This is a genomic window from Flavobacterium cheongpyeongense (assembly GCF_003202435.1).
Lineage (GTDB): Bacteria > Bacteroidota > Bacteroidia > Flavobacteriales > Flavobacteriaceae > Flavobacterium > Flavobacterium cheongpyeongense.
Genome location: NZ_QJHK01000002.1, coordinates 57,672 through 115,342, shown reverse-complemented (window position 1 = coordinate 115,342; position 57,671 = coordinate 57,672). Strand labels below are relative to the sequence as shown.

The following is a 57,671-nucleotide window of genomic DNA, read 5'->3' as shown; positions in this document are numbered from 1 at the left end:
AAACGGAAATGCATAAATATTTACCCAAAACGTTTAAATATGAACAGAAGAAATGCCTTAAAACTTGGTGCGACAGCACTTGCCGGAATTTATTTGTCACCCTTATTTGGTAAATCATATATCCTTGATGCCACCATAGCCAAAAATCCTTTTGAACCCAATTGGGATTCTCTTGCTAAATATGTAGTTCCGGACTGGTTTCGGGATGCTAAATTTGGAATGTGGGCTCATTGGGGGCCACAATGTGAGCCGGAAGCAGGAGACTGGTACGGTAGAGGTATGTATGAAGAGGGTTCCCGACAATATAAATTTCATGTCGATAAATACGGTCATCCTTCCAAATTTGGCTTTAAAGATGTAATAAATGTATGGAAAGCTGACAATTGGAATCCGGAAGAATTAGTCAATTTATATAAAGATGCCGGAGCCAGGTATTTTATGGCAATGGCGAATCATCATGATAATCTGGACTTGTATGACAGCAAATACCAGCCTGAGTGGAATTCAACTAAAATAGGGCCCAAAAAAGATATTATTGGCGGTTGGGAAAAAGCAGCCCGGAAAGCAGGATTGCCATTTGCGGTAAGTGTTCATGCAGCTCATGCCTGGAATTGGTTTGATACTTCGCAGGGTGCAGACAAAAGTGGTCCTTTAGCAAACATACCTTATGATGGAAAACTAACGAAGGCTGATGGTACAGGCACCTGGTGGGAAGGTTTAGACCCTCAGGAATTGTATGCTCAAAATCATGAGTTAAGTGCGAAACCTTCTGATAAATCATCTGTACACAGTCAATGGGATTGGGCTGATGGAGCCTCTTTACCATCGCTGGCTTATTGTGAAAAATTTCATGACAGAACGATTGATTTAATTGATAAATACAATCCAGATCTGGTTTATTTTGACGATACGGCTTTGCCTTTGTGGCCTGTAAATGATGCAGGTTTGCGTATTGCTGCACATTTATACAATAAAAGTTTAAAGAAAAATAAAACAGTTCAGACAGTAATAACAGGAAAAATATTAAATGAGCAACAGCGTAAAGCCATAGTTTGGGATATCGAAAAAGGTCAGAGCAATAGTATAGAACCTTTGCCCTGGCAAACAGATACCTGCATTGGTAACTGGCATTACGATCGTAGTGTTTACAATAACAAACGTTATAAGTCTGCTAAAACAGTTATTCATACCTTAATAGATGTGGTTAGTAAAAACGGAAATTTAATGCTGAATATTCCTGTCCGTGGCGATGGAAGTATTGATGAATTAGAACGTGAAATTGTGAGGGAAATTGGCATTTGGATGAAACTGAACAGCAAAAGTATTTATGGTACCCGTCCCTGGAAGATATTTGGCGAAGGTCCACAACAAGAAAGTGCAGGAGCTTTAACTGCTCAGGGATTTAATGAAGGAAAAGGCAAACCATATACAGCTGAGGATATTCGTTTTGCTCAAAAAGATAAAAAACTGTATGCTACCGTAATGGCCTGGCCAGAGAAGGGTACTGCGGTTATTAAAAGTTTAGGAAAATCATCTTTGCTGTATACAAAAAAAATAAAACAAGTTAGATTAGTAAGTACAGGTGAGAAACTGCATTTTGTACAAAATGAAGCAGCTTTGGAAGTCTATTTTCCAAATCAAAAACCAGAAGCTTCTTATGCTAATGCCTTGGAAATAATTTAAATTAAAAAAACGGCTGGCAAAATAATAAATGTAAGACTTCTTAATTTAAGCATCTCATATAAAAACCTCAAAGCAAAATCAATGAAATTTATTTATTTATCACTCTATCTCTTTATCTCTTCTGTATTTACAATAAATGCGCAAGAAATTTTATCCCCAAATAAAAAGATTAAGGTAATTATTGCTTCAAAAAAAGCAACAGATGATAGTTGTTATGGACAAGTACATTTCAAGATTTTATATAAAAACAAATTAGAATATATAGAAGTAATGCCAAACTCACCAATGGGTATTTTAAGAGAGGATCAGCAATTTACAGATAATTTGAAATTAGTAAACGAATCCAAAACAAAACAAATAAGCCAGAAATATGAAATGATTTGTGGTAAACAAAAAATGTGTAATAATTTTGGAACTGAAAAAGTTTTTAAATATGTTAATTCTAATAACCAACCGTTAAATATTGCTTTTAGGGTTTATAATGATGGTGTAGCATTTCGTTATGAATTCACCAATAAAACCAATTCATTGATTAATATTGTAGATGAAAGCACCACTTATGTTTTTCCACCAGCTACTAATCGCTGGCTGCAGTCATATACAGAATCTTATGAAGATTTTTTCCCTTTTTCAGATACAGGTAAGACAGCAAATAGCAATAATATGGAGTGGGGGTTTCCAGCTTTATTCAAAGTAAATAATAATCCTGTTTGGGTTTTGATTTCTGAAGCTAATATTTCAGAAAATAATTGTGCTACAAAATTAAACAACTCTAAAAACTCAGATGAATACAAAGTTAATTATGCTTCACCCAGAGATGATTTTAAACAAAACGGAATTAAAACAATCTTGCCATGGAATTCTCAATGGCATACACTAATCATTGGAGAATTGTCAGATATAGTTGAATCAACTTTGATCACTGATGTTAGCGAACCTAATAAATTAAAAGAAACGAACTGGATAAAACCGGGAGCCGTTTCCTGGATTTACTGGGCCAACAATCACGGATCTAAAGATTATGAAAAAGTGATAACATACATAGACTTGGCTGTTGATATGAAATGGCCATACTTTCTTATTGACTGGGAATGGGATGCTATGAGTAATGGCGGAAATATAATTGATGCTGTGAATTATGCCAAAAGCAAAAGAATTAAACCTATAATGTGGTACAATTCAGGTACATCCTGGCTTGAGCCAACTCCCGTAGATCATTTGCTTACTGCTGAAAAAAGAGCTAAAGAATTTGCATGGCTTAATAAAATTGGTGTTTATGGTATTAAAGTCGATTTTTTTGCCGGTGATCAACAAGATATGATGAAATACTATATTGATATTCTAAAAGATGCTGCAAAATATCATATAATGGTAAACTTTCATGGCGCTACAGTACCTCGTGGCTGGGCTCGCACCTATCCAAATTTGATGACTACAGAAGCTGTTTACGGAGCTGAATGGTATAATAATAAACCCATTCTTACTTCTAAAGCTGCTGAACACAATACAACACTTCCTTTTACACGCAATGTAATCGGTTCAATGGATTACACTCCCGTAACTTTTTCTAACTCTCAACATCCCCACATTACATCATTTGCTCATGAATTGGCACTTTCAGTAGTTTTTGAATCTGGTTTTCAACATTTTGCTGATAAACCAGAAGCTTATAATAGTTTGCCTCCAGATCCCAAAGAGTTTCTAAAAAATGTCCCCGTAAACTGGGATAAGACCAAACTTATAGACGGATATCCTGGTGAAAAAATTATTATTGCACGAAAAAAAGGAAATCGATGGTACTTGGGAGGACTTAATGGCAAGGATGAATTAAAAACATTAAAAATAAATTTTGAATTTCTGGATAAAGGAATTTTTGAATTAAAAATCATTAAAGATGGTAAAGACGATAAATCATTCGACACTGAAGTAATGCAAGTGCAAAAGGGAGATTCTTTAGATGTAAAATGTCTTTCAAAAGGTGGATTTGTGGCTATTTTGGAGAAATTGGACACCGTAAAAGCAAATAAACAGAATTGAAAAAAACAATTTTATGACTTCAAAAAAATTATATTATGCCTGTGATTTAGTTGATGATCCTGAATTAATAGAGGAATATAAAAACTATCACTCAAAAAATAATACCTGGCCTGAAATAACTAAAAGTATTAAGGATTCCGGAATTGTAGATATGGAAATTTATATACTGGCCAACAGGTTGTTTATGATTATGGAAGTTGACGAAACATTTACTCCCGAACGCAAACAAAAAATGGATAAAGAAAATCCAAAAGTTCAGGAATGGGAAAACTTAATGTGGAAATTTCAGCAGGCACTTCCAACAGCAAATAAAGGCGAGAAATGGCTTCAAATGAGTCAGATATTTAAACTATAGTTTAAAACTTACGTACTATCCAGCTAAAAATTACTAAACTCCAAAGTCATTTGATTTTGGAAGTTTTTTGTTTCAAATGAATTTGTGAATTATACATTACAATTTAATCCTAAAGTTTCACCAACTCAATATTCAACAGAAAGATTTTTTCAAAGTCTGTGGAGGCATTACTTCAAAAATGTAACTATAACATTAAGAAAAACATGAGTCTTCACATGCAAAATACGCCAAAACGCTACTAAAAAAGTTTAATTGAAAAAATACCGTATTAAAAAAACAAATCACTTTGATTTTAGAGCTTCGGTAAGGTTGCTAAGTCAGATAATTCATAAAAAATTAATTTTACTTATCAATATTTAAAATAAAATAACAAAAAACTATCAAAAAAGGCTTTTATATCTATGATTTAAGAAGCTTTTTTTAAAAAGTAAATACTTTGTATGACTTTTTTAAAAAAGTGTCTTAAATAAGTTTAATTTGTTTTTGCGGTTTTTCGGCTATATAAATACATACGATCTTGCTATTTTATAACTAAAATCCTGACTTGAAAATCAATTGATCATTTTATTTGCTTTTTTTTAAAGCATCAATTAATTCCACCATATCAACTACGGCATAAGTAGAAGAATAATCAGAAACGGCGTAAGGCAGTATAAGGCTGTTGTTGTGAATAATTGCTCCGCAAGAATACACAACATTTGGTACATAACCTTCGCGTTCGTCTTCAAGTGGTGAAAGTAAAGGTTCTGTAAGTCTTCCGATTTCTTTAGACGGATCGTCAAGATCAAATAATGAAGCACCGATGCAGTAACGTCGCATAGTTCCTACACCGTGAGTAATAACAAGCCATCCCTCTGCTGTCCATAGTGGGGATCCGCAGTTTCCTATCTGTGTAAACTCCCAGGCAAACCGGGGCTCCTGAAGAAGAATAGGAGTATTCCATTGTGTTACCCGGTCCGAATACATGATGTAATTGTTTACCCCATCTATTCTGGCAAGCATAGCATATTTTCCTTTAATTTTTCTTGGAAATAAAGCCAGATTTTTATTTTGGGCACCAGTACCGTGCAAAGGCATAACTCTGAAAGTGTAAAAATCTTCGGTAGAGATAAGTTTAGGCAATATGGTGTGTCCGTTATAAGCTGTATAGGTAGCCATAACACGTGAAGAACCGTCATCATCTGTAAAGCGAACAAAGCGGGCATCTTCAATTCCACGACTTTCAGAATCGGATATAGGAAATATAACACGTTCTGTGAGATCCGAATCATGTTTGAACTCAACATCATGAAATGATTTTGCAAGCCAAAGTATTTCGTTTAGTGCTGTTCTCATTTCCTCACGAATTGAAGGATAATTTAAGGCACTATTTACCGTGTTATTTAGAACAGCATATTCAAATTCATCCGGCAGATCCTGCATAATTTGCGTTATGTACTTATCCTGAGTATGCATTTCAGATAATTTGAGTAAAAAACGTTCTTTATTAAAAAAACTTTTATGTATAATCTCTGCCTTATCAATGTTATTTCCGATTTTCATAACCTGAAGGTTATTGTCCTTGTCCAGAATTCCTCTTCTGAAAACAATCGATGAAATATGGCCCTCTCCTGTTGCACGGAAAGAAATAATAACACGTTTTTCTCCTGCTTCCAAACCAGTCTGATCAAAATCCTCTATAATAGAAGGATTAAAAATAGCGGCAGATTCTATTGCATATTCCATTGTACAATAAGAACCTATTAACATTTTTCGATCAAGGGACAAAGCCCCGTAATCGATCTGCATGGATTCAATAATAGCTCTTACTTTTTCACAGTGACTCAAAAATATGGCTGATATATTTCGATGGCGTCTCGCAAATTCACGAAGTGTTTGCTCTAAAGTTTCCAATACTTGTTTATCATTCAGCGTCATGATACGAATTATCATTTGTCTGGTTCGCTCATCGCCATTTATAAAATATCGTGCAACAACTCTTTTTGGATCCGGGGTAAATTTTATATTTTTTCTGATGACAGATACACGCATAATTTATTTTTTAGAATAGATATGATACATTTTAACTTTTATTGAAGTTAACTAATATGTTAATAAAAATAGTTTATTTTTTGTTAAAAATTATTTTTGAATTGAATTTAATTACTAGGTTAAATTTAATGAATAAGTTCGGAAAAAATAATACATATACCCTAAATACCTAAAAAATAAGTTCTTGAAACTTGTAAAATGAAATAAAAAGAAAGAGGAGCTGGTGTTATTTAGCTAAAAATAAGAAAAGTATTTTATCTCTAAACTTACAATTACTTAGAATAAAAATTATAAATCCAACAATTTTCAATCATAATCATTATCAAAACAACAACAACAACAACAACTGTTAAATTTAAAAAAGATCAACATTTAATTTTATTTCCACCAACGATAAAAAATAATAAAATGTATTGTTAAGAACCTTTCAACAATACATTTTATTTGAATTAACATATTTGGAAACGCAAAAAATCTATTTTTCTAATACTACTGTTTTACCGGTTATATTGAATCTCCCGTTTTGATTATCTTTAGAACCATCTGGCTGTTTTCCTCCAACAGAAATAGTGAACCATCCCGGTTCTACTACGCGCTGGCCTTTTTTATTTATTAAGGACAGTTGTCTTGGAGAAATTGTAAAAGAAACTGTTTTCGTTTCCCCTTTTTTTAGATTAATGCGTTCAAAACCTTCTAATTGCACTATGGGACGTGGAGTAGAGGCTTTTTCATCTTTTAAATATAACTCAACAACTTCGTCTCCATCGCGATCACCAGTATTGGTTACATCAACAGATATTTTAAAATCTTTTTCAGCATTAATGTTATTCGGAATTTGAATGTTACTATATTTAAATTGGGTATAACTTAGACCAAATCCAAAAGGATATAGTGGTTTTTTGTCAAAATATCGATAGGTACGGCCTTTCATATCATAGTTTTCGAAAGGCGGAAGCTGATCTGTTGATTTATAATAAGTAACAGGCAGTCGGCCGGCCGGATTGTAATCTCCAAAAAGTACATCGGCAATTGCATTACCACCTTGCTGACCCGGATATCCGGCAGTTAAAATCGCCGGAATAGCATCATTTGCCCAATTTATGGAGAGCGCACTTCCGTTTATTAAAACTAAGATAACCGGTTTTCCGGTAGCTTTAATCGCTTTCATTAGTTCCTCCTGATTGGCTGGTAAGTTAAGGCTGGTACGGTCTCCGCCTTCAAAACCATCCGCTTCTACTTTCATTTCTTCACCTTCCAGACGTTCATTTAGTCCTAAAACCAAAACTACAGCATCGGCCTCATTAGCAGTCTGAACAGCTTCTTTCAGCATATCTTCTTTTGGTTCAGACCATAAAAGCTGCGCTATTGCATCGCCATAGAAATTTTGGTATTTAACCTCTATTTTATATTTTTTTCCGGCTTCCAATTCCATTTTTTGAGCACGAATTCGCGGATGATGATTATTTTTTCCACCAGATATTTTGCCGGTTTCAATTTCTATAGTCATAAAAGGTTTCGACCATTCAGAGATGTTATAAGTACCGGTCTTTGGTGCTACAATATAACCGGTCCATCTTACACTATAGTTCCCCATTTTCATGCGGGGATCAGGAGTATTCATATCCCAATGGAAATCGATATTATCATCAATGCGTGTAAAAAGAGGTTTTCCTTCCCAGTTATTATTGTCAAAATATTCCCCGGTCAGACCTTGTATTCCGTTTCCATTTTGAAGATAAACAGATGGAATAGTTTTCATTTCAGGAACACCTTTCGCAAGATCTGTGCCTTTTGCATACAATACTTTAGCATTAGGTTCCAGCTTATTCTGAATACCTTTTAATACGGTAATTGGATTACTCGGAATACCACTGTAATTTCCCCATAACGATTGTATGTCATTAGCATTTGGGCCTATTACAGCAATCGTTTTAATGTTTTTTGAAAGAGGAAGTGTCTGGTTCTGATTTTTTAAAAGAACAATACTTTTTTGAGAAGCAACACGAGCCAGCCATTCATGGGCAGGATTATTGTTTACGGAATAAGGAATTTGGGCATAAGGTACAATTTCTTCAGGGTCAAACATACCTAATTTAAAACGTGCTGTAAACAAACGTTTTAGAGTAGTATCGATATCTGATTCGGTAAGTAACTTGCGATCAAGGGCTTCTTTTAATGATTTAAAACTGCTTCCACATTCCAGATCCAAACCTTCTTTTACCGCCAAAGCTGAAGCTGAAGCCTCGTCACTTGTAATTTTATGATATTTCCAGATATCCGTAACAGCACCACAGTCTGAGACAATATACCCCTTAAATCCCCAGTCATTTCGAAGAATATGAAACAGAAATGGGCTGGCACTGGCAGATTCTCCTCTAAAACGGTTATAAGCTCCCATTACCGAGTAAACATGACCTTCTTTGACCAAAGTGCGAAAAGCAGGAAGGTAGGTTTCATAAAGATCAACATCACTGGCTTCTGCATTGAATTGGTGACGGGAAGGTTCCGGACCCGAGTGAACTGCATAATGTTTAGCTGTGGCAATTACTTTCAGATATTTTTTATCAGTACCCTGAAGGCCGTTCACATAGTTTAGTCCTAATTGCCCGGTAAGAAATGGATCTTCACCATAGGTTTCATGTCCGCGTCCCCAGCGTGGATCGCGAAAAATGTTGATATTTGGAGACCAAAATGTCAGTCCCTGATACATCCCATGCTGTCCTCGTCTTAAATATTCATGATGTTTGGCACGAGCTTCATCTGAAATAGCACTCGCAACATCAAAAACTAACTGACGATCCCAGGATGATGCAATTGAAATAGATTGTGGAAAAACAGTTGCATATCCCGCACGGGCAACTCCATGTAAGGATTCATTCCACCAATTGTATTCCGGTACACCAAGACGCTTGATGGCAGGTGCGGAATCCATTAATTGACTGATTTTTTCGTCAATGGTCATTCTTGAAACAAGATCATGAACACGTTGTTCGGTTGTTAAATTTGGGTTTTTAAATGCAAAGTTTTCTTGTGCAAAAGTGTTTAGTGCCATAAAGTTTAGCATAAACACAAAACGATATATTTTTTTCATAGAATTGGCTTGAAAATATTTTTGTTTATAGTTAGCAGGAGAATTGTTTTTTAAATTTTGAAGATTTTGGATTTTTCAATTATTTTTAGAATTACAAAATTATGATGTTTATATTCTTCTGCTTAGGATAAATTGCTATTTCGAGGATGTTATAAAGCTTGCTATTACATTTTTAATTTTTGCATAATAAAGGAAAAGGGTACAAATTACTATTTAAGAGGGGGTATTTAACTACGGCAGAGTGGGATTTTAGGTTGAGACAAGAATTATAATATTTTTGTATTTGTTTTAAGGTAATAAAAATATAAATGTTGAAACGAAACATACTTGTACTTTTTCTTTATTTGGTTTGCACGCTTTGTACATCTCAGCCATCCGGTATTTTGACTCATTTTTCAAATGATCTAAAGTTAAGCCAATCCCGTATTCTTGGTATTCAGCAAGATGAAAAGGGATTCATTTGGCTGGGAACTTTCAATGGCCTGATTCGTTATGACGGAAATACTTTTCAAAATTTCAGGGTAGAGAAAGGAGCTTCATTAGACTTAATGTCGAATCGGGTATCCAAATTTAAGTTTGATAAAAAAGGGCGTATTTGGATTCAGTCTGAAAAAAATGATATTTATTACTTCGATACACATCAGTTAAAGTTTCATTATCCTATTGAAGGAAAATCTGTTAAATCTTACAATACAGCCCTAAAAAAGTTCAAAATAATGCCATCCGGGAGAGTTTGGCTATTTACTGAAGATAAAAACTACCTGATCGCTTTTCAAAATAATAAACAAATTCGAAAGATTATTTTTGACCCTGCAAAACATTGTGGTACAATTTGGGATGCTTTTGAAGATGCTTTGGGAACAACCTGGTTTTTAACAGATGCCGGCATTTGTCGATTAAATAAATCGGGTACAGCGCCGGAATATTTCTTTTTAAATATGTCCGGACATTCAGGAAAGTCTTATTCTTTTAATTCTTTTCTGGAAACAGCAGATGATATATGGTTTGGAGGCGATATGGGCAAGTTTACACGTTACACTAAAAAGTCCAGTACTTTCTTTGATTTTGATCTGGGTATAAAGGAGGATATTGCCCTAATAAAGCTTGTAGGTAATAGCAAAGTACTGATCATAACGAGAGGGAAGGAATTTTATTTTTATGACATTAAGGCTGGTAAACTAAATCTTTATAATAGTAAAACGTTACCGGGTTTTCCTGGCGAGAAAGTCAATTATTTGGGAATAACCCATTCGCGACAGTTTTGGTTTGAAACGCCAAATTCAGGTGTGTTTCAATTTGATTTGGTTACCCGAAAGTTAAAACATATGGAAGTGGATTTTAATGGTCCTCCTGTTGTTGGTGCAGAGCAGAAAAGCTTTTTGCTTACCTCACCTGACGGAACAGTCTGGATGCAGTCACATAAAGGACCATTTTCATATTGGGATGAAAAACAGAACAAATTATCTTCTGTAATCCGATGTATTAAGGAATCAAAAGAGACGATTTCTGATGTGATGCATACAGCAATGTTTGACAAACTAGGCAATCTGTGGTTTTGTTCATTTAAGCAGGGATTAGACCAGATAACCTTTAATAATCGTAATTTTTCAACATTAAACTTACACACATCAGGTGATGGCAAAAAGCAAAATGTCCGGAGCCTGATGAACGACAAAAATGGTAATCTTTGGGTGGCCAGCCGTTCTGAAAAAATTGCAATATTTGATTCTCAAAAAAAGAAGATCGGATTATTAGGATCTGATGGTATACTGTCTAATGGAAGTCCGGGATGGGGAGCAGATATTTACAGTATGATGCAGGATTCCAATGGCAGAATATGGATTGGAACACGAGGTAATGGATTATTTTGCCTGACACCTGGCGGACAGCCTTTTAAATATAAGGTAAACCATTATAAATATGATGAGAAAGATATTTATAGCATTAACTCTGATGATATTTATAAAATTTTTCAGGCATCAAATGGCCAGATTTATGTGGCTACGTGGGGAGGAGGAATTAATCTCGTCCGTCAGTCAAATAATGGATTTCGTTTTATTAACCATAAGAACGAACTAAAAAATTATCCCATAAAAAATGCTGATAAGGTTCGCTCCATAGTTGAAAACAAAGAACATGAATTGTTTTTTATCTCTTCTTATAAATTGTTTTCTTTTTCTGCAGAAAATAAATCACCGGATAAAATACAATTCAAAGAGTTTTCACAGGTTTCCGGAAATGATATTTTAGATATTCTGATAACTTCAGATAACCGATTAGCATTAGCTACGAATGGAAAAGGCTTGATTTTAGGCGATTTAGATCAAAAAGGCCAGTTGAAAGTTAAATCTATCTGGAACAAAAATGTTGCTTTCCCTATTGAAGGAGTTGTGGCATTGCAAGAAGATAAATTAGGTAAAATTTGGCTTATGAGTGTTAATCAGATTGTTCGGTTTGACCCAAAAAAAAATAGTGCCGAAACATTTCCTGAACTAAAATCCATTATTGGTACCGAAATATTTTCAGAAGCGACAAAATGCCGGCTTTCGAATGGTGAGATTCTCGTGGGATATTCAGATGGAGCACTTTATTTCAAACCAGAAGCTATTAAACCTTTCCAATTTAAACCGTATTTGGCAATATCGGGATTTTCAGTTAATGATAAACAATTACATGAAATAAATCCTGAAACTCCCGGAAATCCGGATTTACTTAAAAAAGTTATGCTGGAACATAATCAGAATTTTTTCAGGGTTCAAATTTCAGCTTTGGATTATATTAAAAACGAGAACATTGTTTATCGCTACAAACTGGAAGGTGTCGATAAACAATGGAATTACCTTAAAGGAGGACAGTCTATTAATTATACGAATCTGGACCGTGGAAAATATACGCTTATTGTGTCTTCTACAAATGGTCACAATTTATGGGCAGATAATGAAAGGCGAATTAAAATAACCATTCGCCCTTCAATTTGGGGGACTAATTTTGCTTATTTCTGTTATTTGTTATTGGCTATTGGTTTATTTTTAGTAGTTCGACGTGCGATTGCAACAATTCTGAGACTTCGTAATGATGTGAAGCTGCAGAAACAAATGAGTGAATTGAAATTAAAATTCTTTACCGATATTTCGCATGAAATCAGGACTCCGCTCACCATGATTACGGCACCTTTAGAGATAATGCTTTCGGATGATGATATTAAAGATTCAGTTAAAGACCAGCTCCGGGTTATTGAGAAAAACAGTAATAAATTGTTGAATTTGGTCAATCAGATTTTAGATTTGAGGAGAATCCAGGATCGGAAACTGGTGGTGAGCGAAATAGATTTAGGCGAATTTGCAGCTAAAATAGGTGAAAATTTTAGTGAAATGAGCATACAGCGCAATATAGAATTGAAAATAAATATTGGTACTTCAAAACCAACTATATGGGCTGACCCGGACAGTCTTGATAAAATTTTGGTAAATCTGCTTTCAAACGCTTTTAAATATTGCCATAAAGGAGATACCGTTCAGGTGGAAGTTAAGGAATCTGAAAAGCAGGTTGTTCTAAAGGTTAGTGATAATGGACCGGGTATTAGTCCGATACTTCAAAAACGATTGTTTATACGTTTTTCAAATTACAACGAAAATCCATATAACCCGAGTACAGGAATAGGTCTTTCTATTGTGAAGGATTTAGCAGATAAACATGGTGCAACTATTTTAGTTGACAGTGTACCGGGTAAAGGAAGTAGTTTTCAAATTTGTTTCTTAAAAGGCTATAAGCATTTCACTGAGGATGTGGATATTTTATTTGAAGAAGATGAAGCGGATTTGGTAAATGATATGAAATTTGAAAATGAACCGGATTTAATATCATTTGTAGAAATAGAAAACGAAATGCCTGTCGGGCTAATTGTAGAGGATGACCCTGAATTAAGAGGATTTATCGTTTCGGTTTTAGAAAAGGAATATACCATTTATGTAGCAGAAAATGGTGCTGAGGGAAATTTAAAAGCCGCAGAGTTATCTCCGGATTTTATTATCAGTGATATCATGATGCCCCATCTGGATGGTATAGAAATGCTTAAATTAATTCGGAATAATTTTGCAACCAGTCACATTCCTGTGATTTTGCTTAGTGCAAAAACAGCAATTGAAAGTAAATTGGAAGGGATGGAATATGGCGCTGATGATTATATAACCAAGCCTTTTAATGTGAGTTTTTTAAAGGCAAGGGTCAAAAATGTTTTAGAACAGCGTTTACGACTTCAGCATTTGTATTCTACGGGCAATATGACTGAAATTTCAGAAGAGGAACCTCTACAAATTTCAAATAAGGACCATAAGTTCATGTTCCAGGTAATCAAACTGGTAAAGGAAAATATGTCTAAATCAGATTTTTCAGTTGATGAATTAGGAAGATTGATGTGCATGTCGCGTGCCAGTTTCTTTAATAAACTTAAAAGTATTACAGGAGTTTCACCAGTCGTATTTATTCGCGATATGCGATTGAATGAGGCCGCCGAACTTATAAAAAATGAAGATCTGTTGATAAAGGAAATTTGTTTTGAAGTTGGCTTTAATGACCAGAAATATTTTGGAAAATGTTTTAGGGCGAAATTTAATTGTACTCCGGCTGAATATCGTAGACAGTTTTGTTAGATAAATCCTCAGAATGGAACTCAAGTGTCATCCTGAGTCCATTCGGCTTCGCTCAGCATAAACTTAGTCGAAGGCTCGTTTAATTCTAAAGTTTTTTTTATTGTGCAAACTTATTTGAACGGGGCTTCGACTTCGCTCAGCCTGACAATAGTAGGCAATAAAATCAACAAACAAATTTTTATATTCAATCTTATTCATAATACTCAAAACTTGATAGTTAACGAGTATGTTTTTATTTGGGTTTATTTTTTATCAGAATGTAAAAAATATCCTAATTATTTATCAATTCACCAATTTAACTACTCAAATTAGTGATTTCACCCTCCTTGAAAAGCAATATTTACACCAAATTACAATTCACTATCTCTAGTTTTGCCCCATAACCAAAAGTATTTTAACTATTTCTTAACTAACTATTAATAAACCAACCTTATGAAACAAACCAACACTTTCATTCTATTATTTACTGGCATATCTGTAGTCTTCTATAGGCAAACATTGACCAGACAATAAACAGTTTTTAATTTAAATAATATGATATGAAAAACATAAAAAAACTAATACTCGGAGTAGGTGTACTTCTTTTTATGATGACGTCCTGCTCTGGTGACGAGATGAAATATGAGTCCTCCGTTGTGAGAGATTATGAGCTTCAGCTGAATGGCAATCCGTGGAATATAAATGTAGGTATTTCAACAAGACCTATTTTTATTTATAAAGATAACGGTGATTATTTTGGTAACTACAGTTCACTTTATCGTTTTGCACTTGAAAAAGGAAGTTACAAATTTATTGCATCCGACATTCCGACAGAAATGGTGCCTTTACCAGTTAACCTAAATGATTTTATTGTTCCTCAATCAGTTAATGCCGATCAAAAAGTGAATCTATCGGCTGCCATGCCTTACCAGTCTCCATTTGATGAAAAACTTACTATGAACATCCTTACGAGAACGGGTACATTACGATTGAAGTCAAAAGACATTGTAGCAGATCCAGGTTATTCTGTTATAAAAACAACTGTTTTTGTAAAACGTACCGGATACAAAGTCTCTGACGAAACTTTTGTGAAAGGAGACATGACTGTTTCCAGATCTAAGAAAACGACCACAGGAGGAATTAATTACTTAGACGATTTTATTGTATTTCAGACTGATGAAGCAGCGAATAATGTTACTATTCGCATAGAGTTTATGACTGCAGATTTAGTTGTGGTAAAAACAAAAGAATTTGAAGGTTCTTTTCCAATTTTAGGAAATGGGGTTACTAGTATCGATTTTAACCTTAATGATGCAGATACACCTATTATTAAAGATTATGTAGTAACCATTAATGGAGAGGTACAGACAAAATAAATAAAATCCAATGATGAACAGATTTAAAAAACAAATCTAAATCTAAATAAAATATAGTAGTTATGATAAAAAAACATATCATGAGCACATTAATCGTCTTGTTCCTGACGATTGCCGGTTATGCTCAGGAAATAACTGTTACGGGAGTTGTGAGAGATAAAATGGGTTCTATTCCAGGCGCAACAATTATTGTAAAAAATGAAAAAGCAAATACTACCAGTGATTTTGACGGAAAATTCTCCATCAAAGTAATTAATCCTAAAACAGCTGTTTTGCTGGTTAAGTTTATTGGTTTGGAGGATATTACCGTACCCTTAAATGGACGTACTTCCGGAATTAACATCGAGATGAGAGAATCGACCAGTGAATTGAATGAAGTAGTAGTAATTGGTTATGGTACACAAAAGCGTGGAAACCTAACCGGTGCTGTTTCCAGTATAAAAGGCACTGTATTAGAAAAAGTTCCAACCAGTTCTGTAGCTGAAGCATTGGTTGGTAAATTACCGGGTGTTCAGATTACTTCGGCAGATGGTTCTCCTGGTTCTGAAATCATGATCCGAATTCGTGGAGGAGGTTCTATTACTCAGGATAATTCGCCTTTAATTTTGGTTGACGGGTTCGAAGTGGCAAAACTAAATGATATTCCGCCAACGGATATCGAATCGGTAGAAGTATTAAAAGATGCCGCATCTACTGCTATATATGGTGCCCGTGGTGCTAACGGAGTTATTTTAGTAACTACAAAAAATCCTAAAGTAGGGAAGGTTTCTGTAAATATAAACAGTTATATGCAAATAAAAACCTTAGCGAACCGTCTCGATGTAATGGATCCGTATGAATATGTTATGATGCAATATGAGTATGAAAAAGGAAAAACTTCAAATCCAACTGCTTTTTACAATCGTTACGGACAGGCCAATGAAATGTATATTTATAAAGGAGACAAGGGAGTAGACTGGCAGGATGAAATTTTTGGTACTAACCCGATTACTAAATACCTTGATTTTAGTATGAATGGCGGTAACGAAAAAACAAAATTTAAGTTTGCGATAACGAATCAGGATCAGCCCGGGGTATTGATAGGAACTGGTCTAAAGCAGACCAACATGAACCTGACCCTTAATACTAAATTGTCTGATAAATTTACTTTTGAATTCCAATCCCGTTTTATAAATCAAACAATTGAGGGATCAGGTACAGAGGGGGTTAGTTTGCTTAGCGCAATACGTCAGGCACCAACAATGGGTTTACAGGATTACATGACATTGCCGGAAGATGATACTTATTTTGATCCGGAAGATTATGAGCCTGTTAAACGTTTCAATCCGATACAGGAAGCTGAAAGAAATTATCGTAATCGTACGAAACGTACATTCAATACAGTTGGAGCCTTAACCTGGAATATCATGAAAGGATTGAGTCTTCGCAGCTCATTTGGTTTTGAATACCAGTATGAAGAAGACGGCCGTTTTTGGGGAATAGATACTAAAACAGCAAATGAGAATAATAATCTGCCAGTAGTAGGCTGGCAAATGACACAAAGCCCTCGTAAACAATTAAATAATGTATTAAGTTATAATTTTAAAATTAATACACTTCATGATTTTCAGGTTATGGTGGGGCAGGAAATGAAAGACCAGAGGAGTTTTTCTAAGACTTATACCACTCGTTATTTTCCTGAAAATATAACTGCAGAAAAAGCTTTGGATAATCTAGCCCTGGGAACACCATATCAAAACAGTTCAAAAGAAGGCTCGCCTAATAAAATTTCATCATTCTTCGGCCGTGTAAATTATAGTTTTGATGACAGATATCTGGCAACATTTACGATTCGTGCAGATGGTTCGACAAAGTTTGGTCCGGATAATCGCTGGGGATTATTTCCGGCAGCAGCATTTGCCTGGAGAATGTCGAATGAAAAGTTTTTAAAAGATAATGAAACCATTTCAAATTTAAAATTACGTTTAAGTTACGGAGTTTCGGGTAATGACCGAATTGATGGCGATTTGTATGCAAAATATTATGGTGTTTCACAAGATAAATCAGTAGGCTGGGGAGAAAGTAGCCATTATTACTATAATTTTTATAATCCGAATGGTAAAGTAACGTATTTAAACAATCCTAATGTGAAATGGGAGACAACTTACACTGCAAACTTTGGTGTTGATTTTGGATTCTTTAAAGAAAGAATTACAGGTAATGTTGAAATTTATCAAAATACTGTAAAAGATTTATTAGTACCTTCTGATATTCCCGGATCATCAGGTTTTAGTAAAATCATGACCAATGTAGGACAGACATCTAATAAAGGAATTGAATTTGCAGTTAATGCAAATGTCGTTCAGCAAAAAGATTTTCATCTGGATGTAAATTTCAATATTGGATACAATAAAAATAAAATTGATGCACTTTCAAGCGGAGAGAATGAATGGATTCTTAGTTCAAATTGGGCATCAACACAATTGCTAAATGATGATGATTATCGTGCTTACGTTGGAGGAACTAAAGGTTTGATTTATGGTTTTGTTAATGATGGTTTTTACACTATGGATGATTTTGATTCATTTGATCCATTAACAAAAACATGGAAACTTAAAGATGGTGTGGCCAACTCCAAAAACCTGTCAGGTGATCCGCGTCCGGGAAATGCTAAATTTAAAAAATTGACACCTGTTGATCCATCAGATGCAAATACCTACGTAATTGGTGCAAACGACAGAAAAGTTATTGGTGACACTAACCCAAAATATTCAGGAGGTTTTGGACTGAATGCAGTATGGAAAAATTTTGATTTCTCTACTTTTTTCAATTTTGTATATGGGTTTGATGTTTTCAACGCCAACAAAGTCATGATGACTTCGTGGTATCAAAACAACCAAAATAATTTAGGGATGGAAGTATCGCTGGAGAATCGTTGGAGAAATTTTGATGACATGGGGAACGATCTCCGTTACTCACCGGCACTTTTGGCAGATTTTAATAAAAATGCCACTATGTGGAACCCAACTTCAATCGGTCGTCCTATTGCTTCGTCTTATGCTGTTGAAAATGGTTCTTTCTTGAGACTGAATACACTTTCTATTGGATATACAATTCCTTTAAATGTAACTCAGAAATTAACATTTAATAAAGTTCGTCTATATGTAACGGGTACTAATTTATTTGTCTGGACGAATTACTCAGGTTATGATCCGGAAGTTAATCTAGCAACAGGACTGACACCTAACGTTGATCATAATGCATATCCAAGAACAAGGAACTATACTTTGGGAGCTCAGTTATCATTTTAATTAAATCAAATTTTTAAATTATGAATAAAAAGATATTATTAAGTATGCTATTTAGTTTTGCACTGTGTTTTACAGCTTGCGATGATTATTTAGACGTACATCCGGCAACCGGTTTTACCGAGGCTGAAGTTTTTAGTTCTGAAAGTGAAATACAATCAGCCGTTGCGGGAGTATATACCCTTATGCTGACAGATGATGCCTATTCAAACAGACTTGCTTTTGTTTTTAATCCGAATACCGATGTAGAGATGTCAGCGATTAGTACAAATACGGTAAATGTTAATGGGTCTGACATTGCCTGTTTTGAACCGAAACCTTATTGGACAACTTTGAATTCTACATGGAATGCCATGTACAAGATTATCAATAATGCCAATGATGTTATTCAAGGGATTGAAGGCTCTGATCTGTACAAAAATGCCAGTAAAACGGAGGCTTCAAATATTACACAGATGTATGGAGAGGTTAAAACCCTTCGTGCAATGGTATATTTAGATATGATCCGTATTTGGGGAGATGTGATCTTTCGTACTACATCATCAACCGGTGATGAGGATTTTAGGGTAGGAGTAACAGATAGAAACAAAATCCTTGAATTTTTAATAGATGATTTAAAATCTGTAGAACCTTTAATGCAATATGCCAGTGAACTGAATTATGGTCCAGAGCGTGCATCAAGAAGCTTTAATCAGGGTTTGATTGGTTTACTTGCACTTACCCGTGGAGGATGGACTTTGCGACCTGATAGTAATGCTGCCAGTATTGGACACATGGTTCGTGGAGAAAATCATGAATTGTATTATGATATTGCAATTCAATATTTAGGCAAAGTAATTAATGAAGGGCAACATGACCTGAAATTAAGTTACCGTGATTTTTGGGTAAAGCAAAACAATTGGGTAACACCGGTTAATGATGACGTTATATTTTCATTACCATTGTTAAAAAATACTTCGGGTGAATATGGTTATGCTATTGGTATCCCCATTTTGGAAGGAACTCATGCTTACGGAAGTGCTTCAGGAAACCTTGTTAGTTTAGCCGGAACGTATTTGTATTCGTTTGATAGCAAAGATTTGAGACGGGATATTACCTGCGCACCTTATTCGTATGATGCCAATTTAAAACAGGTAATTCGTCTAGACTTAGCTAAGCTGGCTGTTGCAAAATGGTCTAAGCTTTATTCAACTGCCCCACTAGGAAGCACAAGTCAAAAAGGAACAGGTATTAACTACTCATGGATGCGATTTGCTGATGTCCTGTTAATGTATGCCGAAGCAGTGAATGAACGATTTGGACCTCGTCAGGATGCTCAGGAAGCTTTAAAAAGAGTACGTCGCAGAGCATTTGATCAGGCAGACTGGGCCGCAAAAGTAGATGGTTACGTAGCTTCTAAATCAAATCCGGATTTATTTTTTCAGGCAATTATGGATGAGCGTGCATGGGAATTAGGTGGTGAAAGTAAACGTAAGTTTGATTTAGCCCGTTGGAACAAATATGGGGAGGTAATTTACAATCAATACAACAAATTTGTGAACTGGGGTAAAGTAGCCAATGGTGCTTATGTTCCCGGTGTAGATAATGTTCCGGGAAGTGTTTACTGGAAAGAGATCCCGAATCCCGACACTAATAACGCAAGTAAAACAATTTTAGATATCAAAGGAATTGATCCGGTTTTACAATCTAAACCTGCTGGATATACAGAGACGGTTTTTGCAACAAAATGGTATGCCTTAAACAATGATACACAATCTTATGAGCCAAATAATGAGATCAAATGGAGTTTTAGAGGTTTCATAAATTTCAACAATGCCGCAAGTAAATCTCCAGCTGACCCGTTACGTTATTTATGTCCTTATCCTTCTAAAGTGATTTCGGATCATCGTGGAGCTATTCAGAATTATTATGGTTTTAACTATTAAATTGAATTAGATATGAAAAATTCAAAAAGAGCTATTTATATTGTATCATTCTTTAGCATGATTTTGCTTGGAGGAATGTTAAACTCTTGCCAGCAAGACGAATTTGCGTATGCAAAGGTTGGAGATTTGTTTCAGCCTAAATTTGTACTGACTGCACCTGTGGTTAAAAGTAATTCTATTGCAGTAGTATGGTACAAGGTAAATAATGCTGTTTCGTATACGGTAGAATTGCATATGGATAATTACTATTCCAGTCTGTTCAAATCATATACGATTACAGACACACAAATTTTGATGAACAATATTCCTTATAAAACACAATTTTATATTAGGGTTCGTGCGAATAGTGACAATCCTAAATTCAATTCTCAATGGGCTTACACAAATGCTTTGACAGAAGAGCGTCCTGCTTATGCCTCAATTTTGAATAAAGTTGAGAAAGTAAATATCACTGAAAATGAGGTAACTGCAACCTGGATAATCGATGCACAGAATCCTGTAGATAGTATCTCTGTAGCTCCGGCACAATCTAAAGAACTTCCCGCAATAGGGCGCAAATTGACAGCAAATGAAATAAGCAAGGGAGAAGCAACCATCACAGGTCTAGAAAAAAATACGCTATACAATTTGAATGTTTTTGATAATAATAAGCCGGGGACCTATGATAAACCCTATAATCAGGTAATTTTTCGTTCTGCAGGTCCATCAGCAGAAACGATTATCGTCACTAACGGAATGGATTTAGATGCCCTGCTGAGAGCTAATAACACCGATCCGGCTATTCCGGAAGGAACTGAATACTTTCTGGAAGCAGGTTCATTATTTAAAATTACCCCATTTACGATCTCAAAAGGATTCAAGCTGATAGGAGGTACGCAAGGAGAGCGCCCGCAAATCGAAATGAACGGTAACTGGAACATCGCAGAGGGATCGTATTTGACAGCTTTGGCATTTGAAAACATCCGTTTTTATCAAACCATTGATGCCAGCTACTTTATGAACAGCGGTAATTCATGGACATTAGGAGAAATTTCATTCTACAACTGTGTTTTCAATCATTTTAAACGTGGTTTCTGGAGACATCAGGGTAACGGAAAATACAAAGAAATTGGAAGCCTTGATATGAGCTATTGCACTTTTGATGAAGTGGGAGGACACACAGGACCTTATGGAACATTTGCATTTGGTTCAGCTGGAGCAGACAATGTAAAAAGTGCCGTTTTCTCCAACTGTACTTTTATGAGGGACTATTATCAGACAACAGATAAAAACCGAAATTTTAAAAATCTATTTGATTACGGTTCTTCGGCATATCCAATTCATCTGGAATATCAAAACATAACGATTTACGATTATGCTTATAACCGTTCCTTAATCAATTTGCCATCGGCAGTAGGGTCTACCTTAATTTTCAAAAATGTGCTATTAGCTTCTGCCTGTGGTAAAGTTATTCAGTCTATTGCTGCTAATTCGACTACTGAATTCAGTAATAACTACACAACTACAGACTATTTATTAGGTGCATCGGCTATTAAAGGAACCGAATTAGGCATTAGTGCACAAAATCTGTTTGTGAATCCTACGGCAGGTGATTTAACGATTAAGGATGCCAATTCTCCTATTGTCACCAACAAGGTAGGAGATGTCAGATGGCTTCCTTAAATATATTTGTTGGTTAATTGTTTAGTTAAAAAAAGAAGTATCACCCCGGATACTTCTTTTTCCTACCATGTTTTTTCTAAGGCTGAGATCTCAGACAATTTAATCTGAGCAGAATCAGTATCAATTATTATATAAATGTTTTTTAGTAAAAACATGTTGATTAAATACTCTTTAAAATGAAATTAAAACAATTATTACTGTCCGTAGTTTTGGCAGTTTATGTAATGGGAGCAAAGGCTCAGGTTTGGAATGCCGATTTAGGAAACGGAAAATACAAGAATCCTATTTTACATGTAGACTACTCAGATCCGGATGTATGTACAGGTAAAAATGGGTATTATATGACCGCTTCAAGTTTTAACAGTTCTCCGGGACTTCCAATCCTGCATTCAAATGACCTTGTAAACTGGGAATTGATTGGATACGCCTTACAAAATCAATTTCCTGTCGAACATTATCAGACTGTAAGACATGGCGATGGAGTTTGGGCTCCTTCAATCCGTTATCATAATGGCGAATATTATATTTACTGGGGAGATCCTGATTTCGGAATCTATATGGTAAAAACCAAAGATCCTGCAGGCATTTGGGATGAACCGGTATTAGTAAAAGAATCTAAAGGAATCATTGATACCTGCCCGTTTTGGGATGAGGATGGAAAAGCCTATCTGTCTTATGCTTTTGCAGGAAGCCGTGCCAATGTAAAGACTGTTTTAATGATATCAGAAATGATACCGGATGGTACAAAACTAATAGGCAATTCAGCAATGATTTTTGATGGGCATAATGGACACACAACCGTCGAAGGTTCTAAAATGTACAAACGAGACGGCTATTACTGGGTTATGGCTCCAGCCGGAGGTGTAAAACCGGGATGGCAATTAGCGATGCGTTCCAAAAATGTTTGGGGCCCTTATGAAGCTAAAATTGTTTTACATCAGGGAGATACAAAAATGAACGGACCGCATCAGGGAGGATATGTAGAAACACCAAACGGAGACGGATGGTTCATACATTTTCAAGATCGCTGGGCTTATGGTCGCATTGTAAACCTGCAGCCAGTGACATGGAAAGAGGGCTGGCCTATCATGGGGGAAGATACCAATAATGACGGTATTGGAGAGCCTGTAATGGAGTGGACAAAACCAAATGTAGGTAAAGATTATCCGCCTACTCCTCAGCTTTCTTCTGATGAGTTCAATGGTCATCAATTCGGTTTGCAATGGCAGTGGCAGGCAAATCAAAATCCGGCGAAACAATGGGGATGGTCATCTGCTAATTTAGGATATGTGCGACTAAATTGTATCCCTCGCGATGAAAATATCAAAACGACATGGATGATGCCGAATCTTTTATTACAAAAATTTCCTGCTCCGGATTTTACAGCTACGGCAAAATTAACTTTTGAAGCCAACCCTGATGCAAAAGAATGCGGTACAGGCTTAGTTATTTTTGGCGAAGATTATGCCTATATCTCAATTGAGCAGGATGCTACCGGTAAACTGAAACTGGTACAGCGTGTCATGAAAAATGCCCGTACATCAAAAGACGTAGAAACTGAAGCTGCTTCAGTCGCTATCGATCAAAAAGCGGTTTATCTGCGTGCAAGGGTCCAAATGCTGCAAAACGAAGAACCCTTTGATTCAAAAGTTACTTTTTATTATAGTATTGATGGCAAAAACTTCAAAGCTTTTGGTAAACCGTTCAAACCTGCTGCCGGACGTTGGGTTGGAGCAAAAATTGGATTATTTGCAACAGGAAGCAAGTCTGTTAACGACAGCAGTTACGCAGATTACGACTGGTTTAGAGTAGAAAAAAATTAAAAAATATCTCTATCAATCATTGGTTTGTTAAAAAACATCAATTAGATTTTTTACCAGACAAACGGAATAAAAAATGTATCGGAAATCGTTTTTAATTCCTTACTAACAGGTTATTAAGAAAAAAATATGATCCGCAAAATTAAATATTATATTATCTCTTTAGTAGTTTTTCATTGGGTTTCATTTGGACAGTCAAAACCAAAGGACAATCAAATTGCACCAATTGAATGGGCTAAGAAAATGGCAGATTCTGATCAAAGACGGGTTCCAAATCCAGTATTTCTGGATGGAGTAAAATATCCAAAATGGAATTACACCAATGGTCTCATTGCACTCGCCAATCAGGAACTTTATACCTATACCAAAAATCAGAAATACTGGAATTATGCACTGAGTTATGCCGATCAGTTAATTGATAAGGAAGGTAAAATCCTAGGAGGTTATGAACTCGAAAAATATAGTCTTGACCTTATAAATTCCGGAAAAATACTTTTTTCAATTTACGAAAAAACTAAAGAAGAGCGATACAAAACCGCAATGGATGTACTTCATAAACAGCTTGAAGGTCATCCAAAAAATACCGATGGTGGCTATTGGCACAAAAAAAGTTATCCGTGGCAAATGTGGTTGGATGGCGTGTATATGGCCGACCCGTTTGTGGCGCAATATGGGACAACTTTTAATGTTTCAAAAGGAATTGACGAGGCGATTTTACAGGTTGAACGCATTCAAGAACACACTTTTGACCCCAAAACAGGTTTAAATTTCCATGGTTATGATGAAAAGCGAGCGCAATTTTGGGCCAATAAACAAACCGGTCAATCTGCTCATACCTGGGGGCGGGCGCAAGGTTGGTATTGCATGGCCTTGGTTGATATTTTAGATTTTGTTCCAGAAAATCATCCCAAACAAAAAGAGTTAGTTAAAATTCTGCAACAAGTTTATACAGCAGTGCTCAAAGCCCAAGACCCCAAAACAGGCCTGTGGTGGCAAGTAATGGATATGCCTGCTGAGAAAGGAAATTATTTAGAATCAACCTGCTCTACCATGTTTGTCTATTCATTTTCAAAAGCTTACAGAAAAGGATATTTAGATAAAAATTTTATTACAGCAGCAAAAGTTGGTTTTAACGGCATTATCAAACAATTTATAAAAGAAAATGAAGATCAAACAATTTCAATCACAAAATGCTGCGCCGTGGCTGGTTTAGGAGGAAAAAATCCTCAGGATCGCGATGGCTCATTCGAATATTATATTTCAGAGCCTATTCGGGATGATGATGCCAAGGCTGTTGGTCCGTTTATTATGGCTGGTATCGAATTGCAAAAGATTTTAGACAAAAAATAGAACTTATAAAATTTAATTTAACACATAGAAACATAGATTTTATTTAAAAAGAATATCATAAGAAACGCATTTCTTTCACATAGCTATGTGTCTTTAGATTAGTGAAATGCCTGTTTTTGAGTTGCAGAATCTATGTTTATATGTATTTAAAATACAATTAGTTATGGTAAAAATAAAACCAGTTTTCCTTATTGGAATAGTAACATTATCAGCAATTTTCTACAGCAACAAGGTTGTTGCTCAAAATACATCTAAATCAGAAAGTAAGGTGTCAACAGACAAGAACCTTCCTTTCAATATGCCAAAAGTGCAAGTTCCAACATTTAAAGCTGATACTTTGAATATTGTTGATTTCGGAGCTATCCCAAATACAGAACAACTTTGTACAAAAGCGATTAATGATGCTATCAAAAAATGCTCTGAGTCGGGTGGAGGGGTTGTTATGATTCCTTCAGGATTGTGGACTACTGGTCCGATATACATGAAAAGTAACGTTAATCTGCACACACAAAACGGAGCTTACATTTTGTTTACAAGTGATTTAGGCCAATACAAACTAATCAATTCCTATTTTGAGGGCAATAAGGTTATTCGATGCGAGTCTCCTATTATGGGAGTTGACTTAGAAAATATCGCCATTACAGGTCAGGGTATTTTTGATGGTAATGGTTCTAAATGGAGACCCGTTAAAATTGGTAAATTGTCTAATGAGCAATGGAAAAATCTGATTAATTCAGGAGGTATTCTTTCTAAAGACGGTAAGACATGGTATCCCTCAAAAGGTTCATTTATTGGTAATGAACAAAAAGATAAGCTTCCAAAAACGCCTACTATTGGAAATATGGAGTCTTACAAAGAAGCGCTTCGTCCGGTAATGGTGAGCCTTGTGAATTGCAAAAAACTGCTTTTGGATGGTGTTACTTTTCAGAATTCTCCAGCCTGGAATGTTAATCCACTAATGTGTGAAAATGTTACGTTAAGCAATCTAACCATTCGTAATCCCTGGTATTCTCAAAATGGCGATGGACTTGATTTGGAATCCTGCCGAATTGGTACGGTAACCAACTGTCGCTTTGATGTTGGTGATGATGCTATCTGTATAAAGTCAGGTAAAGATCAGGAAGGGCGTGAACGCGGAAAACCAACGGAATTATTTGTAATTACCAACTGTATCGTTTATCACGCCCATGGAGGATTTGTAATAGGGAGTGAGATGTCGGGGGGTGTTCGTAACTTATTTGTTAAGAACCTTACGTTTATTGGTACTGATTGCGGATTGCGTTTCAAGTCAACCCGTGGTCGTGGCGGTTTAGTAGAAAATATCTGGATTGAGGACATCAGGATGACTGACATTCCTACGGAAGCAATACGTTTTGAGATGTATTATTTTAATAAGTCTGCAGTTGAAGACCCTGTCACAGGCGAAATGGTTGTCGAAAAAGTTGCTGTATCTGAGACAACACCAGTTTTCAAAAACATGTATTTCAAAAATATTTATGTTGATGGAGCCAAACAAGCAGTGAAGATCATGGGTATCCCTGAAATGCCTGTTGAAAACATACAATTTAAAAATATGATTGTCAAGTCGGATGCCGGAATTCTGATCAATTATGGGAAGAATATTCAATTTGACAATGTGGACTTAAAACTTTCGGAATCGGGTATTTCTTCAAGACTTTTCAATACTCAGAATATCAATTTCAAAGGATTTAATACTGCAGGAGAAGATCAGGTGTTTTTGGTTGGAGGAGCAATAACTAAAGCTATAACGCTGAATATGTTGAATAGAAAATTGGAATCTAAAGATGTGAGGGTTCTTGAGTCAATTAAGAATCAGGTGAAAATAATCGAGTAAAATATCTGTAAATAAACCATTTAATTAAATAAACATTAGTGATCTCCCTCCAGGATCTTAATTTTTGAAACAAGGAGGAAATATTAACTATTTAAACCAAACCGCAAATGAAAAAACAATTTTTTATTTCCTTTTTGCTGATCTTTTTTTCAGTAATGGGATTTTCACAAACAATTCAGCGAATTGAAGCAGAGACTTTTAATGCTGCTTTAGGAGCAAAAGCAGAAACCAACAGCAGTCTTTCGGGAACGGGTAATGTTGGGTATATACAAAATAACACCTGGATTAAATTTACCGGGCATGTGTTTAATCAATATGACTCCAGTTTTACGGTAGCAGCTTCAGGAACTACGGGAGGTACTATTGAATTTAGGTTGGATTCAATAACTGGTACTTTAATTGGAACCGCAACTGTATCAGGAAGTACAGGATGGTCTGATTATAAAAAATTCTCAACCTCACTTACATCAACAACGGGTACACATGATTTGTATCTGGTTTTTAAAGGTGGAGGTGGTTATTTATTTAATGTCGATTATTTTGAAAAAGTGACAAATGATCCCTCTGCCATTACTTATACTTTAACAACCAATGTAAGTCCCGCTTCATCAGGAACAATTATTTCAAATCCTGCAGGAAACGTATTTCTACAAGGAACCGCAATCACATTGACAGCCAATAAAAACTTCGGATATAAATTTATTCGTTGGGAAGATGGTAATGGCAATCTTGTTTCTACAGCAAACCCATTAACGGTTACTTTGACTGAAAACACCACACTCATGGCTGTATTTCAATCGGTTAACACATACGATTTAACAGTAAATACCCAAGGAGCATTTGGTTTGGGAGAATATTCTATTGTTCCTGCAGGGAAAGATGGTGGTTTTGTAACTTATGAAGAGGGAACAAATTTAACTATAACGGCTATTGAAAATGATATTGTGAAATTCAGCAATTGGTCTAATGGATCAACGGCATTGAGTACATTGGTAACTATGGATGGAAATAAAAGCCTTACAGGAACTTATGATAATTTGTCATTCATAGCCGGATGGACATTTAAAACAGACCAATATGCACACCCGAGGATTGCAGAATTGTATTCGAGTATTGATAATAGACCACAGCTATTTGCTTATAATATAAATGATAATATAATTACCCCTAATGTACGAATTATAAATAGAGCTGGAAAAAATGGTTTTGCCGTATGGAACACCATACGACCTGATTTTTTCTATTTTAAAACCTCTTTTTCAACCGTTGGATATAAAAATATAAACATATCATCCGGACTTATTGGTTATTATTATGGTTGTGACGAATGGACTTTACAATATTCACTAGATGGTGTAAACTTTACCAATATTTCAAACATCACAACTATAAACACAAACTCAATTACGTCTATAGGAGGGGTTTTGCCAGCCGATGCGGAAGGAAAATCAATAGTATATATCAGGTGGTTTCCTAATGTGGCAGGACCAAAACATGGTAGCGCTGTTGATGTAACGGCAACTGTATTGTCAAATGTTATTGTCAAAGCCGATGAAGTTTTGGTTTTAGACGCTACGGCTCCTACGCTTCAATCTACCCTTCCGGACTCAGGAAATACGATGGCTAGTGCCAGCGGAAATATCATTTTGACCTATGATGAAAAAGTAAAATTTGGAGCAGGAAGTGTTGTTTTGAATGGCAAAACACTAACACCCGAATATACAAACAAAACGGTAAAATTTAGTTATTATGGTTTAGATTACAACACCCAATACACACTAAACATACCTGCCGGATTAATTACAGATCTTTCGGGAAATAACGCAAGTGCAACATCGCTAACGTTTAAAACAATGGTAAAGCCAGTGCCAACAAAACGTGTTTTTGATTTGATTGTTGATACCAATGCAACAACAACTCAAATTGCAGCCGGAAAATATGTAAAAACTATTGCCGATGCTTTTACTGCAATACCAACAAATTCGGCCTCAAGATTTTTTGTATTAGTAGCAGATGGGTCATACAATTTAGGAGGTGATGGTACAAATCCTCAAGGAAATGTTTTACAACTTGCCTCTGGAAAAAACAACCTTTCTTTAATTGCCCAATCAAAAGATAATGTGATTCTTAGAGGTAATCCAGGTTGGGGCATTAAAAACGCTGTATTATCTGTTGAAGCCAATGATTTATATATGGAAAATGTAACTATTGAGCACATAGACGGTATTACCACCGCAGGGCAGCGACCTGCTCTAAACCCTGCCGGAGACCGAAATGTATATAATGGCGTTCGATTAAGAAGCAAACAAGATACCCAAGTAACCGGTGGCGGCAGAAGTTTTTATTATAAATCAACAATTGAAGGCGATGTAGATTTTATTTGTGGTGGCGGAAGACATTGGTTCGAAGAATGTAAACTTGTTTCAGTTGGTCAGGGATATCTGGTAGCCCCTAATCATTTGGCAAGTGAACCCTATGGCTATGTTTTTAATAACAATACCATTACGGCATCTACAAGTTATTTTTTAGGTCGTCCTTGGCAAAACGCACCAAGAGCTGTTTATCTAAACACAACAATGATAAACGAACCTAACGCTCAAGGTTGGGCAAGTATGGGTACATTACCAGCACTATTTGCAGAGTATAATAGTGTAAATGCAAATGGAATAGCGGTTAATACATCTAACAGAACCAAAGTTTTTACAGTAAATGGTACCCCTCAAACAGGTGCTTACAATCCTGTATTAACCTCGGTAGAAGCATCAGCTTATACTATTGAAAACGTACTTGGCGGTTCAGAGCATTGGAATCCGCTTTCGATAGTTGAACAAATTGCCGCGCCATCTAATTTTTCTAATTCGGCAAATACCTTGACTTGGGATGATAACCAATATGCTATGTGTTATGTATTAATTAGAGACGGAAAAATTTTGGCTACCACTACCGGAACTAGCTATACAGATACCACTGCAACAGCAGGTTCGCACCAATACACCATACACGCAGCCAATGAATTTGGAGGTTTGAGTGCAAAAAGTACGCTTACAACAACAACTTTGGGATTAGAAACTGCAAACGAATTAAAAGAAATTTCTGCTTATCCAATACCTGTAAAAGACATTGTTACACTAGCATTACCCGAAGGAATTGGAAATTTGAACTATACTATTTATTCTGCTCAGGGACAGAAAGTTAAATCGGGTGTGTTAGAACACGCAGCCCCTTCAATAGATTTAAACGGTTTACAATCTGGAGCTTATATTATTAAAATGAAAAACACAAAAGGGGATATTTATCAGGTAAAAATTGTTAAAAACTAGAAAAAAACTGGAAATGAAAAAACAATTATTTATTTCCCTATTGCTGATGTTTGTATCAGCAATAGGGTTTTCGCAAACCACCCAACGACTTGAAGCTGAAAATTATAGCACCTACAATGGAGTATCTATAGAAACCAATGCTGCGCTCTCAGGTGGTAAAAATATAGGAAGCTGCAAAAATGGCTATTGGGTTAAATTTGCAGCGCATGCATTTAGCCAATATGATACCCGTTTTGATATTGCAGCTGCCAGTAAAACACAAACAGGGTCACCAACGGTTGGAGCTTTGGCAGGAACTGTTGAAATAAGAATAGATGCTGTTACGGGTACGTTAATTGGTACTGCCAATATTAATACAACTTCTACAGCCAATTGGACAACGTATCAAACTATATCTGCAACTATAGCGCAAACAACCGGTACACATGATTTGTATTTTGTATTCAAACCCGTTGCTGGAAACAACTATGTAGGTAATTTTGATTATTTTGAAAAAGTAACCAATAACCCCAATGTTGCCATATATACTTTAACAACCAATGTGAGTCCGGCTTTGACAGGAACAATAATTGGTAATTTATCGGGTACTCAATACACAGAAGGAACTCAAATAACTGTAACAGCAAACCCTGGCTATGGCTATGTTTTTTTAAGATGGGAAGATGCCAATGGCAACCTTATTTCTACAAATAGAACACTTTCATTTGCTATGACAGCAGCAAATACTACCTGTGTTGCGCAATTTGTTGCAGAGACTTTTCCAGACGTTGCTACAACTCAAATGCTGCCAAATATACCGGCCACACAGTATGTAATTACAGAGGCAGTATATGGAGGCAGCACTGCAAATTTGAATAATGCAACAGCTATAAATGCCGCCATAAATGCCGCTAACGCTGCAGGAGGTGGAACAGTTGTTGTTCCTGCTGCTGCTGCACCTTTTTTGAGCGGGCCTATTACGATGAAAAGTAATGTCAATCTTCAAATTTCAGCCGGAGCAACCCTGCAATTGATGCCTTACGGAAACGGAAACGGAGTTCCTGCAGGTTCTTATCCAAACAGCGGAACAGTAGATACTTATACAACTTTTATTTATGGAGAAAACCTTACCAATATTGCCATAACCGGAGGCGGTACTATTGAAGGAGATGGTAGCGCCTGGTGGACAGCCTTTGATGCCACCGGCATTGGCCGTCCGGGAATAATACGTTTTAAGGCCTGTAATAAGGTTTTAGTTTCGGATATTACAATACATAACGCCCCCAATGTTAGTCTTACCATGGGAAAAAGCGGTAGTGGCCGTGGCGGAAACGGAACAATTAAGAATGTAACAGTTATGGCACCAGAAACCGCTCCAAACACAGATGCACTAGATGTATGGTACTGGGACGGATTGGATGTATTGAACTGTAAATTCTCTGTAGGAGACGATGATGTGGCTATAGATGCCAATTCTCAAAACATTAAAATTAAAAATTGTGCTTTTGGCGAAGGACACGGAGTTTCTATAGGAAGTTATACCTCTAACGTAAACAATGTTTTTGTAGATAATTGTAGTTTTAATGGCACTTCAAACGGATTTCGTCTAAAATCTGCCATTGACCGAGGGGGGAACGAAACTACTTTTTACTATTCAAATGTTACAATGGAAAATGTATCGACCCCATTTGCCATTACCAGTTGGTACCCAAAAGAACCTACGGCAGCACCAGCAACTTTGGTAGCAGGTACAGTGACGGGTACTACCCCAACCTGGAAAAACATTACCTTCAAAAACATTACAGTAAACAATTCTACCAATGCAGGAGTGCTTTTTGGTTTACCCGAATCGCCAATTACCAATGTTGTTTTTGATAATGTAAAAATTAACGCCACTGCCAAAGGGATGGTTGCCAATTTTGTAGCAGGGCTTGTGTTTCAAAACTGTTCTTCAATTACAATACCCAACGGTTCAGGCAATGCGATTATTTCGTATAGTGCAGAATCTGTAAGCGGCAGCAATATAATAAACGGAATTAATACAACGACGGGAGCCCCAACCACATGCAATTTATCAGTAGGAGATATAAGTTTTACTAATAAATTTTCTTTTTATCCAAATCCTGTAAAGGGAGGTAATTTTACTATAAGTACGGATTCAGGTATTGAAAAAATTGTAATTTATAATCTTTCCGGGACAAAAATAAAAGAATTAAACGGGAACGATTTAACTCAGCAAACCATTGATGTTGAAGGATTTTCTACTGGTTGTTATCTTGTGCAAATTATGTTAGACAATGGGAAAATTAACACAGCGAAGTTAATCAAAGAGTAAATCTGTTTACAATTAGCATTTTTGATGTTTTGGAAATAAAAAAGGTGGATTAGAGCCTATAATTTGTACAGGCTTGAATTTACCTTTTTTTGACTTACCAGTTTTAGCAGTAATAAAATTAACCTAATTATAGAAAGCAGAATATTATCAAAAGTATAATATAACCACACATAATTAACCTAATTTTTATCATAAGATCTATTAAAAACCACTTTAAGATTATAAATTATGAAAAAAAATATATTTTCAACTCTACTATTTTTATTGATTAGTATTATCTCATTTGCTCAATCCTCATGTTATGAAACTGTTATACTGCCAAAAGATCCCAAATTAGGCGGAGGAGATAAGCAAGGATCTGTTCTTATTGGAAATACTTACGGTCCAGGGCAAGGTCCTGGTATTTATGTAGTTGCTGATGGTGCCTATCGTTTGTATATGAATGGCGAATTATTAGCCTATGATTATGGAGCAGGTCGCAGTCGATTTATTCCTCTAACTTTTTTGCCAGGTACAAATGCAATATCAGTTTTAGGCGTTAATGGCGCTGCTGCTCCGGGTGTTATGATACATATTGATGAGCTTCACCAATCCTATGGAACCAACGCCAATTGGAAGTCAAAAACGTCAAATTATATATTTGATGTCAACTGGAAGAATAAATCTTTTGATACTTCGCAATGGGGAGGCGCAACAGAGCAATCTACAGGTTCTTTAACCAGTACACCAAGCGGTTTGATTATTTCTGGGGCAAAATTTCCTAGTAATTCTAACGCTAAGTGGATATGGACCGGTAGTACCAGCGATCCTAGTGGAGTTTTTCGTTTTACGTTTGACATTAAAGCCTTTGGATATGGAGCTGCAACCAATGGAGGAGAAAATGCAACCGTTGTTGTAGTGGATAATATGAATGATTTTTTGACAGAAAACCAAAAAGCAGGGCCTAGAATCATATTATTAAAAGAAGGAACGTATGATTTTAGAGAATATAAAAACACAAACACTTGCTTTGTACCTTGTAATTCAACACTAAACACATATAAAGGGGATTTTGTTGATCTTGCAAATAATTGCCCAGGGACTAAGCGCACCGTGCAATCTTGGTCAAGACTTGTTTGGGTTGGAAAAGACAAAAGTTATATAGGTATGGGGCGTGGTGCCTCACTTAGAGGGGCTTCTTTTTATTGCAACAATGGGCAATCCAATATGATTTTTAGAAATCTCAAAATTTGGGATGTCAATCCGCACATTATAGAAGCTGGCGATGGTATTTCAGTCAATGGAGCACCCAATGTTTGGGTAGATCACTGCACCTTCAAATGGATCAGTGACGGAAATGATGTTTCAGGAAGTAATGGTCAGACCTGGTCTTGGAATTATGTGAATGGAGATAATGAATTTATGTGTTCTAAAAGTGATAATTATGCCGCTGCAATTGACAATTCAAAACTAACCTATGACCACGTTTATTGGGAAAACTGTCAGGGTAGAGATCCTGATGCTGCAGGGGGTGATTTTATTCACATTATAAACAATTATCATAATGTTAATAAATACTATGCAGTAGGAGGACTCAATTCTTCTGAAATTCTTGTAGAAGGTACCGTTTTCAATACCGTATCACAACCCTTAATTGCTGGGAGTAATGCCAAAATATACCAGAGAAACAATCAATTTATCAGTTCAGGATCTTTTAGAAGAGACAATGTAGTTATAGCCGATTTTAAAGATCCAGTATTTACTCCACCCTACACAATACCTATTGAAAATTTATCTACTGTTGCTGCTTCTGTAAAAAATGGAGCCGGGGCAGGAGGTCGTTGGAGAACACTACCGTTATATACAGATGCAGCCTTGCAATCTAATAAAGCACCTGTTGTGGTAATAACATCACCTATTGATACAGCATTGTTTTCTAATCTAAATTCTATAATAATCAATACAAATGCTTCCGATGCTGATGGAACTGTTGCGAAAGTTGAATTTTATAGTGGAACGATAAAACTTGGAGAAGATACCTCGGCTCCCTATTCATTTACAATTACCAATCCTGCTGCTTGTAGTACGTATTCCATTGTTGCCATTGCAACAGATAATAACGGAAACACAACCATGTCAATGCCCGTAATATTTAATGTTAATAACACTTATACCATATATAAAACCAATACAGCTCCCGTAATTGACGGAAATATTGATGGCTTGTGGACTAATGCAAATGGATATGCTCCTGCTTTAAACAAAAATTTAACGGGCGTAATATCAAATGAAGTAGATTTATCTGGAACCTGTAAAGCTTTATGGGATACCAATTATTTGTATCTACTGGCAAATATTACTGATAATGTAAAAGTAAATGATAGCCCAAACTTTTATGACGATGATTCTGTTGAATTTTATGTAGATATAAATAATGATAAATCAACTTCGTATGGGGCTAATGATGCACAGTATTCTTTTGGTTGGAATGACGGCTCGAATGTAGGAACGTTGCCTTCCGGAAGATCTACAAATGGAATTAATTATGCCATAACCTCTAACGCAAATGGTTACATTCTTGAAGCAAGAATCCCCTGGACAACCATGCAGGCTGTTCCGCAAATTGGACAACAACTAGGTTTTGATTTCATGACCAATGATGATGATGATAATGGCGCAAGAGATGGAAAATTATCATGGAACGCATCAACAGATGCTGCTTGGAATAACCCATCCTTGTTTGGAACTGCGGTACTACAAGGGGTAATTTCAACATCGAGAATTAATAACTCTAAAAATAATCCGGAAATATTTATGAATAATTCAGATGAGACGAATTCGAATTCAAACAGCGTTACGCTGTTTAAAGTATATCCAAACCCTACTACAGGTATTATTAATATTGACACATCACAGAATGCCTTGGTGCATGTGTACGATTCTGCGGGTAAAAAAGTTTTAGAAAAACAAATCACAACCACCAATAATCAAATTGATTTAACGAATCAAATTACGGGAATATACATACTAAATATTTCTACCGAAGATGGTCAATATAAAACTATAAAAGTAGTTAAGCTATAAGTTTTACACTTTTTAATTTACCCAAAAAGCATAATAAGCCTTAAAGTCAATAATTCAAGTGCTTTGAATTCTGGTGTTTACACTATTAATATAAAAAAACACGGAAGGAGTTGTTTATAAAGTAAAAAGCGGTTAAAAATTAGATTGAACAAGTTCAGGAGTTCTGCAATGCTAAGGTGATAAAATATTTAAAAACATATTGAATTTAAGTAATAAGAACTTCCAATTATTAGTATTTACAGCCAGCACAAGCAGTACTCTTGACACAAGTTATAAAAACAAATAAAATTATGATTTTTAGGAAAAAAAAGATCAGATAAACTATTTAAACCAAATAAAACCAAAATGAAAAAACAATCTTTTATTTCTATACTACTGATATTTTTTTCAGTAATAGGTTTTTCGCAAACCACACAACGGCTTGAAGCGGAAAATTACACTACCTTCAACGGAGTATCCATAGAAACAAATACAGCACTCTCTGGTGGTAAGAATATCGGAAATTGTAAAAATGGATATTGGGTAAAATTCGCAGGACATGTTTTTAATGAGTATGATACCCGTTTTGATATCGCAGCAGCCAGCAGGACACAGGCAGGATCGCCAACTGTTGGAACCCTTACCGGAACTGTTGAAATAAGAATAGATGCTGTTAATGGTACTCTAATTGGTACAGCCAGTATTAATGCTACTTCAACCGGAAATTGGACGACATATCAAATCGTTTCTGTTACTATAGCCCAAACGACTGGTACACATGATTTGTATTTTGTGTTTAAACCTGTAACCGGAAATACATATGTAGGTAATTTTGATTATTTTGAAAAAGTGACCAATAACACGAATGTTTTCATCTATACTTTGACAACCGGTGCAAGTCCGGCTTCTGGAGGAAATATTTATTCTGGTCAGTCAGGAAACCAGTTTGTTGAAGGGACTCAAATTACCCTGACAGCAGTTCCTAAATTTGGATACAGTTTTTTGCGATGGGTAGATGATAATGGAAATCCCGTTTCAACTGCTAATCCGGTTACCTTAACTATTGCTTCAAATGCAACTTATATAGCAGAATTTAAAGTTGCTAATACGCCCACCATCTCATATATTAACTCTATTGGCACAACGCCTTTGACAGAGTTAACCCCAACAGTTTATACAGAAGGGACTTCAGTAACCTTGCCCGTTCCGTCGATGACAGGTTACACATTTTACGGATGGTCAACATCGCCAACAGTACCCAATACGATTAAAAAAATTGAAACCACCACAACAGGCAGTCAGATTTTTTATGCTTTCTGGGGAGCAGCAGGAGGAAATGAAAAAGAAACCCCTGCTTTTCCCGGTGCAGAGGGTTATGGTAAATATGTTACCGGTGGCCGTGGCGGAAAACTGATTTATGTAACCAACTTAAATGATTCAGGTGCAGGTTCACTTCGGGATGCGATTAATCAGCCAGGACCAAGAATTGTTGTTTTTAAAGTATCTGGTACAATTAAACTGGAAAGCGAATTGAGCATTACTGACAACATTACCATTGCTGGTCAGACGGCTCCGGGCGGAGGTATTACCCTGAGAGATTATAATGTTAAGATAAGAGGCAATAATGTTATAATTCGTTATTTACGTTTTAGAATGGGCGATACTTTTAATATACAAAATGACGCACTTGGAGCGCGTTTTCAGCAGAACATTATTATTGATCATTGTTCAATGAGCTGGTCAACGGATGAATGTGCTTCGTTTTATGAAAATAAAAATTTTACTATGCAATGGTGCGTTATTTCTGAAAGTCTTCGGAATTCGGTTCATGATAAAGGGGCACATGGTTATGGTGGAATTTGGGGTGGTTTGAAAGCTTCTTTTCATCACAATTTGCTGGCACATCACGACAGCAGAAATCCAAGACTTGGAGAATATGCCGCTCGTACCGTTCCTTTAGAGGGCTTACTTGATATACGCAATAATGTTATTTACAATTGGGGACTTAACAGCTGTTATGGAGGTGATGCAATGAATGTGAATTTGGTAAACAATTATTGGAAACCAGGACCAGGAACCTCTAATTCCACCAAAGAAAGAATTTTGTCAACCGGCAGAAATTTAGATCCAACTTCACCTCTTTACCAAATTTGGGGGAAATTTTTTATCGATGGAAATTATATAAATGGTTCCAATCGTGCAACCCAAGATAACTGGACTTATGGAGTATATAACCAGTTTCACGGTAGTCAGCTTCCGGTTAGTAATGCCGATAAAGTAGCAATGAAGATTAATGCTCCACACAATCCGGGCGAGATTATTACTCACAGTGCAACAAAAGCATATGAATTAGTTTTAGATTTTGCAGGAGCAAGTTTGTATAGAGATGCTGTAGATAAAAGAGCTGTAGATGATACCCGATCTGGAAGTGCAACTATTATGAACGGCGGTAATGGAAGTACAAATGGCTACATTGATACACCTGCAGCTGCAGGTGGATGGCCGGAGTTGCCGACTGAAACAGCACCTTTAGATACTGATTTAGATGGGATGCCGGATGCATGGGAAACAGATAAAGGATTAAATCCGGCAAATGCCGCTGATGGAAATTTGAAAACACTTGACACAGAATATACCAATATAGAAGTCTATATCAACAATATTGTAAAAACCATCACAGATATTCAAAACGGAACTCTGGGAGTCGATGAATATTCTAAGAAAAGCAATCTTTTTTATGCTTATCCCACAGTTGGTAAAAACAAAATAACTTTAAAGTCCTTTGTTGATTATGATACTGTAACGATTATCAACTCTGCCGGAATTGTTGTAAAGAAAATTACCACAACAAATACCGAAACCGAAATTTTAGTAAATGAGCTGGCACATGGAATTTATTTTATCAAAAGTTCAAAAACAGGACTAACGACAAAAATAATCATTCAATAAATTTTAAATTAGAGATTCTATTATTGATTTTTACTGATAATAATGAGTCCAATTCTTATATTTGATGTTCAGTTAAGAACCATCGGCTCCGCCTGGTCTGACACTATTTAACTAATGATGTCATCCAGAGCAGAGTCGAAGGTCTTTAACCTGCTGTCAGAATCAGTTAAGCCTGAACCTTATTTCAATTTCAGTATAAGGCTACAATATTTAATAAACAAAAAATGAGATTATTTGACAAAGCCGTTTTTATCCTGATTTTTATTCTGAATTTCCAGATTTGGGCTCAGAAAACTAATATTGTAATCCCCAGAGATACTTCTTTTAATACCACCAATGAGTATAAAAAGCAATTTAAACATTTTCCGTACATAAAAGTGGCTAAAGATATCTTGCCAAAAGGCGTTACAGAAAACCGACAGGTTATTTATACAACATTAAAAAATACACCTTTTGGAGACAGGGATTTACATGTGGATGTTTTCTCTCCAAAGAAATCCGGAAAATATCCCGCTTTGATTATGGTTCATGGTGGAGGATGGCGATCCGGAGATAAAAAATTACAGATTCCGATGGCGCAGAAATTAGCGTCAAAAGGCATAGTGACAGTATGTGTCGAATACCAGCTTTCGATGGAAGCAAAATACCCGGCAGCAGTTTTCAACATCAAATCAGCTGTGAGATGGATGCGGGCAAATGCAGAAAAATATAACATTGACCCCAATAAAATAGCTATTTCAGGTTGTTCTGCGGGTGGACAGTTGGCAATGTTGGTAGGACTTACAAATGGCGTGCAGTCTAAAGAAGGGGATCATGGAAATTTAGGTTTCTCAAGTGAAATTCAGGCAATCGTTGATATTGACGGAGTAGTCGATTTTATGGCGCCATCGTCTCTTAATCTAAACCGAAAACCGAATTCTCCTGATATAGAGTGGCTTGGAGGTACATTCTATGAAAAACCGGAAATATGGAAGGATGCTTCCGGCATTTTTTGGGCAAACGAAAAGTCTTGCCCTGTTTTATTCATCAATAGTGGTTTTTCGAGATTTCATGCGGGTCAGGACGAGTTAATCGGGATGATGAAAGAGTGGGGGATCTATACCGAAGTGCACAAATTTGATGTACAAATGCATCCTTTCTGGCTGTTTGAACCATGGGTGGATCCTACCGTCAATTATATTTATGATTTTTTAATTAAAAACCTGAATAAATAAAAGTAGCAAACCATGGAATCTATTTACACAAAACATCCGTTCAAGTTTTTTTGTAGGGAAACAAAACAAATTATGTGTCGAGATGTATTTTGAAGAAAACTTTTTTGTTCTTGATGTAATTTTCTACCGAAAATCACTCCTGATGAAAATCCATCCTCAAAAACTAAATTATTCTGAAAGAACATAATCAATATACCCCAAAAAACAAACTCCTGCAAATATGAAATCAAAATTAAAAGCCTCAATATTTTGCATTGCAGCCTCCCTTGTCATAATGGCTTTTACGATAAAAAAAACAAATGTACCAACCATTTATTTGATTGGACTTGTTGATCCAAAAACTATTTTTTTACTTTATTTTTGGGGCAATTTTTTTACCTGCATCCTTATTTTCAGTTATTCCTTTTCCTATGCTACAAGTGATAACAGAAAAACCCTAAAATGGTTTGGTTTAGGTAAACTACTGCTGACCATCGCATGGGTATTGATTATCCTGAGAAACAGCATTGACGATTTTATCTCGATTAATGTTGCAAACTCCATGATTTTTTGTGCCTGCTGTTATGAAACGATAGCGATGTTATCGCTTCTTAAAGTTCATGCAAAGAAACGTTACAGGCTTCAAATTGCAATTACTATTGTTGCCATATTCGTTTTCAATCTGGGAACTTTTTTAGGAAGCACAATGAATACGCGGGTTTTAATTGTAGCTATCGGAGTATTTGCTATTTATTTGCCCGCAACAATTCATTATTTTACTGAAAAAGGCCAAAATTTCTTCAGAGCCTTTTATGTATTCTGCTATATCGGATTTGAGATTCTGATTGTAATGCGGGCAATTTACAGGTATATGCATCCCAAGAATCAGTTTTTCTCCCACGACATACTGGATAGTTTTTATAGCATCGGTTTATTTTTATTGACCCTTGTTGGAATCGTGGGTTTTTTATTGCTGGTAAAAGAAAAGCAGGATCAGAAAATCCAGAAGCTTCTGGAGGACAAAAACCAATTCTTTTCTATTATATCACATGATTTAAGAGGACCATTAGGATCAGCTGTTTCCCTCTCAGAATTATTATTTGAAGACATCGATAAATATGATAAGGAGGAAATCAGGGAAATTTCAGAAATGCTCTGTCAATCCAATAAAAACAGCTACAAACTACTCGAAAACCTATTAGAATGGTCACGTGTGCAAACCGGAATGATTGTATTCAGTCCCCAAAAAATAGTGCTAAATACATTGATTGAAGAAAATATAGAACTGAATAAAAGTGCCGCATTAAATAAAAATATAACTCTTTTTTTTGAATCAGCAGATCTTATCGAAGCTGAAGCAGATAAAAATATGATTGATACTATTTTACGTAATTTACTGAGTAATGCCATTAAATTTACTGATAGAAACGGTAAAATTGAAGTAAGACTATCAAAAACAGACCAAAAAGTAGCAATATCTGTTACTGACAACGGTATTGGAATTCCTGATGATATCAAAGAAAAGTTATTTAAAATAAACAGAAAAGTGATCCAAAAAGGAACCCAAAATGAAGTTGGCAGCGGACTCGGATTATTGCTTTGCACGGAATTCATAAACATCCATAATGGCAAGATTTGGGTAGAAAGTCAGCATGATAAAGGCAGTTGTTTTAAATTTACCCTGCCGTTAGAACAGATTTATTAGGCAATGTTTTAGCAGGATCTGTTTTTTATGTCTCATAAATGTTGCTATCGAGCACCAAAAGATCATTTTATAATCCGTATATTTCTACTACTGAAAAATCTGAACTTTTTTAAGGACTTTCTTTTTGGGGATTAATTTTAATCCTGCTAACCTCCAAAAACTTTTTTTATTAATGCCTTTTTTATTAAAATAAAAAACATCGGGTACAGGAAGTTTTACTGTCTTATCCTCACATTCGACTTTGTATATGATCATATCATATAAGAGGCACTCTTTTTTGTTAGAAACTATGATGCGACCATTATCCCACCGGATTTTATCATGCATCCTGCTGTAAAAATATGACTCAAAAAGTGGTTTTATTCTCCCTTCCTGATGAGCCTTACAGACTACATGGGTCATGCTTCTGTGGTTCGGAAAATCAAAAATCGTTATACCTGGAGTTTGAATTTCCTCAAATAAAAAATCACATTCATCAAACCCTGAATATTCGGGATAAGAAAATATTTTTTGATAATCCGGACTTTCCATGAACAATGTACGCATTAAATCATTGTTCCGATAAAGACAAAATGTACCTGTTATAAAGTCTTTATGCGCACTTACCAGATCATATTGATTTAAAATAACAGGTGTAATAAAACTTCTGATGTTACCATAAACCATATCAATATCAGCATGTCCCCAAAAATCATATTTTTTAAGAATCTCCTGAAATAAAAAACCATGAGCAGGTTTGAAATCACATAATTTATACGGTTTATCGAAATTTAATTCGAAACCTAATTTTTTGATTGCCATATCTTTGAAGTCCTCAAATGACATATTTACTATAATCACATTAGACGGTTTGTCTGGAATTTCCTGCGTATTCCCGGTCACAATAATGAAATCAATTGTTGGATTATGGATACAAGATTTTATAAAATACGGAAAATACCATGGGTAATCACCATACCAACAGGTCATCAAGGCTATAGAATGTTGTTCGTTCATTTATATAAGTAAATTTATAAAAAAGGTTATTTTGTAGCAGATCCTTTTTAACCAATACCGGCCACTTTTTGTCTATAAAGGTCTGCAAGTTATGAAACGGAATGTCTTTGGCAAAGAGAAAACAGCATAAAAAACACTAATTCGATTGCAGGCAGAAAACTATTTCTTCCTTGTATAGGCAGCGTCTAGTCTTGAATCTTTCAATACATTTTTTAGCCAATACAAAGGGGTAAAACAGCTTGTTTAAGTTTCAGGTTATTAATGATATCGAAAGTATTTATTTAAATTATTTCGGAATATAAAGCACAGTTAAAAAAAAATGCCTTTTTTTGTAAGTGTTGATTATACAATTAACCCGTTGAATGGAAATATTCAAATGCATCAGCTCTAGTTTTTTGTCTGGAGAAACGGAACAAAAAAAGTATTGAGAACCATTTTTAATGATAATTTTTCTGTTCTTGATACTATTTTATATTGAAAAATTACTTGAAATGGTTCAAATTATTATCAAAAACCAATTACAATTAACACATTAAGATTAGCTGTAATCTATACTGTGGCACAATAATTTAAAAAAAATGAAATATATAAAACTCTTTTTCTGGTTCGTTTTTATCATTCCTGTGTGTTTTTCGGCACAAACAAAAGCGACTATAAGCATCGAAAACAATTCGGATACAGACCGAAAAGAAGCCGTTGTGGCAATAAGCTGGAAAACTATTTTAGACCGTTACCCTAAAATTGATACTTCAAATTTTGTTGTGATCAATACAAAAACCAGGAAACAAGTCATTTTTCAGTTAGAACACGGCACCTCTTCTGCTATTCAAAATTTACTGGTTCAGATCGATGTAAAAGCAAAATCAAAACTTAATCTTTCTATTCAGGAAGGAAAACCTGAAATATTTACCGTAAAAACCTATGCACGATATGTGCCGGAACGCAAAGATGATTTTGCATGGGAAAACGATCAGATTGCCTTTCGTACTTACGGTAAAGCAATTGAAGGATCAAACGAAGACGCTTTCGGTTTTGATGTATGGGTAAAGCGTACCTCCAGAATGATTATTAACGAACGTTATCAATTGGCTGACTATCACACAGATCATGGCGATGGCCTGGATTATTATCAGGTAGGGCATACCTTAGGCGCAGGAAATATGGCACCCTATGTAAAGGATACCGTTCGCTATTCAGCCAATTATCACAGATGGAAACTTCTTGATAATGGACCGTTACGCTCAACCTTTCAATTGATTTATGATGAATGGAATTCCGGCGGAATAAAAGTCACTGCTGTAAAAACAATAACACTGGATGCCGGCTCGCAACTCAGTCGGGTAGAAAACGTTTTTAATTTTGATGAAGACAAACCAATGCCGCTGCCTGTTGTAGTAGGAATTAGCAAAAGACCAGCTGCCGGAAATATTTTGTTGAATGAACAACAAGGAATTATGGCATATTGGGAACCTACTTTCGGAAAAAATGGAACCACAGCTGTTGGCTCTATATTGACAACACCAACAAATATGTGGGCAGACAAAGTACAGCTGTTAGCCAAAACAACAGTCAATAATAACGAACCTATTATTTACTACACCGGTGCTGCCTGGGATAAGGCCGGAAAATTTACTGATGCTAAAAAATGGTTTGAATATCTTGAAAATTTTTCTCTGGAAATAAAGAATCCACTCATTATCAGTGTAAAATAATGTAAGGTTCTGTTTCGAATTTCAAAACTTCAAAAGACATATTTTAGAGAGGATATAGAAATTGAAGAAGTAAAAGTAATTTTGAACATTAATAATAAAAAAAACATAAAAACAAGATTTTAGCACAAAATACGGAGTTATATTAAGGAATTTATTATCATATTAATATAATTTTTCGATATTAAGTTCTTTTAAAATATATTTGCAGGATGAGTACAAAAAGAATTACCATATACGATTTAGCAAAAGAACTGGGGCTTTCTGTATCCTATGTTTCCAAAGCCCTGAATGGTAAACCGGGAGTTAGGGAAGAGATAAGAGAAACGGTTTTAAAAAAAGCTGCAGAGCTTAATTTCAAACATAATACACAGGCCGCAAACTTAAGATATGGTTCCTCCAGAACCCTTGGCGTCATTGTACCTCAGATCAATCAAAGTTTTTTTTCAGATGCGATTTCCGGAATTGAAAAAGCATGCACGGAAAACAAACACAACCTGATTATTTGTCAGTCACATGAAAAATCGGATATTGAAGAAACAGCAGTCGAAACACTGATTCACCAGAATGTTGACTGTATTTTAATTTCTCTTTCCAAAGAAACACAGTCCGCTCAAATCCTGGAGCAGGTGTTAGAACACAAGATCAATGTTGTCCAATTTGACCGATGTGATGAAAATTTTCCCAGTCACAGAGTTATAAATGATAATAAGGACGCTACCTATAAAGCAGCAAAAAGCATGATCGAAGAAGGTTACCAACGACTTGCGTTTATTGGAGGTCCTTTGCACATGGACTTATACATGAATCGAAAAGAAGGTTTTATTAAAGCAGTCAAAGAGGCCGGAATGTACGTTCCGGACCATTTTATTGTAAATGATAATATAAGTAAAGAAAATGCTTTTCAGACCGCCCTGAAACTTCTTGCCTTACCTGAACCTCCGGACGCATTTCTGGCAATATCAGATTTACAGGCTTTAGGAATTATGCTGGCCATAACACAATCAGGACTTAAAACGCCGCAGGATATTGGTATTTTTGGATATGCTAACGAACCTTTTACTGAAATCATTACCCCTTCAATATCTTCAGTAGATCAAAATAGTGAAAAAATGGGGTACCAGGCCGCCATGGTTTACTTTGACCACATTTTGAAAAATAAGGACAGTAATGAAATAATTACCAAAATAATAGAATCGGATCTCATTATCAGAAACAGCTCAAAAAGAAGTAATGTAGTGATAAATATGTAGTAAATCCTGTCTTTTAATTAGAGAATTTATATCAATTATTTTCTGCACACTGCAAAATACAACTCCTGTGTCTTTTATTCCGTGTATACTTTCTCAGCAATATCATCGAAGATTGAGGCATCCTGAACCATTTCGTTGTTAAGGCAAGTTAAGGCAAAAAAGCGTTTTAAAACCATAATTCAATTGTTAATAATTACATCACAAATTTGAACTATAATTTATATTATGTAAAATACAAAATAAGTTATTTTGTACCAATCATAAAATACCGCATGGTTATAAAAAAAATTAGGTAAAAGTTTTTTATTAAAACTTAAACACAAGATAATCAATAAAATACATTGAATAATTATTCTAATTGCTTGGAATTTCAAGAAGAAATTAAGAATTATGCAAATCATTCGTTTTGAAATAACAATATGCTATAATGATTTTTTATTTTATTATTTTTACATTTGATTTATTAAATTTACTATGAATACAATTGCTGAGCATATTGCAGATTTTTTAAAAGAATATCCACCATTTGATAATTTGACATTTCAGGAACTCTATAATATTGCAACCAATATACGTGTGATAAATTTAGAGAAGCATGCCGTATTGTTTCAAAACAATGATATACTTCATGATAGTTTTTATGTTGTCTCTTCCGGAATTATCAATCTAACCACCGTTGCAGATGCCGAGGAAACCATTGTTAACAAATGCCATGAGGGGGATATTTTTGGTTTGCGTCCATTTTTTGCAAAAAACAACTACATGATGACAGCCAAAGCACGCGAAGAAAGCATTGTTTATGCTATTCCGATTGCTGTTTTCAGACCATATGTGGTAAATAATTCAGATGTTTTAAATTTCTTATTAGAAAGTTTTGCAATTAATTCACGTCATACAAAAGACAATGTAAATTCTGGTAATAAATTGGTCTCTGATAATGTGTTTTATTCTGACACACAATCAGAAATGCAATACATCCAGTCTCTGAACTATAATAATTCACCTTTGACCACCACAGGAGATAAAATCATAAAAGATGTTGCTATTTTAATGACAGACGCTATGGTTGATAATATTGTTGTCTGTGAAAATAATAATCCTATAGGTATTTTAACGGATGCCGACTTATCTTCAAAAATTGCTACAGGTCGTTATCCAATTACAGCAACTATAGATAAAATTATGTCGTCTCCTGTTGTTACTGTTATTGAAAATGTTTCTTTGGCTGAAGCTCAGTTATTAATGTTAAAACACAATGTGACGCATTTATGTGTTACTAAAGACGGAACAAACAAATCGGTTGTTAAGGGAATTATTTCTGAACATGATTTGATTGTAGCTCAGGCCAGTAATCCTGGCGTTTTGATTAAAGAAATTAAGAGATCACAATTACCAAAAGATCTAAAGCAAATTCGGGATCGATTATCTGACTTGATTCAAAACTCAATTCAAAAAAATATTACAATTTCACATGTGTGTAATATCGCCAATGAAATCAATCTGGCACTGATAAAACGTGCAATTGAACTAACAATTTTGGATCTCGGCTCCCCTCCTGCCCGTTTTGCATGGCTAAGTATTGGTAGTCAGGGAAGAAAAGAACAACTTTTACTTACAGATCAGGACAGTATATTGATTTTTGAAGATGTAACACCCGAAAAATACAGAGAAGTAAAAGATTACTTTTTAAGATTAGCCAAAAGAACAACTTCACTCTTGGAAAAAGTAGGATATGAATATTGTCCAAATGGTCATATGGCAAGTAATATGCTGTGGTGTAAATCACTGACAGACTGGATTAAACAATACAATAGCTGGATGAATACTCCAGGTGAAAACAGTAATGATTTGAGCAGTATTTTCTTTGATTATGAAATTGTTTTTGGTGAACCAAAAATTGAGGAGGCTGTTGAAAACGTCATTTTTAAAAATTCAATTAACAATCCTTTATTTTTTGATTTTTTAGGCAATGATGCCCTAAAGAAGAATTCGCCACTAAGCTTTTTTAAAAAATTTATTTTAGAAGAAGAAGGTCCTTATAAGATGAAATTTGATATTAAAACAAGAGCCTTAATGCCTCTCATTGATTCTGCAAGATTATTAATATTAAGTTTTAATATTAAAGGAATCAATAACACGTATTTGAGATTTAAACAACTGGCTATTTCAGATTCTAAAAATGCTGAAATATATCTAAGTTGTGCCGAAGCTTTTTTGACATTATTAAAATTCAGAACCATCGAAGGCTTAAAAAATGATGATTCAGGTCAATATATCAATATAAAAGAGTTATCTAAAGCAGACAAAGAGAAATTAAAAAATGCATTAGCTCCTATGCGTGATCTCGAGGAGTTGATTAAGAGTAAATTTCAACTTACACAATTTTCATGATATGCTGGACTGGCTGAAAAATATTAATAAAGAATATCCGGAATTTTGGAAAAACTATCTTAGTAAATTCGAAACTAAGCCTAATAGATTTGTAGTTATAGCAACCGAAACGTCGGGACTAAACCCTGCAAAAGATGTTATATTATCTATGGGAGCTTTTGCAATTGTTGAGGACAGCATTATCATTCAGGATAATTTTGAGGCTGTCCTATTACAATACAAATACCTAAATGATAATGGTTTGTCAAGTGAATTTATAATTGAGAGTAAAATGAAAAAGCTTCAGGAAAATGATGCTCTTGAAACTTTTATAAATTACTTGGGAAATGCAGTTTTAGTTGGCCATCATATTAATTTTGATATAGAAATGATAAATGCCGCATTGGAAAGACTGGATTGTGGCAGATTAAAAAATGAAGCACTGGATATTGATGTTATGTATTGCAAATTAAATGATATTAATGACAAGCAATTTTCTTTGGATGATTTATGTGAAATATATAAGATTCCGAAAAGAGACAGAAATTCATCAGCAGAAGATGCATATAAAGTGGCTTTGCTATTTTTAAAACTAAAATCCCGATTGGGAATCAAATAAGATAAATTTTTAAAGTGAACCTTAAAGGAATCTGTATCACATTTCAGATCATAAAATCAGGAATTGAGTAGAATTTAGAAGTAATATTATCTTGCAATTGGATTATTTAGCTGCAGAAACAATATCCTTTAAAAAAATATTATTTGGGAATCTACTGAATATCATGTATATAATTATCTAACTTTATTTTTTTTTTATTTTTATATAATTTTTTACTTGTATATCCCACATTTATCCCTATATTTGCACCCGCAAACAGCGTTCAACAAATGAACAAAAAAGCTGAATGGAATATAGGCCTCGTGGCGCAACTGAATAGCGCATCTGATTACGGCTCAGAAGGTTACTGGTTTGAATCCAGTCGAGGTCACAAAATCCCATTTCTAACGAAATGGGATTTTTTTTATGCGTGTAGTTGTTGCTATTTGAGCATCTGTGATGATATAGATGATCAATCCCAAAACCTGTGGAGCAAGAAAATTTAAGTATAAATATTTAGTTAGTCTAAAAAGGAAAATTCGCAGCCTTTGAATTAGAAACTTCAATATTCTATTTGCTTAAATCAGCTTTGGTACATTCCTAAATCATAATTTGGGTTTAAATAACTATTTTTACCAGCATCTATTGGAATTTAGGGATGGCTCCCCTGCAAATGACGTGGTCAGCATTCTCTTGATTTGTAGATATTCGCATCTGAGTAATATGAAAAATACGCTGACAATGAAGATATTTAAATTCTTAAAAAATAAATATAATGTTGAGCTCCTAATTGATATAGGCACTTATAAAGACATACCCTATTATTTTTTTGAAAGTGAGCTTCATCATACGGATTTTTATGAACTTATATTTTTCTCTAAGGGAAATGGCTTTTTGGAACTTGATCAGCAGAGAATTGAAATTTCAGATCATACAATCATTTTCATTTCTCCATTTCAAAAAAGAAGATGGTTTTTGGACAAGACTAAAGTGGAATGTTATTTCCTGTTTTTCCAGGATAGCTTTCTTTCTGGTTTCTTTTCGGATAAACTATTCTCTTTCAGGCTGCAGTTTTTCTACAACAAAACCCAACCGCTCTATCTAAAGGCTGATGAAGGCTTCTTTTCACAGCTGGCCAATATAATTCAGGAACTGCTCAGTGAGATCAAAACGTTCCGATCAGACAGCGAACATATTATAAGGGCACTGTTGTATTTTATACTCATCAAACTCAATCGGGCCTATGCAGCACATTACGTTCTGTCTTCAGAAACAGAAAATAACAGTATTGCTTTTATGTTTAAAGAGATGTTACAAAACGAAGTCCGTAAAACAAGAAACATTGACTATTACGCGCAAAAGTTAGGCATTAGCAGAGTAACACTCAATAAGTGCATCAAAAAACAGTTTGGACTTACGGTTTCTGAAATGGTAAATGAATTTATTCTCTTTGAAATAAAGTCTCTCCTGTCTTATACGAAGCTTAACATAAATGAAATTTCATATCTCTTGCAATTCTCACAGGCAAATCATTTAACGCGTTTCTTCAAGGCGCAAACAGGAATCTCACCAAAAGAATTCAGAAATGCTTATCAAAATGGTAGTTCTGTTATCTAACTGGTAATTATTCTCTTTACATCTATGCTATTTTTGTATATGAGAATATTTTTATCAAAAGACAACAAGCACCCTTATCTAAATCACTAGTAAATGCGGCCTGTTCTCAGTAGGAATCATTTAAACTATTAGATCATTAAAAATAGCCTTTCAATGAAAAAGCAAACCAAATTCACCCCTATATTTACTTTTATATTACTCCCCTTTTTGCTATTGGGGCAACGGCAGCAAACCATTGAACTTGCCAATCTGTACAAAAAAGGAAAACTGAAATCTGTAAATAGAGAGATCAAAATCGTTTCAAGTGACAGTGGAGATTATCTGAACATAGTTGAAAATAAAAAGGAAGGTATTGTATGGCTGCCTGTTAAGGATTTTAAAAACGGCACAATTGAAATTGAAATGCGGGGAAAAGATGTTTTCCAGCGAAGTTTTATCGGGATTGCCTTTCATGCTGCTGATAATATTAACTATGATGCTGTTTACTCCCGTCCTTTCAATTTTTTTGCAAAAGACTCTGTTCGGAGAATTCATGCTGTACAATATATTTCTCATCCCTATTTTACCTGGGAAAAATTGAGAAAGGAAAACAATGCGGTTTTTGAAAAAGAAATCATCAACCCGCCAAACCCAAATGACTGGTTTACCATGAAATTAGTAATTGAGGACACAAATGTTAAAGTGTACATAAACAATCAAGCTCAGCATTCGCTGACAGTTGAAAAAATAAGCAATCAAATTAGGGGAAAAATAGGGCTCTTTACAGCAGACAGCAGCGGAGGAGACTTTAAAAGCATTAAGATAAATTATAAAAAATAAAACCATTACTAAATCTTTACCGATAGAGTTTCCTGCTCGTATAAAAACTCTTTATTAACCACATTTAGTCCCTATAATTTTATGCTCAAAAGAATACTTTTAATTACCCTGCTTTCTATTCCCCTTTTTGCTGCTCAATCACCCAAGGAAACTTTTACTATCTGGGGAAGGATTTTAGATAATGGTTTTAGTCCTATTGAATCATTTTCGATTAAGGTTTTCGAACTTAATACTTTTACAAATCAAAAAAAAATAATCCAGGATTTTAAAGTCAGAGACAATAATGGAGAATTTTTAATAAAAAACCTTAATTCAGAAACTTATCTTATTGAAATTACAGTTGAAAATTATACGAGGTACAGCATCATAAAAACACTTGGAAATAAAAACGAATCAGTTGGGGAAATCGTTTTGCAAAAGACATGGTAAAAATTATAAAAAATAGATTTGGAGTGGATACTTTTTTACCACAAAAAAGTTAAGGCTGTCTCTTTGACTTTAAATAAATTAGAAATTTTCTGGGTACTTTTTTTGCAAAATCATTTACAAAATCAAATAGAAATCTTTCAATCCCCAACAGGTATTCACCTAAAACAAAGTCTTAATCTTAAGTTGTTATAAATAAGTAAATTAGCTTTTCTTGATTAAGTAAACCAGAACTTTCTTCAAAAGAAAAACAAAAAATGTTACTTTTGCGCTCGTAAACAAAATAACAACCTTGAAAAAGTATTTAATCATAGTGCTTTGCTGTATTATTTTAGCACCATCATTTGGTAGTGTATTTGTTTATGTATGCTTTAAGTTGGAGCAGCAAGAGATCGTAAAAACCATCTGCGTGCAGCGAAAAATGGTTTTCAATACCTGTAACGGACGCTGTGAACTTCAAAAAAGTCTAAAAAGATATAACGACAACGAAAAGAAAATGCAGGACAGCCTGAAAGAAAAAACAGAGCTGGTTTACATTTTAGATATTTCAAATAACACTTTCAAGTTAATTGCACCTATCGGAATCAAAACCTACTTTCCAGCTAGGTTAGATAATAAGCCTGTTTCAGTCTCAATAGAGAATTTCCGCCCCCCTTCCTTTTTTATATAAATTCTAATTTCAATTCCTATTGGAATGTTTTTTCATTGTCACAAAACAATGAAGAAATGCCTGCACTTTAATAAAATTACAATTATATAAAAATTACAAATGAAAAAAGAAATATATTTTGTGATAGCTTTGGTGACTTCACTACAAATCTATGCACAAAAAAAGGACAGCATCACAGACAAGTATACCATAATGGACGAAGTGATTATTGAAGGAGTGAGAAAGTCTCAGGATGTTTCAAGCGAATTGGCTTCAAAGCTTCCCATTCAAAACTTAGAAAATCCCCAGGTTACTGCTTCAGTTTCACCACAACTTATTAAAAATAGAAATTTTTACACCCAAGGCGAAATGCTGCGCAATGCTACTGGTGTTGCCTCGAGCTGGGCTGGTATTTCCCCATATTATTCCATCAGGGGATTTCGTACGCGTTCGAGTTTTAGAAATGGCGTAAACGGTTATGTAGCATCTGACATGGATCCGGTCAGCACAGCACAGCTTGAGGTTATCAAAGGACCAAGCGCCGTAATTTTCGGCGGCGGCGGCTCTACTATGATTACTTTCGGCGGACTGATTAATCGTGTTACCGTAAAACCGCAGCGTATTACTTTTGCAGACATTAGTGCAACGGGCGGATCTTACAACCTGCAACGAGCCACCCTTGATATCAACAGACCTCTTGACAAAGAAGGAAAGATTCTTGCCCGAATAACCAGCGCTTATACCTACAAAGGTTCTTTTCAGGACCAGGGTTTTTCAAAAACATTTTTTGCCGCCCCAAGTATTTCCTATAGGTTCAATGAGCAGTTACATATTCAGCTGGATGCTGAAATTTTAAACAAAACGGCTACGAATAATCCGCTGTACCAAGTGGCTTTGGGGACTGCTAAATCCTCCGATGAACTGCATTTGGATTATTTCCGTTCCTTCCAGGACAATACGGTAACTTTAAATAATAAGGCGGTAAATATTTACGGAAAAATCATTTACAGGCTTTCAGAAAATTGGAAATCGGAAACCAATTTAATTTCAATCAATAATAAAACTCCAGGAGATTATATAAGGTTGAGATTGGATGATAATAGCCAGAATGTTACACGAAGAGTCTACAGAATGTATCCGGAAAATATTACCAGTCAGCAAATTCAACAAGACTTTGTCGGGAATTTCAAAATTGGCAGTATGAAAAACCGACTAATTACGGGTGTTGAATATTATCATTATCTGTACGGGATTGCCAGTAAATCTATGAATTTTACTAAAGTTTCGGCTACTGCTGCGGATCCTCAAAATGCTTATTTCAATAATGAATATATTTCAGATCAACTGGCTTCAAAACCGTATGGAGAGAATTATAAGGCGATTCAGGATCATTATTCAGTATATGCTTCAGATGTTATCAACCCATTAGAAAATTTAAGTGTAATGCTTAGTGCCCGAATCAATTATATCGATAACAAAGGAACACAGGATTTGTTAACAGCAACAACTACTGGGGCTTATACACAAACGGCTATTTCTCCGAAATTGGGAATTAATTACCAGATTATTTCTGAAAAAATTGCATTGTTTGCTAATTATATGAATGGTTTTCAGCCGCAATCACCACAATCAGTAAACGGGCAGATGACCAATTTCCAGCCTGTTTACGGGAATCAATGGGAATCGGGAGTTAAAATATCTCTGCAAAAGAACCTATTGGATGCCGTTTTGAGTTATTATACTATTGATGTAACCAATGTGGTAAGACAGAACCCAAATGATACGGCCTCTTATCTGCAGGATGGCCAGCAGCGCAGTAAAGGTTTTGAAGCAGATTTAGAATCAAATCCGATGGCAGGATTGTTTTTACATGCCGGTTTTGCTTATAACGACAGTAAGCTTATAGTCTCTGATGCACTTACTCAAGGTTTAAGACCTGTAGATGCAGGTCCTAAACTTTCCGGGACCTGGTATATCAATTATGCTCCGCAGTCAAAAGCTTTGAGCGGGTTTTCTTTAGGCTTGGGCGGCAGTCATTATGGTAAAGATTTAATGATTAACAACGCTAATGGTTCTTTTTCCACTAATGCTTATACCTTAATTAACTCCGTTCTAAGTTTTGAGAAATCAGGTTATGTTTTTTCGCTTTCTGCTAATAACCTGCTCAATGAGCATTATTGGTATGGCGGCCGCGGTATGATTACCCCGGGAGTCCTGCGTGAAGTTATCATATCTTTTAAATTGAAATTATAAAGCTGTTATTTAGAACTTAAAGTGAAAAAAATCACAAAAATATCATTTCAACTCCACAGCTACCTCGGATTATTTTTCGGGGTGCTGTATTTGTTTTTTGGAATTTCGGGCGCTTTGCTGGTTTTTAAAAAAGAGATTGAGTGTTTCAATAACCCGTCAATGGATTCTTGTATAAAGGGCAGTAAAACCATTTCATTAAATGAGATGTACCATAAAGTCTCTGAGAGATATCCCCAGGCAAGGCAGATTATGCTGCACAGTTTTCCGAAAAATACTTGCGATACCTACGAATTTATGATTTTTAATTATCAGGATAAGGTGACCGATAATTATCTCTACTGCTGTATGGTAGATCCTTGTACGGGAAAAATTGTAAAAGAGGGCGATTTTAGCTCTTTTCAATCCCCTTTTTTTCGCTGGCTGTATCTTGCGCACTACTCACTTTTAATGGATAAACCAGGCAGACTTATAACAGCCATTGCGGCAATTGCTTTACTGCTAAACTTAATTACGGGTGTGATTATTTATCGTAAAAAGATATTTACTACTCTTATGTTTCGAGAGAAGTTGAATCGTAAATCTGCCAGAACGCTTAATTCATCGCTGCACAGGATTATCGGTGTCTGGACTTTGATGTTTAATTTCATTCTTTTTTTTACCGGTTTCTGGATGAATAAAAGTCTTTTTTTACCTGCTGAATGGAAATTAATTACGAAGAAAGAAATGAATTATCAGGTAAAAGCAAATATTGATCACGTGATAAAACATGCCCGGGAGATTCCCAATTTCAGGCCAATTGCCGTTAAAATCCCCGCTGATAAAAAAACGGATATTGTAGTAAGCGGTGAATTTTCTGATACCCAAAACCCACTTTATTTCGGTAAAGGAAGCGACGTTTATTATGACAGTGATAATGGAAATTGGATCAAAACCATACGAATTGAAGAAAAACCATTTTCTGACCGGTTTTATTGGATGATGAAACAGCTTCACCGGGGTGATTATGATAATTTATTTATTAAAATTCTTTATGTCATTACCGGATTCAGTCCTGCGATCCTTTCCATTACGGGATTTTTTCTTTGGAAAAGAAAAGGCAGAAAACAACCCGCTAAAAATCACAAATAATATATTATCCAGAGCGACAAATATGACTTCGGATATTATCAGCATCTACATCAAAACAAATAGCTAAACTAAATTCAAATTTGATTAAAAAAAACACCAAAGCAGATGACTCTTGATGTTTTATAATTCTGGAGTTTCATAAATAATAGTAATGTGTTTCCTGAAATTTAAGGAAAATAGATTCCTTAAATTATAAGCATCATCCTGTCTTACAATAATATCAACAGGCAGATGTATTTTTTCATTGTTTTTTAAATTATGTCAATAAAAAAGCCCTGTGTGTGTCAGCATCAACAGGGCTTTAACGACCAATTTCAAAATAAATTCAGGACACTTTTTAACGAATAAATCTCTCCAAATGGCAGTTTTTTTTAGAGTATCCTGAATCAATAGAATTAATCCAGGGTACAGGCCAATTCCAGCAATGTAGAAATACAGCGTTTAAAAACTTATTACGACAAAAGTTTTCAATTTGGATTGGTTAAAATATTAAAAAAGACCTTTTATAAACTGATATGTTGTTTCCAGTTTATTCTCTTGATTATTAAGCTCTTTGTTTTTTAGAATCTGCAGTGTGGTTAACTTAATTTTGATCAGTATTATGATTGATGCAAAAACGAATAAGATGATAATAAGGGCAAAAAATTGTGTCATAACTTAATTTTTTTGAGATGTTTAAATTTTTCAAAAATTAGATCTACTAATATTCTGTCTAACTGCAATATGGGTAATTTCACGATCTTTTTTAGCATGATATTTCAAATCATGATTAGAATTAAAATTAACCGCCATTAAGATAAAAACAGCAAATGCTAAAACAGGAAGCAAGTAAAAAACTTTTGACATAAAGTCGGTTTTGATATTTATTTTATAGTAAGAATATATTCTCCCAGCTGATCTAACTGTTCTTGATTTAGCTGTGATTCGAAACCTGGCATCTGAGGATAGTCCGGGCGTTTTTTTCCTGGTTTTTTAATCCATTTCTGCAGGTCGGCAATGTTGTCCTTGTAAATTTTTGCCATCTCCAGCACAGGAGGACCTACCAGCTTGGCATCCACTTTATGACAGGCCGTACAATACTGATTAAAAACCGCCTTGCCTTTATCAGCGGCAGATAGTTCTGCGGTATTTGCCTCTGCCTCTGCCTGCTTACTTTTTGTAATGGCTTCTTTTTTGATCTGTTGGAATTCTGCTGTTTTTAATTTAACCAGTTCACGGTGCTTCTCCAGAGCATTAGAGCGGTAAACCTGACGTCCTGACCCCATAAACAAAACGGTTATAGTCATTAGAACCAGTACCTTTTTAAAATCTTTATCAATGGTGCTTTCATCTCCCTGAATCCCTTTCCACATCATCCACATTGCCGGCAGGGCTATGGCTGCTCCAGTAAAGATGATCAGTATTAAATTCCAGCCAAGTCCTTTTGAGGGAAGGGTTAGCAGTACTAATGGCCCGATCAGGAACTGAATCACAGAGGCGACCAGTGCCAATGAATAGCCTTTTTTCTTTAACTCATACCGGGTGAAGCTTGGGAAAATAGTTTCAAAAGGATAGTTTTTTCTTCCCATATACCAGTGCAGAAACAAGCCCGTAATGGAAAGGGAGGCGAAAATGAAATGGAAATACCTTGGAAAAACATTAGGCAGGGTCATGGCACTAAAGAAACCCTTTACTAATGCCCATTTTTCCGGAAAAAGCATCAGGTTGATATTGGTTAAGAATATAAAAGGAATAAACAGGAAAATTACAACAGCAACGGCCAGAATAGAAATATGCACCGCTTTGTTATTTTCGAGCAGTTTCCAGGTGTATTTATGCAGGTAAGTCAATAAAAAGGCCACCGTTACCAGTGGAATGACCGCAATCCACATTAATCCTGTCAATGCATTGGCAGAGTAAAAATATATGGTATAAAGAACATTTATACTTAGTAATGGGGCGATTCCCATTACAACAGCTATACTTTTATTTACCGTTATTGTCGCTGCAATTTCATGGGCCAGAACATCATATTCCTTATTTTTCAACCCCTTAATTTGTGACCAGAGTGTTAACAATGACCCACCGACCATTAAATTCACAAAAAGGATATGGACCAAAAAGGAAATCACAAGTATGCTGACTAACAACCACTCTGGCAACGGCAGCGGTAAAGGGATGTCTTTTGGAACTGGTGTAGCGTTCTGCAGTGCGATAAATAACTTGGTAAACATTTTATTTGTTTTTATTG

At 35.3% G+C, this 57,671-nt stretch carries 33 protein-coding genes and 1 tRNA gene (1 of these 34 only partly in view); 28 read left to right on the top strand and 6 right to left on the bottom strand.

Translation table 11 applies throughout. The features are described from left to right. The first annotated feature begins 39 nt into the window (after positions 1 to 39). From DMB65_RS02705 to DMB65_RS02695, 3 genes are all read left to right on the top strand, one after another. Positions 40 to 1,683: an alpha-L-fucosidase gene (locus DMB65_RS02705; RefSeq protein WP_110305136.1), complete on the top strand. Its 1,644-nt coding sequence runs from the start codon at positions 40 to 42 to the stop codon at positions 1,681 to 1,683. 81 nt (positions 1,684 to 1,764) lie between these two features. Continuing rightward, positions 1,765 to 3,720 (top strand): glycoside hydrolase family 97 protein, encoded by a 1,956-nt coding sequence (locus DMB65_RS02700; protein WP_110305135.1) that lies wholly within the window; start codon positions 1,765 to 1,767, stop codon positions 3,718 to 3,720. Positions 3,721 to 3,733: 13 nt separating this feature from the next. Continuing rightward, positions 3,734 to 4,075, top strand: a complete 342-nt coding sequence (locus tag DMB65_RS02695; RefSeq protein ID WP_110305134.1) for an L-rhamnose mutarotase — start codon at positions 3,734 to 3,736, stop codon at positions 4,073 to 4,075. A 564-nt stretch (positions 4,076 to 4,639) separates the two neighbouring features. On the opposite strand, the gene DMB65_RS02690 is transcribed toward DMB65_RS02695, so the two are convergent. Both DMB65_RS02690 and DMB65_RS02685 read right to left on the bottom strand, forming a co-directional pair. Next, entirely contained in the window at positions 4,640 to 6,106 is a 1,467-nt protein-coding gene (locus tag DMB65_RS02690; RefSeq protein WP_110305133.1) for a glycoside hydrolase family 130 protein, read from the bottom strand. 475 nt (positions 6,107 to 6,581) lie between these two features. Then, on the bottom strand, positions 6,582 to 9,197 hold the full coding sequence (locus tag DMB65_RS02685; RefSeq protein WP_110305132.1) for a glycoside hydrolase family 3 C-terminal domain-containing protein: 2,616 nt from the start codon (positions 9,195 to 9,197) through the stop codon (positions 6,582 to 6,584). Between the two features lie 308 nt (positions 9,198 to 9,505). Between DMB65_RS02685 and DMB65_RS02680 the strand changes: the two genes are divergently transcribed. The 14 genes from DMB65_RS02680 to DMB65_RS02615 all read left to right on the top strand — a co-directional run bounded on the left by DMB65_RS02680 (position 9,506) and on the right by DMB65_RS02615 (position 41,623). After that, positions 9,506 to 13,846 carry a hybrid sensor histidine kinase/response regulator transcription factor gene (locus tag DMB65_RS02680; protein ID WP_110305131.1) on the top strand — a complete coding sequence of 1,447 codons (4,341 nt, stop codon included), beginning with the start codon at positions 9,506 to 9,508 and terminating at the stop codon, positions 13,844 to 13,846. Positions 13,847 to 14,385: 539 nt separating this feature from the next. Beyond that, positions 14,386 to 15,201, top strand: coding sequence for a hypothetical protein (locus DMB65_RS02675; protein WP_110305130.1), 816 nt, complete (start codon positions 14,386 to 14,388; stop codon positions 15,199 to 15,201). A gap of 80 nt (positions 15,202 to 15,281) precedes the next feature. Continuing rightward, positions 15,282 to 18,491, top strand: coding sequence for a SusC/RagA family TonB-linked outer membrane protein (locus DMB65_RS02670; RefSeq protein ID WP_230470584.1), 3,210 nt, complete (start codon positions 15,282 to 15,284; stop codon positions 18,489 to 18,491). A gap of 20 nt (positions 18,492 to 18,511) precedes the next feature. Next, complete coding sequence (locus DMB65_RS02665) at positions 18,512 to 20,413, top strand: RagB/SusD family nutrient uptake outer membrane protein (protein ID WP_110305128.1); 1,902 nt, start codon at positions 18,512 to 18,514, stop codon at positions 20,411 to 20,413. Between the two features lie 12 nt (positions 20,414 to 20,425). Then, on the top strand, positions 20,426 to 22,075 hold the full coding sequence (locus DMB65_RS02660) for a DUF5123 domain-containing protein (protein WP_110305127.1): 1,650 nt from the start codon (positions 20,426 to 20,428) through the stop codon (positions 22,073 to 22,075). 176 nt (positions 22,076 to 22,251) lie between these two features. Further along, a complete protein-coding gene (locus DMB65_RS02655; RefSeq protein WP_110305126.1) occupies positions 22,252 to 23,898 on the top strand; it encodes a glycoside hydrolase family 43 protein in 1,647 nt (548 codons plus the stop codon). Between the two features lie 126 nt (positions 23,899 to 24,024). After that, complete coding sequence (locus DMB65_RS02650; RefSeq protein ID WP_110305125.1) at positions 24,025 to 25,245, top strand: glycoside hydrolase family 88/105 protein; 1,221 nt, start codon at positions 24,025 to 24,027, stop codon at positions 25,243 to 25,245. A gap of 163 nt (positions 25,246 to 25,408) precedes the next feature. Continuing rightward, the gene (locus DMB65_RS02645; protein ID WP_110305124.1) at positions 25,409 to 27,100 is read left to right on the top strand and encodes a glycoside hydrolase family 28 protein; all 1,692 of its coding nucleotides are present in this window, start codon (positions 25,409 to 25,411) and stop codon (positions 27,098 to 27,100) included. 107 nt (positions 27,101 to 27,207) lie between these two features. Continuing rightward, complete coding sequence (locus DMB65_RS02640; RefSeq protein WP_110305123.1) at positions 27,208 to 30,420, top strand: pectinesterase family protein; 3,213 nt, start codon at positions 27,208 to 27,210, stop codon at positions 30,418 to 30,420. Between the two features lie 13 nt (positions 30,421 to 30,433). Next, complete coding sequence (locus DMB65_RS02635; protein ID WP_123955250.1) at positions 30,434 to 32,734, top strand: glycosyl hydrolase family 28 protein; 2,301 nt, start codon at positions 30,434 to 30,436, stop codon at positions 32,732 to 32,734. A gap of 228 nt (positions 32,735 to 32,962) precedes the next feature. After that, on the top strand, positions 32,963 to 35,797 hold the full coding sequence (locus DMB65_RS02630; RefSeq protein ID WP_110305121.1) for a sugar-binding protein: 2,835 nt from the start codon (positions 32,963 to 32,965) through the stop codon (positions 35,795 to 35,797). Between the two features lie 345 nt (positions 35,798 to 36,142). Next, on the top strand, positions 36,143 to 38,725 hold the full coding sequence (locus DMB65_RS02625) for a carbohydrate-binding protein (RefSeq protein WP_110305120.1): 2,583 nt from the start codon (positions 36,143 to 36,145) through the stop codon (positions 38,723 to 38,725). A gap of 224 nt (positions 38,726 to 38,949) precedes the next feature. Continuing rightward, positions 38,950 to 39,939, top strand: a complete 990-nt coding sequence (locus tag DMB65_RS02620; RefSeq protein WP_110305119.1) for an alpha/beta hydrolase — start codon at positions 38,950 to 38,952, stop codon at positions 39,937 to 39,939. A gap of 220 nt (positions 39,940 to 40,159) precedes the next feature. Next, entirely contained in the window at positions 40,160 to 41,623 is a 1,464-nt protein-coding gene (locus DMB65_RS02615) for a sensor histidine kinase (protein ID WP_110305118.1), read from the top strand. Positions 41,624 to 41,710: 87 nt separating this feature from the next. Here DMB65_RS02615 and DMB65_RS02610 read toward each other — a convergent pair whose 3' ends face one another. Beyond that, positions 41,711 to 42,619 (bottom strand): DUF6625 family protein, encoded by a 909-nt coding sequence (locus DMB65_RS02610; RefSeq protein ID WP_110305117.1) that lies wholly within the window; start codon positions 42,617 to 42,619, stop codon positions 41,711 to 41,713. A gap of 578 nt (positions 42,620 to 43,197) precedes the next feature. Between DMB65_RS02610 and DMB65_RS02605 the strand changes: the two genes are divergently transcribed. The 11 genes from DMB65_RS02605 (at position 43,198) to DMB65_RS02555 (ending at position 55,441) form a co-directional block, all read left to right on the top strand. Then, positions 43,198 to 44,331 (top strand): DUF4861 family protein, encoded by a 1,134-nt coding sequence (locus DMB65_RS02605; protein ID WP_230470583.1) that lies wholly within the window; start codon positions 43,198 to 43,200, stop codon positions 44,329 to 44,331. Positions 44,332 to 44,540: 209 nt separating this feature from the next. Continuing rightward, a complete protein-coding gene (locus tag DMB65_RS02600; protein ID WP_110305116.1) occupies positions 44,541 to 45,581 on the top strand; it encodes a LacI family DNA-binding transcriptional regulator in 1,041 nt (346 codons plus the stop codon). Positions 45,582 to 46,055: 474 nt separating this feature from the next. Further along, positions 46,056 to 47,972, top strand: coding sequence for a DUF294 nucleotidyltransferase-like domain-containing protein (locus tag DMB65_RS02595; RefSeq protein ID WP_110305115.1), 1,917 nt, complete (start codon positions 46,056 to 46,058; stop codon positions 47,970 to 47,972). A gap of 1 nt (position 47,973) precedes the next feature. Then, positions 47,974 to 48,570 (top strand): 3'-5' exonuclease, encoded by a 597-nt coding sequence (locus DMB65_RS02590; RefSeq protein WP_110305114.1) that lies wholly within the window; start codon positions 47,974 to 47,976, stop codon positions 48,568 to 48,570. Between the two features lie 296 nt (positions 48,571 to 48,866). Continuing rightward, positions 48,867 to 48,940: transfer RNA gene (locus DMB65_RS02585), tRNA-Arg, on the top strand. 350 nt (positions 48,941 to 49,290) lie between these two features. Next, the gene (locus tag DMB65_RS02580; RefSeq protein ID WP_165834843.1) at positions 49,291 to 50,166 is read left to right on the top strand and encodes a helix-turn-helix domain-containing protein; all 876 of its coding nucleotides are present in this window, start codon (positions 49,291 to 49,293) and stop codon (positions 50,164 to 50,166) included. A gap of 153 nt (positions 50,167 to 50,319) precedes the next feature. Then, positions 50,320 to 50,985, top strand: a complete 666-nt coding sequence (locus tag DMB65_RS02575; protein WP_110305112.1) for a hypothetical protein — start codon at positions 50,320 to 50,322, stop codon at positions 50,983 to 50,985. 81 nt (positions 50,986 to 51,066) lie between these two features. Then, entirely contained in the window at positions 51,067 to 51,414 is a 348-nt protein-coding gene (locus DMB65_RS02570) for a hypothetical protein (protein ID WP_110305111.1), read from the top strand. Between the two features lie 289 nt (positions 51,415 to 51,703). After that, positions 51,704 to 52,081, top strand: coding sequence for a hypothetical protein (locus DMB65_RS02565; RefSeq protein WP_230470582.1), 378 nt, complete (start codon positions 51,704 to 51,706; stop codon positions 52,079 to 52,081). Between the two features lie 99 nt (positions 52,082 to 52,180). Beyond that, positions 52,181 to 54,313, top strand: a complete 2,133-nt coding sequence (locus tag DMB65_RS02560; RefSeq protein ID WP_110305110.1) for a TonB-dependent siderophore receptor — start codon at positions 52,181 to 52,183, stop codon at positions 54,311 to 54,313. A 21-nt stretch (positions 54,314 to 54,334) separates the two neighbouring features. After that, positions 54,335 to 55,441 (top strand): PepSY-associated TM helix domain-containing protein, encoded by a 1,107-nt coding sequence (locus DMB65_RS02555; protein ID WP_110305109.1) that lies wholly within the window; start codon positions 54,335 to 54,337, stop codon positions 55,439 to 55,441. Between the two features lie 684 nt (positions 55,442 to 56,125). Here the strand turns inward: DMB65_RS02555 and DMB65_RS22075 are convergent. The 3 genes from DMB65_RS22075 to DMB65_RS02545 form a co-directional block, all read right to left on the bottom strand. Continuing rightward, complete coding sequence (locus DMB65_RS22075) at positions 56,126 to 56,287, bottom strand: hypothetical protein (RefSeq protein ID WP_165834841.1); 162 nt, start codon at positions 56,285 to 56,287, stop codon at positions 56,126 to 56,128. Between the two features lie 17 nt (positions 56,288 to 56,304). Then, a complete protein-coding gene (locus tag DMB65_RS02550) occupies positions 56,305 to 57,468 on the bottom strand; it encodes a c-type cytochrome (RefSeq protein WP_230470581.1) in 1,164 nt (387 codons plus the stop codon). Between the two features lie 187 nt (positions 57,469 to 57,655). Then, positions 57,656 to 57,671, bottom strand: partial view of a c-type cytochrome gene (locus DMB65_RS02545; RefSeq protein WP_110305107.1) — the end only. Its footprint extends 1,430 nt past the window's final position; the window shows 16 of its 1,446 coding nt (coding positions 1,431-1,446); its start codon lies off the right edge, out of view — the gene reads right to left on this strand; its stop codon occupies positions 57,656 to 57,658.

What these genes read in the sequence shown, in the direction of transcription:
- DMB65_RS02645 (WP_110305124.1), top strand. Translation starts at nt 25,409, where the DNA reads ATGGTAAAAATAAAACCAGTTTTCCTTATTGGAATAGTAACATTATCA.
- DMB65_RS22075 (WP_165834841.1), bottom strand. Translation starts at nt 56,287, where the DNA reads ATGTCAAAAGTTTTTTACTTGCTTCCTGTTTTAGCATTTGCTGTTTTT.
- DMB65_RS02620 (WP_110305119.1), top strand. Translation starts at nt 38,950, where the DNA reads ATGAGATTATTTGACAAAGCCGTTTTTATCCTGATTTTTATTCTGAAT.
- DMB65_RS02605 (WP_230470583.1), top strand. Translation starts at nt 43,198, where the DNA reads ATGAAATATATAAAACTCTTTTTCTGGTTCGTTTTTATCATTCCTGTG.
- DMB65_RS02630 (WP_110305121.1), top strand. Translation starts at nt 32,963, where the DNA reads ATGAAAAAAAATATATTTTCAACTCTACTATTTTTATTGATTAGTATT.
- DMB65_RS02560 (WP_110305110.1), top strand. Translation starts at nt 52,181, where the DNA reads ATGAAAAAAGAAATATATTTTGTGATAGCTTTGGTGACTTCACTACAA.
- DMB65_RS02695 (WP_110305134.1), top strand. Translation starts at nt 3,734, where the DNA reads ATGACTTCAAAAAAATTATATTATGCCTGTGATTTAGTTGATGATCCT.
- DMB65_RS02660 (WP_110305127.1), top strand. Translation starts at nt 20,426, where the DNA reads ATGAAAAATTCAAAAAGAGCTATTTATATTGTATCATTCTTTAGCATG.
- DMB65_RS02670 (WP_230470584.1), top strand. Translation starts at nt 15,282, where the DNA reads ATGAGCACATTAATCGTCTTGTTCCTGACGATTGCCGGTTATGCTCAG.
- DMB65_RS02675 (WP_110305130.1), top strand. Translation starts at nt 14,386, where the DNA reads ATGAAAAACATAAAAAAACTAATACTCGGAGTAGGTGTACTTCTTTTT.
- DMB65_RS02680 (WP_110305131.1), top strand. Translation starts at nt 9,506, where the DNA reads ATGTTGAAACGAAACATACTTGTACTTTTTCTTTATTTGGTTTGCACG.
- DMB65_RS02580 (WP_165834843.1), top strand. Translation starts at nt 49,291, where the DNA reads ATGAAGATATTTAAATTCTTAAAAAATAAATATAATGTTGAGCTCCTA.
- DMB65_RS02665 (WP_110305128.1), top strand. Translation starts at nt 18,512, where the DNA reads ATGAATAAAAAGATATTATTAAGTATGCTATTTAGTTTTGCACTGTGT.
- DMB65_RS02590 (WP_110305114.1), top strand. Translation starts at nt 47,974, where the DNA reads ATGCTGGACTGGCTGAAAAATATTAATAAAGAATATCCGGAATTTTGG.
- DMB65_RS02685 (WP_110305132.1), bottom strand. Translation starts at nt 9,197, where the DNA reads ATGAAAAAAATATATCGTTTTGTGTTTATGCTAAACTTTATGGCACTA.
- DMB65_RS02595 (WP_110305115.1), top strand. Translation starts at nt 46,056, where the DNA reads ATGAATACAATTGCTGAGCATATTGCAGATTTTTTAAAAGAATATCCA.
- DMB65_RS02650 (WP_110305125.1), top strand. Translation starts at nt 24,025, where the DNA reads ATGATCCGCAAAATTAAATATTATATTATCTCTTTAGTAGTTTTTCAT.
- DMB65_RS02640 (WP_110305123.1), top strand. Translation starts at nt 27,208, where the DNA reads ATGAAAAAACAATTTTTTATTTCCTTTTTGCTGATCTTTTTTTCAGTA.
- DMB65_RS02610 (WP_110305117.1), bottom strand. Translation starts at nt 42,619, where the DNA reads ATGAACGAACAACATTCTATAGCCTTGATGACCTGTTGGTATGGTGAT.
- DMB65_RS02690 (WP_110305133.1), bottom strand. Translation starts at nt 6,106, where the DNA reads ATGCGTGTATCTGTCATCAGAAAAAATATAAAATTTACCCCGGATCCA.
- DMB65_RS02625 (WP_110305120.1), top strand. Translation starts at nt 36,143, where the DNA reads ATGAAAAAACAATCTTTTATTTCTATACTACTGATATTTTTTTCAGTA.
- DMB65_RS02600 (WP_110305116.1), top strand. Translation starts at nt 44,541, where the DNA reads ATGAGTACAAAAAGAATTACCATATACGATTTAGCAAAAGAACTGGGG.
- DMB65_RS02570 (WP_110305111.1), top strand. Translation starts at nt 51,067, where the DNA reads ATGCTCAAAAGAATACTTTTAATTACCCTGCTTTCTATTCCCCTTTTT.
- DMB65_RS02705 (WP_110305136.1), top strand. Translation starts at nt 40, where the DNA reads ATGAACAGAAGAAATGCCTTAAAACTTGGTGCGACAGCACTTGCCGGA.
- DMB65_RS02615 (WP_110305118.1), top strand. Translation starts at nt 40,160, where the DNA reads ATGAAATCAAAATTAAAAGCCTCAATATTTTGCATTGCAGCCTCCCTT.
- DMB65_RS02575 (WP_110305112.1), top strand. Translation starts at nt 50,320, where the DNA reads ATGAAAAAGCAAACCAAATTCACCCCTATATTTACTTTTATATTACTC.
- DMB65_RS02635 (WP_123955250.1), top strand. Translation starts at nt 30,434, where the DNA reads ATGAAAAAACAATTATTTATTTCCCTATTGCTGATGTTTGTATCAGCA.
- DMB65_RS02700 (WP_110305135.1), top strand. Translation starts at nt 1,765, where the DNA reads ATGAAATTTATTTATTTATCACTCTATCTCTTTATCTCTTCTGTATTT.
- DMB65_RS02655 (WP_110305126.1), top strand. Translation starts at nt 22,252, where the DNA reads ATGAAATTAAAACAATTATTACTGTCCGTAGTTTTGGCAGTTTATGTA.